55 protein-coding genes, 3 tRNA genes and 1 other RNA gene (2 of these 59 cut by a window edge) are annotated in these 55,681 nt (G+C 54.0%); 32 read left to right on the top strand and 27 right to left on the bottom strand.

The window, feature by feature from the left end; genetic code table 11:
- The 9 genes from pheS to ACXKZG_RS12920 all read left to right on the top strand — a co-directional run.
- Positions 1 to 542 carry the 3' portion of a phenylalanine--tRNA ligase subunit alpha gene (gene pheS / locus ACXKZG_RS12960; protein WP_053143492.1) on the top strand. Its footprint begins 442 nt before the window's first position, so only the last 542 of its 984 coding nucleotides appear in the window; the start codon falls outside the window, past its left edge; the stop codon is at positions 540 to 542.
- 15 nt (positions 543 to 557) lie between these two features.
- Positions 558 to 2,945 (top strand): phenylalanine--tRNA ligase subunit beta, encoded by a 2,388-nt coding sequence (gene pheT, locus ACXKZG_RS12955; RefSeq protein ID WP_488874968.1) that lies wholly within the window; start codon positions 558 to 560, stop codon positions 2,943 to 2,945.
- Positions 2,946 to 2,949: 4 nt separating this feature from the next.
- Entirely contained in the window at positions 2,950 to 3,249 is a 300-nt protein-coding gene (ihfA, locus tag ACXKZG_RS12950) for an integration host factor subunit alpha (RefSeq protein WP_004157378.1), read from the top strand.
- 53 nt (positions 3,250 to 3,302) lie between these two features.
- Positions 3,303 to 4,286 carry a vitamin B12 ABC transporter permease BtuC gene (gene btuC / locus ACXKZG_RS12945; RefSeq protein WP_488874967.1) on the top strand — a complete coding sequence of 328 codons (984 nt, stop codon included), beginning with the start codon at positions 3,303 to 3,305 and terminating at the stop codon, positions 4,284 to 4,286.
- 40 nt (positions 4,287 to 4,326) lie between these two features.
- Positions 4,327 to 4,872, top strand: a complete 546-nt coding sequence (locus ACXKZG_RS12940) for a glutathione peroxidase (protein ID WP_488874966.1) — start codon at positions 4,327 to 4,329, stop codon at positions 4,870 to 4,872.
- Complete coding sequence (gene btuD / locus ACXKZG_RS12935) at positions 4,873 to 5,604, top strand: vitamin B12 ABC transporter ATP-binding protein BtuD (protein WP_488874965.1); 732 nt, start codon at positions 4,873 to 4,875, stop codon at positions 5,602 to 5,604. It begins immediately after the preceding gene.
- 72 nt (positions 5,605 to 5,676) lie between these two features.
- Entirely contained in the window at positions 5,677 to 6,135 is a 459-nt protein-coding gene (locus ACXKZG_RS12930) for an NlpC/P60 family protein (RefSeq protein ID WP_134824000.1), read from the top strand.
- Between the two features lie 384 nt (positions 6,136 to 6,519).
- Positions 6,520 to 7,260 (top strand): EAL domain-containing protein, encoded by a 741-nt coding sequence (locus tag ACXKZG_RS12925; protein WP_105759143.1) that lies wholly within the window; start codon positions 6,520 to 6,522, stop codon positions 7,258 to 7,260.
- Between the two features lie 107 nt (positions 7,261 to 7,367).
- On the top strand, positions 7,368 to 8,807 hold the full coding sequence (locus tag ACXKZG_RS12920) for a protein adenylyltransferase SelO (protein ID WP_488874964.1): 1,440 nt from the start codon (positions 7,368 to 7,370) through the stop codon (positions 8,805 to 8,807).
- A gap of 123 nt (positions 8,808 to 8,930) precedes the next feature.
- On the opposite strand, the gene ACXKZG_RS12915 is transcribed toward ACXKZG_RS12920, so the two are convergent.
- Together ACXKZG_RS12915 and ppsR are read right to left on the bottom strand one after the other, a co-directional pair.
- The gene (locus ACXKZG_RS12915; protein WP_488874963.1) at positions 8,931 to 9,977 is read right to left on the bottom strand and encodes a 3-deoxy-7-phosphoheptulonate synthase; all 1,047 of its coding nucleotides are present in this window, start codon (positions 9,975 to 9,977) and stop codon (positions 8,931 to 8,933) included.
- Between the two features lie 131 nt (positions 9,978 to 10,108).
- Positions 10,109 to 10,942: a posphoenolpyruvate synthetase regulatory kinase/phosphorylase PpsR gene (ppsR, locus tag ACXKZG_RS12910; RefSeq protein ID WP_013201916.1), complete on the bottom strand. Its 834-nt coding sequence runs from the start codon at positions 10,940 to 10,942 to the stop codon at positions 10,109 to 10,111.
- A gap of 472 nt (positions 10,943 to 11,414) precedes the next feature.
- On the opposite strand from ppsR, the gene ppsA reads away from it, so the two are divergent.
- Positions 11,415 to 13,796, top strand: coding sequence for a phosphoenolpyruvate synthase (gene ppsA / locus ACXKZG_RS12905; RefSeq protein ID WP_488874962.1), 2,382 nt, complete (start codon positions 11,415 to 11,417; stop codon positions 13,794 to 13,796).
- 59 nt (positions 13,797 to 13,855) lie between these two features.
- Here ppsA and rprA read toward each other — a convergent pair.
- Together rprA and ydiK are read right to left on the bottom strand one after the other, a co-directional pair.
- Positions 13,856 to 13,965, bottom strand: an RNA gene (gene rprA / locus ACXKZG_RS12900) — antisense sRNA RprA.
- Between the two features lie 257 nt (positions 13,966 to 14,222).
- Positions 14,223 to 15,344 carry an AI-2E family transporter YdiK gene (gene ydiK, locus ACXKZG_RS12895; RefSeq protein WP_041692286.1) on the bottom strand — a complete coding sequence of 374 codons (1,122 nt, stop codon included), beginning with the start codon at positions 15,342 to 15,344 and terminating at the stop codon, positions 14,223 to 14,225.
- A 223-nt stretch (positions 15,345 to 15,567) separates the two neighbouring features.
- On the opposite strand from ydiK, the gene ydiJ reads away from it, so the two are divergent.
- Both ydiJ and ACXKZG_RS12885 read left to right on the top strand, forming a co-directional pair.
- A complete protein-coding gene (gene ydiJ / locus ACXKZG_RS12890; RefSeq protein WP_488874961.1) occupies positions 15,568 to 18,621 on the top strand; it encodes a D-2-hydroxyglutarate dehydrogenase YdiJ in 3,054 nt (1,017 codons plus the stop codon).
- Positions 18,621 to 19,052, top strand: coding sequence for a hotdog fold thioesterase (locus tag ACXKZG_RS12885; RefSeq protein ID WP_488874960.1), 432 nt, complete (start codon positions 18,621 to 18,623; stop codon positions 19,050 to 19,052). Before ydiJ ends, ACXKZG_RS12885 begins: the two co-directional genes overlap by 1 nt.
- Positions 19,053 to 19,088: 36 nt before the next feature.
- Here the strand turns inward: ACXKZG_RS12885 and ACXKZG_RS12880 are convergent, their stop codons facing one another.
- Positions 19,089 to 19,493, bottom strand: a complete 405-nt coding sequence (locus ACXKZG_RS12880; RefSeq protein ID WP_013201921.1) for a hypothetical protein — start codon at positions 19,491 to 19,493, stop codon at positions 19,089 to 19,091.
- A gap of 390 nt (positions 19,494 to 19,883) precedes the next feature.
- Between ACXKZG_RS12880 and sufA the strand changes: the two genes are divergently transcribed.
- The 7 genes from sufA to ACXKZG_RS12845 all read left to right on the top strand — a co-directional run bounded on the left by sufA (position 19,884) and on the right by ACXKZG_RS12845 (position 26,588).
- A complete protein-coding gene (gene sufA, locus ACXKZG_RS12875; RefSeq protein WP_013201922.1) occupies positions 19,884 to 20,258 on the top strand; it encodes a Fe-S cluster assembly scaffold SufA in 375 nt (124 codons plus the stop codon).
- A gap of 5 nt (positions 20,259 to 20,263) precedes the next feature.
- A complete protein-coding gene (gene sufB, locus ACXKZG_RS12870; RefSeq protein ID WP_013201923.1) occupies positions 20,264 to 21,757 on the top strand; it encodes a Fe-S cluster assembly protein SufB in 1,494 nt (497 codons plus the stop codon).
- Between the two features lie 57 nt (positions 21,758 to 21,814).
- Entirely contained in the window at positions 21,815 to 22,561 is a 747-nt protein-coding gene (sufC, locus tag ACXKZG_RS12865) for a Fe-S cluster assembly ATPase SufC (protein WP_013201924.1), read from the top strand.
- Positions 22,536 to 23,816 (top strand): Fe-S cluster assembly protein SufD, encoded by a 1,281-nt coding sequence (gene sufD / locus ACXKZG_RS12860; protein WP_053143483.1) that lies wholly within the window; start codon positions 22,536 to 22,538, stop codon positions 23,814 to 23,816. Before sufC ends, sufD begins: the two co-directional genes overlap by 26 nt.
- Positions 23,813 to 25,033 carry a cysteine desulfurase SufS gene (gene sufS, locus ACXKZG_RS12855; RefSeq protein WP_013201926.1) on the top strand — a complete coding sequence of 407 codons (1,221 nt, stop codon included), beginning with the start codon at positions 23,813 to 23,815 and terminating at the stop codon, positions 25,031 to 25,033. The genes sufD and sufS overlap by 4 nt, the downstream gene beginning before the upstream one ends.
- 26 nt (positions 25,034 to 25,059) lie before the next feature.
- Positions 25,060 to 25,482: a cysteine desulfuration protein SufE gene (gene sufE / locus ACXKZG_RS12850; RefSeq protein ID WP_013201927.1), complete on the top strand. Its 423-nt coding sequence runs from the start codon at positions 25,060 to 25,062 to the stop codon at positions 25,480 to 25,482.
- A gap of 71 nt (positions 25,483 to 25,553) precedes the next feature.
- Positions 25,554 to 26,588, top strand: a complete 1,035-nt coding sequence (locus tag ACXKZG_RS12845; protein WP_488874959.1) for a L,D-transpeptidase family protein — start codon at positions 25,554 to 25,556, stop codon at positions 26,586 to 26,588.
- Positions 26,589 to 26,723: 135 nt separating this feature from the next.
- Here ACXKZG_RS12845 and ACXKZG_RS12840 read toward each other — a convergent pair whose 3' ends face one another.
- The 6 genes from ACXKZG_RS12840 to ACXKZG_RS12815 all read right to left on the bottom strand — a co-directional run bounded on the left by ACXKZG_RS12840 (position 26,724) and on the right by ACXKZG_RS12815 (position 30,824).
- A complete protein-coding gene (locus ACXKZG_RS12840; protein WP_013201929.1) occupies positions 26,724 to 26,960 on the bottom strand; it encodes a major outer membrane lipoprotein in 237 nt (78 codons plus the stop codon).
- Between the two features lie 304 nt (positions 26,961 to 27,264).
- Entirely contained in the window at positions 27,265 to 28,677 is a 1,413-nt protein-coding gene (gene pykF / locus ACXKZG_RS12835) for a pyruvate kinase PykF (protein ID WP_013201930.1), read from the bottom strand.
- A 380-nt stretch (positions 28,678 to 29,057) separates the two neighbouring features.
- Positions 29,058 to 29,134 (bottom strand) — tRNA-Val (locus ACXKZG_RS12830).
- Between the two features lie 8 nt (positions 29,135 to 29,142).
- Positions 29,143 to 29,219 (bottom strand) — tRNA-Val (locus ACXKZG_RS12825).
- Between the two features lie 4 nt (positions 29,220 to 29,223).
- Positions 29,224 to 29,300 (bottom strand) — tRNA-Val (locus ACXKZG_RS12820).
- Positions 29,301 to 29,450: 150 nt separating this feature from the next.
- Positions 29,451 to 30,824 carry an MATE family efflux transporter gene (locus ACXKZG_RS12815; RefSeq protein WP_151037610.1) on the bottom strand — a complete coding sequence of 458 codons (1,374 nt, stop codon included), beginning with the start codon at positions 30,822 to 30,824 and terminating at the stop codon, positions 29,451 to 29,453.
- A gap of 230 nt (positions 30,825 to 31,054) precedes the next feature.
- On the opposite strand from ACXKZG_RS12815, the gene ACXKZG_RS12810 reads away from it, so the two are divergent.
- A complete protein-coding gene (locus ACXKZG_RS12810) occupies positions 31,055 to 31,705 on the top strand; it encodes a riboflavin synthase subunit alpha (RefSeq protein ID WP_151038723.1) in 651 nt (216 codons plus the stop codon).
- A 60-nt stretch (positions 31,706 to 31,765) separates the two neighbouring features.
- Here the strand turns inward: ACXKZG_RS12810 and cfa are convergent, their stop codons facing one another.
- Positions 31,766 to 32,914 carry a cyclopropane fatty acyl phospholipid synthase gene (gene cfa / locus ACXKZG_RS12805; protein WP_013201933.1) on the bottom strand — a complete coding sequence of 383 codons (1,149 nt, stop codon included), beginning with the start codon at positions 32,912 to 32,914 and terminating at the stop codon, positions 31,766 to 31,768.
- A gap of 301 nt (positions 32,915 to 33,215) precedes the next feature.
- Positions 33,216 to 34,406, bottom strand: a complete 1,191-nt coding sequence (gene punC / locus ACXKZG_RS12800; protein ID WP_013201934.1) for a purine nucleoside transporter PunC — start codon at positions 34,404 to 34,406, stop codon at positions 33,216 to 33,218.
- A 113-nt stretch (positions 34,407 to 34,519) separates the two neighbouring features.
- Here punC and punR point away from each other — a divergent pair, with 113 nt between their 5' ends.
- Positions 34,520 to 35,431 (top strand): DNA-binding transcriptional activator PunR, encoded by a 912-nt coding sequence (gene punR, locus ACXKZG_RS12795; protein ID WP_013201935.1) that lies wholly within the window; start codon positions 34,520 to 34,522, stop codon positions 35,429 to 35,431.
- A gap of 48 nt (positions 35,432 to 35,479) precedes the next feature.
- On the opposite strand, the gene purR is transcribed toward punR, so the two are convergent.
- Complete coding sequence (gene purR, locus ACXKZG_RS12790) at positions 35,480 to 36,505, bottom strand: HTH-type transcriptional repressor PurR (RefSeq protein WP_013201936.1); 1,026 nt, start codon at positions 36,503 to 36,505, stop codon at positions 35,480 to 35,482.
- Between the two features lie 284 nt (positions 36,506 to 36,789).
- Between purR and cydH the strand changes: the two genes are divergently transcribed.
- On the top strand, positions 36,790 to 36,879 hold the full coding sequence (cydH, locus tag ACXKZG_RS12785) for a cytochrome bd-I oxidase subunit CydH (protein ID WP_041691995.1): 90 nt from the start codon (positions 36,790 to 36,792) through the stop codon (positions 36,877 to 36,879).
- Positions 36,880 to 36,922: 43 nt separating this feature from the next.
- On the opposite strand, the gene ACXKZG_RS12780 is transcribed toward cydH, so the two are convergent.
- A complete protein-coding gene (locus ACXKZG_RS12780) occupies positions 36,923 to 37,762 on the bottom strand; it encodes a C40 family peptidase (protein ID WP_053143553.1) in 840 nt (279 codons plus the stop codon).
- Positions 37,763 to 38,134: 372 nt separating this feature from the next.
- Between ACXKZG_RS12780 and ACXKZG_RS12775 the strand changes: the two genes are divergently transcribed.
- Entirely contained in the window at positions 38,135 to 38,473 is a 339-nt protein-coding gene (locus ACXKZG_RS12775; protein WP_013201938.1) for a Grx4 family monothiol glutaredoxin, read from the top strand.
- Between the two features lie 53 nt (positions 38,474 to 38,526).
- On the opposite strand, the gene ACXKZG_RS12770 is transcribed toward ACXKZG_RS12775, so the two are convergent.
- From ACXKZG_RS12770 to ACXKZG_RS12750, 5 genes are all read right to left on the bottom strand, one after another.
- On the bottom strand, positions 38,527 to 39,372 hold the full coding sequence (locus ACXKZG_RS12770) for an NAD(P)-dependent oxidoreductase (protein ID WP_488874958.1): 846 nt from the start codon (positions 39,370 to 39,372) through the stop codon (positions 38,527 to 38,529).
- 48 nt (positions 39,373 to 39,420) lie between these two features.
- On the bottom strand, positions 39,421 to 40,068 hold the full coding sequence (gene rnt, locus ACXKZG_RS12765) for a ribonuclease T (RefSeq protein ID WP_013201940.1): 648 nt from the start codon (positions 40,066 to 40,068) through the stop codon (positions 39,421 to 39,423).
- A 105-nt stretch (positions 40,069 to 40,173) separates the two neighbouring features.
- Positions 40,174 to 40,581, bottom strand: coding sequence for a lactoylglutathione lyase (gene gloA, locus ACXKZG_RS12760; protein WP_013201941.1), 408 nt, complete (start codon positions 40,579 to 40,581; stop codon positions 40,174 to 40,176).
- Positions 40,582 to 40,752: 171 nt separating this feature from the next.
- Positions 40,753 to 41,856 (bottom strand): alkene reductase, encoded by a 1,104-nt coding sequence (locus ACXKZG_RS12755; protein WP_134824010.1) that lies wholly within the window; start codon positions 41,854 to 41,856, stop codon positions 40,753 to 40,755.
- A 44-nt stretch (positions 41,857 to 41,900) separates the two neighbouring features.
- Complete coding sequence (locus ACXKZG_RS12750) at positions 41,901 to 42,494, bottom strand: TetR/AcrR family transcriptional regulator (RefSeq protein ID WP_134824011.1); 594 nt, start codon at positions 42,492 to 42,494, stop codon at positions 41,901 to 41,903.
- A gap of 175 nt (positions 42,495 to 42,669) precedes the next feature.
- On the opposite strand from ACXKZG_RS12750, the gene ACXKZG_RS12745 reads away from it, so the two are divergent.
- Positions 42,670 to 42,909, top strand: a complete 240-nt coding sequence (locus ACXKZG_RS12745) for a DUF1289 domain-containing protein (RefSeq protein WP_041691996.1) — start codon at positions 42,670 to 42,672, stop codon at positions 42,907 to 42,909.
- Between the two features lie 24 nt (positions 42,910 to 42,933).
- On the opposite strand, the gene ACXKZG_RS12740 is transcribed toward ACXKZG_RS12745, so the two are convergent.
- The 3 genes from ACXKZG_RS12740 to ACXKZG_RS12730 are packed head-to-tail and all read right to left on the bottom strand — an operon-like array spanning position 42,934 to position 46,047.
- Entirely contained in the window at positions 42,934 to 44,952 is a 2,019-nt protein-coding gene (locus tag ACXKZG_RS12740; protein ID WP_488874957.1) for an FUSC family protein, read from the bottom strand.
- A complete protein-coding gene (locus tag ACXKZG_RS12735; protein WP_053143471.1) occupies positions 44,949 to 45,806 on the bottom strand; it encodes an efflux RND transporter periplasmic adaptor subunit in 858 nt (285 codons plus the stop codon). Before ACXKZG_RS12735 ends, ACXKZG_RS12740 begins: the two co-directional genes overlap by 4 nt.
- Before the next feature lie 4 nt (positions 45,807 to 45,810).
- The gene (locus ACXKZG_RS12730; RefSeq protein WP_013201948.1) at positions 45,811 to 46,047 is read right to left on the bottom strand and encodes a DUF1656 domain-containing protein; all 237 of its coding nucleotides are present in this window, start codon (positions 46,045 to 46,047) and stop codon (positions 45,811 to 45,813) included.
- Positions 46,048 to 46,193: 146 nt separating this feature from the next.
- On the opposite strand from ACXKZG_RS12730, the gene slyA reads away from it, so the two are divergent.
- Positions 46,194 to 46,631, top strand: a complete 438-nt coding sequence (gene slyA / locus ACXKZG_RS12725) for a transcriptional regulator SlyA (RefSeq protein ID WP_041692287.1) — start codon at positions 46,194 to 46,196, stop codon at positions 46,629 to 46,631.
- A 32-nt stretch (positions 46,632 to 46,663) separates the two neighbouring features.
- Here the strand turns inward: slyA and slyB are convergent, their stop codons facing one another.
- Positions 46,664 to 47,131, bottom strand: a complete 468-nt coding sequence (slyB, locus tag ACXKZG_RS12720; protein ID WP_013201950.1) for an outer membrane lipoprotein SlyB — start codon at positions 47,129 to 47,131, stop codon at positions 46,664 to 46,666.
- A gap of 278 nt (positions 47,132 to 47,409) precedes the next feature.
- On the opposite strand from slyB, the gene anmK reads away from it, so the two are divergent.
- The 5 genes from anmK to pdxY all read left to right on the top strand — a co-directional run bounded on the left by anmK (position 47,410) and on the right by pdxY (position 51,922).
- Positions 47,410 to 48,531, top strand: coding sequence for an anhydro-N-acetylmuramic acid kinase (gene anmK, locus ACXKZG_RS12715; RefSeq protein ID WP_013201951.1), 1,122 nt, complete (start codon positions 47,410 to 47,412; stop codon positions 48,529 to 48,531).
- Between the two features lie 21 nt (positions 48,532 to 48,552).
- On the top strand, positions 48,553 to 48,864 hold the full coding sequence (locus ACXKZG_RS12710) for an MliC family protein (protein WP_013201952.1): 312 nt from the start codon (positions 48,553 to 48,555) through the stop codon (positions 48,862 to 48,864).
- 65 nt (positions 48,865 to 48,929) lie between these two features.
- Complete coding sequence (gene pdxH / locus ACXKZG_RS12705; RefSeq protein WP_488874956.1) at positions 48,930 to 49,586, top strand: pyridoxamine 5'-phosphate oxidase; 657 nt, start codon at positions 48,930 to 48,932, stop codon at positions 49,584 to 49,586.
- Between the two features lie 136 nt (positions 49,587 to 49,722).
- Positions 49,723 to 50,997 (top strand): tyrosine--tRNA ligase, encoded by a 1,275-nt coding sequence (gene tyrS / locus ACXKZG_RS12700; protein WP_488874955.1) that lies wholly within the window; start codon positions 49,723 to 49,725, stop codon positions 50,995 to 50,997.
- A gap of 64 nt (positions 50,998 to 51,061) precedes the next feature.
- Entirely contained in the window at positions 51,062 to 51,922 is an 861-nt protein-coding gene (gene pdxY / locus ACXKZG_RS12695) for a pyridoxal kinase PdxY (RefSeq protein WP_105759127.1), read from the top strand.
- A 53-nt stretch (positions 51,923 to 51,975) separates the two neighbouring features.
- Here the strand turns inward: pdxY and gstA are convergent, their stop codons facing one another.
- Both gstA and ACXKZG_RS12685 read right to left on the bottom strand, forming a co-directional pair.
- Positions 51,976 to 52,578, bottom strand: coding sequence for a glutathione transferase GstA (gstA, locus tag ACXKZG_RS12690; protein ID WP_013201956.1), 603 nt, complete (start codon positions 52,576 to 52,578; stop codon positions 51,976 to 51,978).
- A 114-nt stretch (positions 52,579 to 52,692) separates the two neighbouring features.
- The gene (locus tag ACXKZG_RS12685; protein WP_346598647.1) at positions 52,693 to 53,595 is read right to left on the bottom strand and encodes a LysR family transcriptional regulator; all 903 of its coding nucleotides are present in this window, start codon (positions 53,593 to 53,595) and stop codon (positions 52,693 to 52,695) included.
- A 96-nt stretch (positions 53,596 to 53,691) separates the two neighbouring features.
- Between ACXKZG_RS12685 and ACXKZG_RS12680 the strand changes: the two genes are divergently transcribed.
- Positions 53,692 to 54,309, top strand: coding sequence for a glutathione S-transferase (locus ACXKZG_RS12680; protein ID WP_488874954.1), 618 nt, complete (start codon positions 53,692 to 53,694; stop codon positions 54,307 to 54,309).
- A 2-nt stretch (positions 54,310 to 54,311) separates the two neighbouring features.
- Positions 54,312 to 55,202 (top strand): pyridoxamine 5'-phosphate oxidase family protein, encoded by an 891-nt coding sequence (locus tag ACXKZG_RS12675; protein ID WP_488874953.1) that lies wholly within the window; start codon positions 54,312 to 54,314, stop codon positions 55,200 to 55,202.
- A 54-nt stretch (positions 55,203 to 55,256) separates the two neighbouring features.
- Here the strand turns inward: ACXKZG_RS12675 and dtpA are convergent, their stop codons facing one another.
- Positions 55,257 to 55,681, bottom strand: partial view of a dipeptide/tripeptide permease DtpA gene (gene dtpA / locus ACXKZG_RS12670; RefSeq protein WP_488874952.1) — the final stretch only. The gene runs 1,072 nt beyond the window's last position; 425 of the gene's 1,497 nt are visible here — the last part of the coding sequence; the start codon falls outside the window, past its right edge; the stop codon is at positions 55,257 to 55,259.

Below are 55,681 nucleotides of genomic sequence, written 5' to 3'. Positions count from 1 at the left end.
ATCACCCGGCACGTGCCGATCACGATACCTTCTGGTTTGATGCGACTCGCCTGCTGCGTACCCAGACATCTGGCGTGCAGATCCGCACCATGAAGAACCAGCAGCCGCCAATCCGTATCATCGCCCCGGGCCGCGTCTACCGTAACGATTACGACCAGACCCACACGCCAATGTTCCATCAGATGGAAGGGCTGATCGTTGATAAAAACATCAGCTTTACCAACCTGAAAGGCACGCTGCACGATTTCCTGAACAACTTCTTCGAAGAAGATTTGCAGGTTCGCTTCCGTCCTTCTTACTTCCCGTTTACCGAACCGTCTGCCGAAGTGGATGTGATGGGTAAAAACGGCAAGTGGCTGGAAGTGCTGGGCTGCGGCATGGTTCACCCTAACGTTCTGCGTAACGTCGGCATCGATCCAGAAGTTTACTCTGGCTTTGCGTTCGGGATGGGTATGGAGCGTCTGACCATGTTGCGCTATGGCGTGACCGATTTACGCGCCTTCTTCGAAAATGATTTACGTTTCCTCAAACAGTTTAAATAAGGGCGGGTCAAACCAATGAAATTCAGCGAACTCTGGTTACGTGAGTGGGTTAACCCGGCTATTGATAGTGCAGCACTGTCAGAACAGATCACCATGGCAGGCCTGGAAGTGGATGGCGTTGATGCTGTCGCCGGCGCGTTTCATGGCGTGGTGGTGGGTGAGGTGGTGGAATGTGGCCAACACCCAAACGCAGATAAACTGCGCGTCACTAAAATTAATGTCGGCGGCGATCGCCTGCTGGATATCGTCTGTGGCGCGCCTAACTGCCGTCAGGGACTGAAAGTCGCCGTAGCGACGGTTGGTGCCGTGCTGCCAGGTGATTTTAAAATTAAAGCAGCCAAGCTGCGCGGCGAACCTTCAGAAGGGATGCTGTGCTCCTTCTCTGAGCTGGGTATTTCCGACGATCATGACGGGATTATTGAGCTGCCGCTGGATGCGGCGGTCGGAACGGACATCCGTGAATTCCTGAAGCTTGATGACAACACCATTGAAATCAGCGTCACGCCGAACCGTGCGGACTGCCTGGGCATTATTGGTGTGGCACGTGATGTGGCCGTACTGAACAAAATGACCCTGACTGAGCCAGACATCTCACCGGTGGTAGCAACGGTGCAGGATACCTTCCCAATCCGTGTTGACGCGAAAGAAGCCTGCCCGCGTTACCTGGGCCGGGTGGTGAAAGGCATTAACGTTAAGGCGGCAACGCCGCTGTGGATGAAAGAGAAGCTGCGTCGTTGTGGCATCCGCTCTATCGATCCGGTTGTCGACATCACTAACTTTGTGCTGCTTGAACTGGGCCAGCCGATGCATGCTTTCGACCTCGACCGTCTCGAAGGCGGTATCGTGGTGCGGTTGGCAGAAGAGGGTGAACTGCTGACTCTGCTGGACGGTACCGAGACCAAACTTAAAGCGGACACGCTGGTGATTGCCGATCATCAGAAAGCGTTGGCCATGGGTGGCATCTTCGGTGGTGAACACTCAGGTGTGAACGAAGAGACCCGCAATGTGCTGTTCGAGTGCGCGTTCTTCAACCCGCTCTCCATCACCGGACGTGCGCGTAGCTACGGTTTGCATACTGACGCGTCACACCGTTATGAGCGTGGCGTCGATCCGCAGTTGCAGTTTAAGGCGATGGAGCGCGCAACGCGTCTGTTGCTGGACATCTGCGGCGGCGAAGCTGGCCCGGTTATCGATGTCACCAATGAAGAGACGTTGCCAAAGCGTGCCACCATCACGCTGCGCCGTGAAAAGCTGGACCGTCTGATTGGCCACGTTGTATCTGATGAGCAAGTCAGCGACATTCTGCGTCGTCTGGGCTGTGAAGTGACCGAAGGTGAGGGTTTCTGGCAGGCGGTCGCGCCGGGCTGGCGTTTCGATATGGAAATCGAAGAAGACCTGGTCGAAGAAGTGGCTCGCGTGTATGGCTATAACAACATTCCAGACGTGCCGGTGCAGGCCGGCCTGATTATGACTAAGCACCGCGAAGCGAATCTTTCGCTCAAGCGCGTGAAATCGATGCTGGTCGATAAAGGGTATCAGGAAGCGATCACTTACAGCTTCGTCGATCCTAAGATCCAGGCGTTGCTGCACCCGGGCGAAGAGAATCTGGTGCTGCCAAGCCCAATCTCGGTTGAAATGTCGGCGATGCGTCTTTCGCTGTGGACGGGCCTGCTATCTGCGGTGGTGTATAACCAGAATCGTCAGCAAAGCCGTGTGCGTCTGTTTGAAAGCGGCCTGCGCTTTGTGCCTGATACTCAGGCAAACCTTGGCATTCGTCAGGATGTTATGCTGGCCGGTGTGATCAGCGGTACGCGTAATGAAGAGCATTGGGATCTGGCGCGTCAGGCAGTTGACTTCTATGATTTGAAAGGTGATTTGGAGTCCGTCCTCGAACTTACCGGTAAATTGTCTGAGATTCAGTTCCGCGCTGAAGCAAATCCTGCTTTGCACCCGGGACAGAGCGCAGCAATTTATTTACGCGGCGATCGCATCGGATTTATCGGTGTGGTGCATCCAGAACTTGAACGGAAACTGGATCTTAACGGCCGTACTGTGGTGTTTGAACTGGAGTGGGACAAGGTGTCAGACCGCGTCCTGCCTGATGCGAGCGGCATTTCCCGTTTCCCGGCAAACCGTCGCGACATCGCCGTTGTAGTGGCTGAAAACGTCCCCGCAGCAGATATCATCACAGAGTGTAAGAAAGTTGGCGTAAATCAGGTAGTTGGCGTAAACTTGTTTGACGTGTACCGCGGTAAGGGCGTAAATGAAGGTTTTAAGAGCCTCGCTATCAGCCTGATTTTGCAAGATACCGCCCGGACACTCGAAGAAGATGAGATTGCCGCTACCGTTGCAAAATGCGTAGAGGCATTGAAAGAGCGATTCCAAGCATCCTTGAGGGATTGAACCTATGGCGCTTACAAAAGCTGAGATGTCTGAATACCTGTTTGAGAAGCTGGGGCTTAGCAAACGGGATGCCAAAGAGCTGGTTGAACTGTTTTTTGAAGAAGTACGTCGTGCTTTGGAAAACGGTGAACAGGTGAAACTGTCAGGATTTGGCAACTTCGACCTTCGCGACAAAAACCAACGTCCGGGACGAAACCCCAAGACTGGTGAAGATATTCCAATCACGGCGCGTCGTGTGGTTACCTTCCGTCCTGGTCAGAAGCTGAAAAGCCGGGTCGAGAACGCAACACCGAAAGAAGACTGATTTCTGCTAGTCAAAAAGGCCGCTTATGCGGCCTTTTTCATATGAAGTGAACTATGACGCTGCTTTCTGAACACATGAAAAGCGCCCGGCAACACCAGCGGCGCTGGCTGGCAGGTTTGTTGGTCTTTAGCCTGCTGATGATAATGCTGAGTTTGTCAGCCGGCGATCGCTGGTTGATGCCTGCTGACTGGTTTACGCCGGATAATTCGCTGTATGTCTGGCAACTGCGTCTGCCAAGAACGGTGGCGGTATTGCTGGTGGGTGCCTCGCTGGCCGTTGCGGGCGCGGTGATGCAGGCGCTGTTTGAAAATCCGCTGGCCGAACCCGGTCTGTTAGGCGTTTCTAACGGGGCAGGGGTTGGGCTGGTGCTGTGTATTTTTGCCGGTGCTGCCGGGCTCTGGCAAATCAGCCTGTGTGCCATCTTCGGCGCACTGGTGGTCACGCTTATCTTACTCAGGTTTTCTCGTCAGCATCTTTCTAATAGCCGCCTGCTACTGGCGGGCGTGGCGGTGGGGATCATCTGCAGTGCGGTGATGACCTGGGCAGTCTATTTCAGTACCGATCTCGATTTACGGCAGTTGATGTACTGGATGATGGGCGGTTTCAGTGGCGTAGACTGGCGTTATCGCTGGTTAATGCTGGCGTTGCTGCCGGTGCTGATCTGGCTCTGCTCATTGTGGCGGGTGATGAACCTGATTGCGCTGGGCGAAATTTCTGCCAGGCAGTTAGGCCTGCCTTTACTGATGTGGCGCAATCTGTTGGTGTTCAGCATCGGCTGGCTCACCGGTGTCAGCGTGGCGCTGGCGGGCGCGATTGGCTTCGTCGGGCTGGTTATCCCGCACATCCTGCGCCTCAATGGCATCAACGATCATCGTATGCTGTTGCCTGCCTGTGCGCTGGCTGGTGGGGCGATATTACTGGCCGCTGATGTACTGGCCAGAGTCGCCATGTCTTCGGCAGAATTACCGATTGGGGTGGTGACGGCAACGCTCGGCGCTCCGGTCTTTATCTGGTTACTGTTACGCAACCGGCCTTAGCGGCCTCCCTTTTTCACTCTCTACTGAACAGGAACACTCGATGACTATTTTCGACACAAAACTGGAAACGCTGGATGGCGAACAGACTTCTCTGGCGAACTGGCAGGGCGACGTACTGTTAGTGGTGAACGTGGCATCCAAATGCGGGCTTACCCCTCAGTACGAGCAGTTAGAAGCCTTACAGAAAAACTGGCAGGAGAAAGGCTTTTCGGTGCTGGGCTTCCCGTGCAATGCTTTCCTCGGTCAGGAACCTGGCAGCGCAGAAGAGATCAAAACCTTCTGTAGCACCACCTATGGCGTGACCTTCCCGATGTTTAGCAAAATCGAGGTCAATGGCCCGGATCGTCATCCACTGTATCAACAGCTGGTGACGGCGCAGCCTACGGCCAGCGCACCCGATAACAGTGGTTTCCTCGAGCGCATGTCCAGCAAAGGCCGAGCGCCGAAAGAGTCTGGCGACATCCTGTGGAATTTCGAGAAGTTCCTGATCGGTCGAGACGGCACGGTGATTCAGCGCTTCTCGCCGGATATGGAACCCGCCGATCCGCTGATTGAGAGTGCGATTAAACAGGCGTTGGCAAAATAAATGCTGTTGCAGTGTGAGGGCGTTGCCATTAAGCAGCGCCTTGCGCCATTTAACGCTGAGGTGAACGCCGGAGAGCTTATCCATCTGCTGGGGCCGAATGGCGCCGGTAAAAGCTCTCTGTTGGCCTGTCTGGCCGGTATGCTGCCCGGAGAAGGGACCATTTTGCTATCGGGGCAGCCTTTGCAAGCCTGGCGTCACAGTGCGCTGGCACGAACGCGGGCGTATCTGGCACAACAGCAGGTGCCCGCTGGCAGAATGCCGGTCTGGCACTACCTCACGCTGCACAATGCGGTAACCGATGAGGCGGCACTGATGGCGCTTTGCCAGACCTTCCAGCTGGTGGATAAACTGGCCAGACCGCTGAGCCAACTGTCGGGAGGGGAATGGCAGCGCGTTCGCCTGGCCGCGGTGTTATTTCAGATCGCCCAGCCCGACGGCAAACTCCTGCTGCTTGATGAGCCGCTGACCGGGCTGGACCTGGCTCAGCAGGCCGCGTTTGATGGTTATCTGGCCAGCTGCGTGGCGCAGGGGCTGACGGTTATCATGAGCGGGCACGATATCAACCACAGTTTGCACCACGCTCACCGCGTCTGGTTGATGAAACAGGGGGCGCTGGTTCAGCAGGGCACCGTTGATGAGGTTCTGCAACCCGAAGGGCTGAGCAAGGTCTTTGACGTGCCGTTCCGGCGACTGAGTGTGGAAAATCACCAAATCCTCACCACATTCCTCTGATTAGCCGGACATTGTTGTCTGAAAACCCCGTTTGCAGGTAGAGTAAGTCGTCATCTCAGAAGGATCTCCGTTATGCGCTACTGGCTGTTGCTGATCGTCGTTATTCTTGCGGGCTGTAGTCGCCATGCACCGCCACCCAATGGGCGTTTGTCCGATTCAATTACGGTGATTGCCCAACTGAATGAGCAGCTTAGCCAGTGGCACGGCACGCCCTATCGCTATGGCGGCATGGGAAGGGGTGGCGTTGACTGCTCGGGCTTTGTCTATCTGACCTTCCGCGATCGTTTTGATCTGCAACTTCCCCGCACGACGGTGGCACAAACCGATATCGGCACCCGCATTAGCAAAGATGAATTGCTGCCAGGCGATCTGGTCTTTTTTAAAACGGGCAGTGGCGAAAATGGTCTGCATGTTGGGATCTACGATACCGACGATCAATTTATTCATGCTTCAACCAGCCAGGGTGTGATTCGTTCTTCTTTAAATAACGTTTACTGGAAAAAAGTGTTCTGGCAGGCAAGACGAATTTGATCCGCCTTATATTTAGCGTGCTAAGCAATTACAGATAAAGCTCATTTATTCGTCATTTGATTTATGGGATGATATTAAATAACGCATTGCCCACCCGGGATAAAATAATTCAATTTCCCTTAAGTCTCTTTTTATGTCAGCATTACGTCAAATTTTAGTAAAGAGATGTTGAAGTTAATGACAAGTTGGTGCTTAAACACCAGTGAACCGATAAACTGCTCAGCATCTTTCTTATCAATTGTGTGATAGTTTACTGTTTCGCAACGGGCCTCACCCTGTCTATTTTGCTTTTTATGCGACAATCTCACTTAATATTGGCACTGTTAATTGCCATTAGCGGTGAAGCAGGGTGCACGAATTGGCACTTCATCATGGCTGAATAAAATGAAAATCCATCTGGAAGCGGATTATAAAAGTTACACAGCATTCTACCCAGTTTACAGCTTTGACGGCCTTTTAATCGCTGTCGAATTGCTGACGCATTTTTCCCATACCACAGCCAATGTCGCCATGCCGCAAGAAATGTTGCTGCCGCAAATGGACAGCGAACAACGTATTCTTCTGTTGCAAAGCCAGATAGCCAGCATTGAAAAACATCACGACTTCTTTCGCCAGCAGGGTGTGAAGGTGACGCTGAAAATTGATGACATCACCTCACAGGCGATCCTTGATAGTGATTTTCTGGCGAAAAAGCTGGATGCGCTGGAATGGCTTGAGCTTGAAATTAATGAAAGCTTCCCGAATTTAAAACTGGGTAAAGACCATCCGGAATTAATGGCTTTAAGTGAGCGATTTGACTTAAGTCTGGAAAATTACGGATCCGGTAAAGCGCCGTCGAAAGCGGTGTATGACGATCTGTTCTACCGCATCAAACTCGACAAAGGCTTTATTAAACACAATATCAACAAGCTCTCTTTTAAACCATTTATAAGTACAGTGTTGGATCATATCAAACCGCACTGCCATCAGATAATCGTTCAGGGAATTGATGATTTATCCGGTCTGGAAAAGATCAGCCATTTCCAGTTTGACGGAATACAAAGCGCACTATTTTCGCCCGTTGGCGAAGACGCCCTCTCGTCATTGATTCATCCTCCTAAAGAGTTGCAGGGCCTGCCGCATTAATAACCCCTTTCTGTATCCGTGTTAAGCTGCTGCGAGGCGGTTTACACTAACCGATAGTTTGCCTGCGGTCCGGTCGCGACCGCACGGGCATATCGCAAGGGGATCTCATGCAGTTTACTAACACCTGGCATCAGGAGCTTGAGGGGTTTTACACCGCGCTCACGCCCACGCCGTTAAAAAATCCACGTCTGCTTTATCACAGTGCCGGGCTTGCCGCTGAGCTGGGGCTTGATGACAGCTGGTTTGCTGCGGATAAAATTGGTATCTGGAGCGGCGAGTCTCTGCTGTCGGGCATGCAGCCTTTGGCGCAGGTATACAGTGGCCATCAGTTTGGCGTCTGGGCCGGTCAGTTAGGCGACGGAAGAGGGATTTTGCTGGGTGAGCAACGGCTGGAGGATGGCCGTAAAATGGACTGGCACCTGAAAGGGGCGGGATTAACGCCTTATTCCCGCATGGGAGATGGCCGGGCTGTTTTGCGTTCCTCTCTGCGCGAGTTCCTGGCCTCTGAAGCGATGTATCATCTTGGCGTGCCCACTTCCCGCGCGCTAACCGTGGTGACCAGCGATGAGCCCGTTTACCGTGAAACCACGGAGCGCGGGGCGATGTTGCTGCGCGTGGCGGAAAGCCATTTGCGTTTTGGTCACTTCGAACACTTCTTTTATAACCAGCAGCCGGAAAAAGTCCGCGAACTCGCCGATTATGCCATCCGCCATCACTGGCCACAGTGGCAGGACGCACAGGATCGCTATCGGTTGTGGTTTACTGACGTGGTCCGCAGAACCGCGCGCCTGATTGCTCACTGGCAAAGCGTGGGCTTCGCTCACGGCGTGATGAATACCGACAATATGTCGATTCTGGGCCTGACGCTGGATTACGGTCCTTACGGATTCCTTGATGATTACAAGCCTGACTTTATCTGTAATCATTCAGATTACCAGGGGCGTTATAGCTTTGAAAATCAGCCGGTGGTGGGCTTGTGGAACCTGAATCGCCTGGCTCATGCGCTGTCGGGCCTGATGACCACCGAGCAGCTGAAGCAGGCGCTGGCAGAATACGAGCCCGAGCTGATGCGTTGTTGGGGCCAGCAGATGCGCGCCAAACTTGGATTCACCACGCAGGGCAAGCATGACAACGATATCCTGACCGGGTTACTGGCGTTGATGACCAAAGAGGGTAGCGACTACACCTGGACCTTCCGTCAGCTGTCTGATTCGGTACAGCAGGGATCCACTTCACCGCTGCGTGACGAGTTTATCGATCGTGAGGCGTTTGACAGCTGGTACAACATCTGGCGACAGCGTGTGCTGGAAGAAGAGCGTAGCGATGAAGATCGCCAGCAGCAGATGAAGCAGGCCAATCCCGCCATCGTGTTACGTAATTATCTGGCACAGCAGGCGATCGAGCAGGCCGAAAAGGATGACATCAGCGTGCTGAGCAGATTGCATCAGGCGCTGAGCCAGCCTTATGCCGATGCGCCAGAATTTGCCGATTTGATGCAGCGCCCGCCAGACTGGGGCAAAAAGCTTGAAGTAAGCTGTTCGAGCTGATTTTAGTGGCGATTGCGTGGCCGACCGTGATCTTCGATGTCGACTGGCAGGTGGGGATCGCAGGTGAGCAAAGGGGATGCAGCGGGGTTGCTGCATCCCATCACTGAAGTTAACGCTTTACCCTCAGAAGCGAGCATCCACCGCCGCAGCCAGCTGCGCCAGCACGGCTTCGCTGTCTTCCCAGTTCAGGCACGGGTCGGTAATCGACTGGCCGTACACCAGCGGTTTGCCGGACTCAACCTTCTGCGTACCCTCCTGCAGGAAGCTTTCAATCATCACGCCGGCAATGGCCCGCGAGCCCTCACGGATCTGCTGTGCGACCGACGTTGACACCTCTTTTTGCAGGCGATGCTGCTTCAGGCAGTTGCCATGGCTAAAGTCGATCACCAGCTGCTCCGGCAGTTTGAACTCACGCAGGCTGGCTGCGGCCGCTGCAATATCTTCCGCATGATAGTTCGGCTGTTTACCGCCACGCATAATGACATGGCCGGAAGGATTGCCGCTGGTCTGGTAGATGGTCATCTGACCATGCTTGTCCGGCGACAGGAACATATGGCTGGCTCTTGCGGCGCGGATCGCATCTACGGCAATCTGAATATTGCCATCGGTACCATTTTTAAACCCGACCGGGCAGGAGAGGGCTGACGCCATTTCGCGGTGGATCTGGCTCTCAGTGGTGCGGGCCCCAATGGCACCCCAGCTGATCAGGTCAGCGATAAACTGCCCAACCACCATATCGAGGAACTCGGTGGCGGTCGGCATGCCTAACGCATTGATGTCCAGCAGCAGTTTGCGGGCAATCTCCAGACCGTGATTCACGCGGAAACTGCCATCCAGATCCGGGTCAGAAATCAATCCTTTCCAGCCGACAACGGTACGCGGTTTCTCAAAATAGGTGCGCATAACGATTACAAGGCGCGACTGGTGCTTCTCACGCAGTACACACAGCCTGCGGGCGTAATCGACCGCCGCTTCGGGATCGTGCAGGGAACACGGACCAATCACCACCAGCAGACGAGGATCTTCGCCGGAGAGAATACGGGCAATACGCTTACGGGAGTCGGTGACGTTGGCTGCGATGGCCGGGGTGATCGGGTGCCGTTTTGCCAGTTCATCAGGCGTAATCAGGCTCTCGATGCGCGCGGTCCGCAGTTCATCTGTTTTGTTCATAACCATCTCTAAATTTTTTTCTTCGCAGCGGCAGGAGTACCGGGAAGTGATGGCGATCACAATAAACCAACCAGCGATGATTTCAACCGCAAACGCCCGCTAATCGGGCGTAACGCGATAAATATCACTAATTAATACATCCGGCGGGTCAGTCCCATGATGTCGAGGATCTTGGTGGCGATCTCTTCGACCGAGTAATTGGTGCTGTTGAGGTAACGAATTTGGGTGGTGCGGAACAGCGCTTCAACTTCGCCGACTTCAAGGCGACACTGACGCATCGAGGCGTAATGGGTGTTTTCCGCCCGTTCCTGACGGATGGCGGCCAGACGCTCCGGATCGATGGTCAGCCCAAAACACTTATTCTGAAAAGGCTTCAACGCAGGGGGCAACTTCAGGTTATCCATATCATCGGCGATAAAAGGATAGTTGGCGGCGCGGATACCAAACTGCATCGCCAGGTAAAGGCTGGTTGGGGTCTTACCGCAGCGCGAAACGCCCAGTAAAATTACCTGAGCATCTTCCAGCCCACGGAGGGAAATCCCGTCATCATGCGCCAGGGTATAATCTATCGCGGCAATACGGGCATCGTATTTGCCCAGGTTATTGGCCGTCAGGCCGTGGGTACGGTTGGCGACCGGCGCGGGCGCAATGCCCAACTCCTGCTGCAAAGGCGCCACCAGTGACTGGACGATGTCCTGACAGAAACCGTCGCTCTGCAGAATGATTTCCCGGACCTCCGGCGTCACGATAGAAATAAACACCAGAGGACGTACGCCGCTTTTCAAGTATAAGGCATTGATCTGTGCCTTGACCGCCTGCGCGCGCTGCACATTCTCCACAAACGGCAGGGTTACGCTGTTGATCCCGACCGGAAACTGGGACAGCACCGCATGTCCAAGCACTTCAGCCGTAATCGCTGTGCCATCTGAAATATAAAAAACACTTCTCTCGCTGTTCACGTCCATTTTATCTCCGTTCGCTGTGCATCATTTCAGACTAAATTAATCCAGCCTGTGAAAGCAAATAGTGATGTTGCCTGCAAAATAAAATAAACGCTCCATAAGTTAATGATATGAACTTTTTATTTTTATAAACTGAGATTAAAGCGAAAAAAAGCCGATTTATGAAATGACGTTCCCTTTTATTATTCATAAAAATAGCCCTTAGTTAAAAAAGCATTCTAATTCTTCATCAAGTTTTGTTGCGCAACCCGTTTACTCTGATAAAGATAAAACTGTGAGCAGGCGACTGAAAGATAAAGACTTATCTTATTCCCTTCGTTGCGCAACGCCGCAAAACAGCGCGGAGTTTTCTTAAAATGACATTTTTAATCCGCTTGATCGATTCAACAGTTTCTTTCCAACACCGGAATGTGCCAGGCTCAAAACGCACTACTCTGTCCTCATATTATTCATTAATCTTAAAAGGATTGTTTCAATGTCCAATAAAGGCGAACTGCCGCTTGTGCTCTGGTATAACCAGCTTGGCATGAACGATGTTGATCGGGTGGGTGGCAAAAATGCTTCCCTGGGTGAAATGATTACTAATTTGTCCTCGCTCGGCGTTTCTGTACCGAACGGCTTTGCGACGACCTCAGATGCATTCAATCAGTTCCTCGATCAAAGCGGCGTCAATCAGCGTATCTACGATCTGCTGGATAAGACCGATATTGATGATATTGATGAACTGGGAAAAGCGGGTAAGCAAATCCGCCAGTGGATTGTCGAAACACCTTTCCAGCCCGCGCTGGAACAGGCCGTGCGTGAAGCCTACGAGCAGCTCTCCTCCGATGACGCGGAAGCTTCGTTCGCGGTGCGTTCTTCCGCCACGGCAGAAGATATGCCGGACGCCTCCTTCGCCGGCCAACAGGAAACCTTCCTTAACGTGCAGGGCTTCGATGCCGTGCTGATTGCCATTAAGCATGTTTATGCTTCCCTGTTTAACGACCGCGCCATCTCTTACCGCGTGCATCAGGGCTACGACCATCGTGGCGTGGCGCTGTCTGCCGGTGTTCAGCGTATGGTGCGTTCAGATCTGGGTTCTGCAGGCGTGATGTTCACCATTGATACCGAATCTGGTTTCGACCAGGTGGTATTTATCACTGCGGCTTATGGCCTCGGTGAAATGGTGGTGCAGGGCGCGGTTAACCCCGACGAATTCTATGTGCACAAACCGACGCTGGCTGCCGGCCGGCCGGCGATTGTCCGTCGTAACATGGGATCCAAAAAAATCCGCATGGTTTATGCCGACTCTCAAGAGCACGGTGAGCAGGTGCGAATTGAGGATGTGCCTGAAGAAGAGCGCGATCGCTTCAGCCTGACCAGTGAAGAGATTGAAGCCTTAGCCACCCAGGCGATGCTGATCGAGAAGCACTATCAGCGTCCGATGGACATTGAGTGGGCGAAGGATGGCCATACCGGCAAACTGTTTATCGTACAGGCACGCCCGGAAACCGTCCGTTCCAACGGGCAGGTGATGGAGCGCTATACGCTGCAGGGCAAAGGTACGGTGGTGGTGGAAGGACGTGCAATCGGCCATCGCATCGGTGCCGGTGAAGTCAAAGTCATTCAAGACATCAGCGAAATGAACCGCATTGAGAAAGGTGACGTGCTGGTTACCGACATGACCGACCCGGATTGGGAACCGATCATGAAAAAAGCCTCGGCGATTGTCACTAACCGTGGCGGACGTACCTGCCACGCGGCGATCATCGCCCGTGAGCTGGGTATTCCTGCGGTGGTCGGTTGCGGCAACGCGACGGATATTCTTAAGGATGGCCACAAGGTCACGGTTTCCTGTTCTGAAGGGGATACCGGCTACGTCTATAACGATCTGCTGGACTTTGAAGTGAAGAGTTCACAGGTTGATGAGCTTCCGAAGCTGCCGCTGAAAATCATGATGAACGTCGGCAATCCCGATCGTGCCTTCGACTTTGCCTGCCTGCCAAATGAAGGCGTGGGCCTCGCTCGTCTGGAATTCATCATTAACCGCATGATAGGTGTGCACCCTAAAGCGCTGCTGGAGTTTGATCAGCAAACCCCGGAACTGCAGAAGCAAATCCGCTCGATGATGAAAGGCTTCGACGATCCGGTTGAGTTCTATATTGCGCGTCTGACCGAAGGGATCTCCACCCTGGGCGCCGCCTTTTCACCGAAGCGCGTCATCGTACGGTTGTCCGATTTCAAAACCAACGAATACGCAAACCTGGTGGGCGGCGAGCGCTACGAGCCTGAAGAGGAAAACCCGATGCTCGGCTTCCGTGGTGCAGGTCGCTACGTGGCAGACAGTTTCCGTGACTGCTTCGCGCTGGAGTGCGCAGCCGTAAAACGTGTGCGTAACGATATGGGACTGACCAACGTTGAAATCATGGTGCCGTTCGTCCGTACCGTCGCGCAGGCTAAAGCTGTTGTCGAGGAGTTAGAGCGTCAGGGCCTGAAGCGCGGCGAGAATGGACTCAAGCTGATCATGATGTGCGAGATCCCGTCCAATGCGCTGCTGGCTGAACAGTTCCTGCAATACTTCGACGGCTTCTCTATTGGCTCGAATGATATGACTCAGCTGACGCTGGGACTGGACAGAGACTCCGGCGTGGTGTCCGCACTGTTTGACGAGCGTGATGAAGCGGTTAAAGCCTTGCTTTCAATGGCCATCCGCGCGGCGAAAAAAGAAGGGAAATACGTGGGTATCTGCGGACAAGGTCCATCCGATCATGAAGACTTTGCAGCGTGGCTAATGGATGAGGGAATCGACAGTTTATCTCTTAACCCAGATACGGTGGTTCAGACCTGGTTAAGCCTGGCGGAAATACCGAAAAAGTAGCAGATTTCGCTGTAATAACCCCGAAGGCCAGTTTATCTGGCCTTTTTGCTTTTCTACAGGCAAAAAAAAGCCCATCACATGGGATGGGCAAAGACTACACACAGCAATTCTTTAGTTTACTCAGGGGAAAAAGGTTGTTTAGAAATCAGCGGTTTGATCATAAACATGTCATTCATACTATTCAGCCGGGCAGGGGGAGTCATTAAGAATCCTCTTATTAGTTTAAAACCCATAACCTTTTGTGACAGATCCCGGGTGACATCGTCTGGGAAACTGTATATCTGGTAATCAATTACCAGGTGTTATCAGCTAAAAGGGTGAAAAATGCGCTTTTCTGGTAAAAAACCCTAATCAAAGTGAATTAAGACGTGACGCACATTTTTTTAATTACGAAAGCGGCCAGGCAAGCCGGCCGCAGAGGAAGGATTATTTTGCGCTGTGTTCGTGTTCGATCTCTGCCAGTTCTTCAACCACTTCAAGCGGGTCATCTTCCGGCGCCGGCGCTTCATGCACCCAGACCGACACCAGACGATAAGAGACGGCCAGCACCACCGGACCGATAAACAGGCCAATCATGCCAAAGGCAATCAGCCCACCAATCACGCCTGAAAGGATCAGGATCATCGGCAAATCCGCGCCCATGCGGATGAGCATCGGTCGCAGCACGTTATCCAGCGTGCCAACCACACAACTCCAGATCAGCAGCACCGTTCCCCAGGTGGTATCACCTGTCCAGTACAGCCAGACAATCGCCGGAATTAACACCACCAGCGGACCCAGCTGAACCAGGCAGGAGAGGATCATCACTACCGTCAGCACGGTAGCATAAGGAATGCCTGATATCGCCAGACCAATACCGCCCAGCAAGCCCTGGACCAGCGCGGTGACCACTACGCCCAGCGCCACGGCGCGGATCGCCTGACCGGCCAGCAACACCGCCGCATCGCCACGGCGCGAGGCCAGGCGGAAGGCGAAATGACGGATGCCATGACCCACCTGTTCACCCCGGGCATAGAGCAACACGCTGAACAGCAGCATCAGACCGAGGTGCATCATAAAACGGCCGAAATGCCCGGCCTGCGCAAACAGGAAGCCACTGGTGCGGCCGATATAAGGCTGCACTTTGGTCATCATCGCGCTGCCGCCGCCCTGCACCAGGTTGTGATACGCGGAAAACAGCTTTCTGCCGACCAGCGGAATGCTGTTCATCCAGTGCATATCGGGGAGTTGAATGTGCCCGGCAGAGGCCCAGGCAATCACCGGCCCGCTGCTGTCAATCAGGCTGTTGACCAGCACCGATACCGGCAGCACAAACAGCAGGATCAGCAGCAGCGTCATGGCAATCACCGCCAGCGAGCGTCGGCCCCACAGCAGGCCCTGCAGTTTGATCATCAATGGCCAGGTGGCAATCACCACCATACTGGCCCAGGCAAAGCCCAGCACGAAGGGCTGAACCACCCAAAAACAGGCCACAATCATCAAAATGATAAACATCAGCGAGAAGACGATTTGCGGCAAATCCCAGCCTTTTTTTTGCACGTTCTTTATGGTTGACACGGTAACCTCAGCGAGAAAAACAGACGGGATACTCCCGGAAGACCCCTTGTCTCCCCGAACATCCCTTAGCATGATGCATTAAACGCATTTTCGACAGAAACGGCACGCGATTCTTTTCAGCTATATTGTTGAGATCGCGACAGGTCATAAAAAAATGTGATAAAAACAGAGTCAGCAATAGCAATCGTTTACCCAACATTCTGGTCACCCGATAATGATCCCACAGATTTCCCAGGCGCCAGGCCTCGTTCAACTGGTGCTGAATTTTTTGCAGGCGTTAGAGCAGCAGGGTTTTAACGGCGATACCGCCACCAGCTATGCCGACCGTCTTACCATGTCCACCGACAACAGCATCTATCAGCTCCTTCCTGATGCGGTTCTGTTCCCCCGTTCCACGGCTGATGTGGCGCTAATCGCCCGCCTGGCGGGTGAAGAACGCTTCCACAGCCTGGTGTTTACCCCCAGGGGCGGCGGAACCGGCACTAACGGGCAATCCCTGAATCAGGGGATCGTGGTCGATATGTCCCGCCATATGAACCGCATCCTTGAGATCAATGTGGAAAAGGGTTGGGTCAAGGTTGAAGCTGGCGTCATTAAAGATCAGCTCAATGCTTACCTGAAACCTTTTGGTTATTTTTTCTCTCCTGAACTCTCAACCAGCAACCGCGCCACCTTAGGTGGGATGATCAACACCGATGCGTCGGGGCAGGGATCGCTGGTGTACGGCAAAACCTCGGATCACGTAACAGGCCTGAGAGCGGTGTTACTGGGCGGCGATATTCTCGACACCCGCAGTATTCCCGTAGCGCTTGCTGAAACGTTGGCGAAAGAACAGAGCAACGAAGGCCGCATTTACCGCACCATTCTCGAACGCTGCCGCGATCGTCACCAGAACATCATTGATAACTTCCCGAAACTGAACCGTTTCCTGACCGGCTACGATTTACGTCATGTGGTCAGCGACGATCTTCAGCATGTCGACCTGACGCGGATCCTGTGCGGCGCCGAAGGCACGCTGGCCTTTATTACCGAAGCGCGGCTGGATATCACGCCGATCCCGAAAGTTCGCCGTCTGGTGAATATCAAGTACGACTCGTTTGACTCTGCACTGCGCAGTGCACCTTTTATGGTTGAAGCCAAAGCGTTGTCGGTCGAAACCGTCGATTCAAAAGTGTTGAATCTGGCGCGTGAAGATATCGTCTGGCATTCGGTTAGCGAGTTGATTACCGATGTGCCCGACCAGGAGATGCTCGGCCTGAATATTGTCGAGTTTGCCGGTGACGATAAGGTATTGATCGACAGCCAGCTTGAGTCACTTTGTCAGCGACTGGATGGCTTAATCAGCAATCGCCAGGCGGGCGTGATTGGCTATCAGCTGTGCGACGATCTTGACGGCATTGAGCGCATCTACGCGATGCGTAAAAAAGCGGTCGGCCTGCTGGGCAATGCCAAAGGCCGCGCCAAGCCGATCCCGTTTGTGGAAGATACCTGTGTTCCGCCGCAGCATCTGGCTGACTACATCGTGGAGTTCCGTGCGCTGCTGGACGGCCATAACCTGAGTTACGGCATGTTTGGCCACGTGGATGCGGGTGTGCTGCATGTGCGTCCAGCGCTGGACATGTGTGACCCTCAACAAGAGATGCTGATGAAGCAAATCTCTGATGAAGTGGTCGAGCTGACGGCTCGCTATGGCGGGCTGCTGTGGGGAGAACACGGCAAGGGCTTTCGCGCACAGTACAGCCCGGAATTCTTTGGCGAAGAGCTGTTTAACGATCTTCGCCACATCAAGGCGGTGTTCGATCCGGCTAACCGGCTCAATCCGGGTAAAATCTGTGCGCCAATAGGCGTCGACGAGCCAATGATGAGAGTGGATGCCACCAAGCGCGGCACTTACGATCGTCAAATCCCGATCGCTGTCCGTAGCGACTGGCGCGGTGCCATGGAGTGTAACGGCAACGGACTTTGCTTTAACTTTGATGTGCGCAGCCCTATGTGCCCATCGATGAAAATCACCGGCAACCGCATTCATTCTCCCAAAGGTCGCGCAACCTTAACCCGTGAATGGCTGCGGCTGCTGGCGGAGCAGGGCGTTGATCCGCTGGAGCTGGAAAAGCGTCTGCCGGAAGCCAAAGTTACCCTGCGGGGAATGATTGAGCGCACCCGCAACAGTTGGTACGCGCGCCGTGGCGAATATGACTTCTCCCATGAGGTTAAAGAAGCCATGTCCGGCTGCCTGGCCTGTAAGGCCTGTTCCACGCAGTGCCCCATCAAAATTGATGTGCCGGGCTTCCGCTCACGCTTCCTGCAGCTCTATCACACACGCTATCTGCGTCCGGCCAGTGATTATCTGGTTGGCACCGTGGAGAGCTACGCGCCGCTGATGGCCAAGGCGCCGAAATTCTTTAACTTCTTCCTGCGCCAGCCGCTGGTGCGGGAGATGAGTAAACGGCATGTGGGCATGGTCGATCTGCCTTTGCTCTCCTCGCCGAACCTGAAAAAGCAGCTCGCGGGTCAGCCCGCCATCAGCACCACGTTGGAATCGCTGGAAGCGATGAGTCCGGCGGATCGCGAGCGCCATGTGCTGGTGGTACAGGATCCGTTTACCAGCTATTACGAAGCGCAGCTGGTAACAGACTTCGTCAAGCTTATCAGCAAGCTGGGTTACAAACCGGTGGTGCTGCCTTTCTCACCGAACGGAAAAGCGCAGCATGTGAAAGGTTTCCTGCAGAGCTTTGCGCGAACCGCCAGGAAAACCGCCGATTTCCTCAATCGCGTGGCAAAACTGGAGCTGCCGCTGGTCGGTGTCGATCCGGCGCTGGTGTTGTGCTATCGCGATGAGTACAAAGAGATCCTGAAAGATCGGCGTGGTGACTTCCACGTGCAGCTGGTGCATGAGTGGCTGCAACAGGCGCTTCCGCCTCAGGACGTCAAGCCTGGCAATCAGGAGGCCTGGTATCTTTTTGGCCACTGTACCGAAGTGACGGCATTGCCTGCATCGACCAAACAATGGGAAGGGATTTTTGCCCGTTTCGGCGCGAAGCTGGAAAACATCAGCGTCGGCTGCTGTGGCATGGCGGGAACCTACGGTCACGAAAGCAAAAACCTGGAAAACTCGCTGGGCATTTACGAGCTCTCGTGGCATCAGGCGCTGCAAAAACTGCCTCGCCAACGCTGTCTGGCCACCGGCTACTCCTGCCGCAGTCAGGTGAAGCGTGTGGAAGGCAACGGCATGCGTCATCCCTTACAGGCGTTACTGGAGTTAATCTGATGACAATCTGGAAGCGTGAATTCACGCTGGAGCAGCTTAACCAGCGCAGCCAGGGCACGCTGGTGGCGCATCTGGGCATCGTCTTCACCGCGGTGGATGAGCAGACGTTGACGGCAACAATGCCGGTGGATGCCCGCACGCGTCAGCCTTTTGGCCTGTTACACGGCGGCGCGTCCGCCGTGTTGGCAGAGACTCTGGGTTCGATGGCGGGCTATCTCTGTACCGAAGGCGATGATCGTATCGTTGGACTGGAAATTAACGCCAATCATCTGCGCTCAGTGCGCGAAGGAGAGGTGAGGGGAGTCTGCCGCGCACTGCACCTGGGCAGTCGTCACCAGGTCTGGCAGATTGAGGTTTATGACCCGCAGCAGCGCCTGTGCTGCAGCTCCAGGCTCACTACCACGGTGATATCAGCCAGCGCAAAAGAGTGATATACTTCTGGGCCTTTAAAATCGCGCCCGGACGCCTCACAGTATCCAGGATGCGTGCTTAACGAATTCGCTTTGCAGTTTGGTGGCTTTATCCCATTCGCCGCTCATTGCCAGTTGATGGCACAAGCGGGTAAGCGAGTGTCGGGCTAGCTGCCAGGCTTGCATACGGAACAACCTGTCACGTTCGGCGTTTCCCAACTCCTGAACCAGGCGATGGTGAAGTTTTCCCATGGCATGCAGGTAGCTGTGGTCGTCGCCGTTAAGCTGGCAAAGTTCGGCCATATCCAGGCAGGTATCATTGAATTTGCGCAGTTGTTCGAGGGTGCATTCCGGACGGTCTACTTTGGCTTGTGCCATGTAGTAATCGACGGTGATATCACGAACGGAATATTTGTATTCGTCAATCTTGTGTTGCAGCCAGGCACTTATCGACAGATTCATTTTAGGGCTCACTCGTTAATGATAATCATTATCATAGAGTAACTGGTGTATAATTCAACGTCACCGTAAGAAATTTTTATCGATAAATGCGGCCTCTCAGATAAATTGGTCATAACGATAATTGGCGACGCTGAAAGAGTTAAAATGAGTATTATTCCCGTTTAGCGTAAACGCGCCTGGATTTACTGACTTGTTTTCAATGTGTTACCATTACGTTAAATCGACGCGTGACGCAGATCGCAATCCTCCTTACAGGGTCTAAACTGAATAAAGAGGGCTAAAAAACCCCATTTGGCCTTAATCCCTGCAAAACAAGAGGTTGAAGCGATATTCATTATCACTAACATAGGGGCATTAGCCTTAACGGCTATCGACTCACGAGGTAATGTTATGCCATCAGCAACTACGGCTTCTTTTTCTCCCGACGACTACGTCTGGAAGGGACTGACCATCACTGACAGCGCCGCAAAACAGATCATTGTGCTGGCAGCCGATGATGCGCAAGTGAAGGGCTTAAAGCTCGGCGTGAAAACGTCTGGCTGCGCCGGTTTTGGCTACACCATGGATATGGTGAAAGAGCCTGCCGACGACGATTTGGTCTTTACCCATCAGGGCGCGCATCTGTATGTGCCTCTGCAGGCTATGCCTTTCATCGACGGTACCGAAGTAGATTTCGTTCGTGAAGGTCTGAACCAGATTTTCAAATTTAATAATCCTAAAGCTCAACACGCCTGTGGCTGTGGTGAGAGCTTTGGCGTTGAGTAAAACTTATGTCCCGAAACACTGATACATCGGATGATGTGCAGGTCTGGGAAGGAAACCATCAGAAGTACAAAGAAGGTTTCTTCACTCAGCTGCAAACCGAAGAATTTGAAAACGGCATCAACGAAGACGTTGTGCGCGCGATTTCTGCCAAGCGTAACGAGCCAGAGTGGATGCTTGAATTCCGCCTGAAGGCGTTTGCTGCCTGGTTGGAAATGGAAGAGCCGCACTGGCTGAAGGCGAACTACAAATCGCTGGATTACCAGGATTACAGCTACTACTCCGCGCCATCGTGCGGCAACTGTGATGACAGCTGTGCTTCCGAGCCTGGTGCCCAGCAGACTTCCGGTGCGACGCCTGCTAACTACCTGACTGAAGAAGTGGAGAACGCCTTTAAGCAGCTTGGCGTCCCGGTTCGTGAAGGTCAGGAAGTGGCTGTTGATGCGATTTTTGACTCGGTATCGGTTTCCACAACCTATCGTGGCAAGCTGGCAGAGCAGGGGATTATCTTCTGTTCCTTCGGCGAAGCGATCCACGATCACCCGGAATTGGTTAAACAGTATCTGGGCACCGTGGTTCCTGCTAACGACAACTTCTTTGCTGCGCTGAACTCTGCGGTGGCTTCTGACGGTACTTTTGTGTACATCCCGAAAGGCGTCCGTTGCCCGATGGAGCTGTCGACCTATTTCCGCATCAACGCGGCGAAAACCGGTCAGTTCGAGCGCACCATCCTGATCGCCGATGAAGGCAGCTACGTCAGCTACATCGAAGGCTGTTCCGCGCCGGTTCGCGACACCTATCAGCTGCACGCGGCCGTTGTTGAAGTCATCATTCATAAAGATGCTGAAGTGAAGTACTCCACCGTGCAGAACTGGTTCTCCGGCGGCGAGTCTGAAGGCGGTATCCTGAACTTCGTTACCAAGCGCGCACTGTGTGAAGGTGAGAACAGCAAGATGTCCTGGACGCAGTCTGAAACCGGCTCGGCGATCACCTGGAAATACCCAAGTGTGATCCTGCGTGGTGACAACTCGGTCGGTGAATTCTTCTCTGTGGCGCTGACCAGCGGTCATCAGCAGGCGGATACCGGCACCAAGATGATCCACATCGGCAAGAACACCAAGTCGACCATCATCTCTAAAGGTATCTCAGCGGGCAAAAGCCAGAACACTTACCGTGGTCTGGTGAAAATCATGCCGACGGCAACCAATGCCCGTAACTTCACCCAGTGTGACTCGATGCTGATTGGTGCTGACTGTGGCGCGCATACCTTCCCGTATGTGGAAGTGCGTAACAACACGGCACAGCTGGAGCATGAGGCGACGACGTCAAGAATTGGTGAAGATCAGATGTTCTACTGCCTGCAGCGTGGCATCAGTGAAGATGACGCAATTTCGATGATTGTGAACGGCTTCTGTAAAGACGTCTTCTCCGAACTGCCGCTGGAATTCGCGGTGGAAGCGCAGAAACTGCTGGCGATCAGCCTTGAACACAGCGTGGGCTAAGCCCCCGCGCTAACGGTCATTCAGCGCAGTGCCGGACAGCACTGCCAGGGAAACACTATGTTAAGTATTAAAGATTTACAGGTTAGCATTGAAGATAAAGAGATCCTGCGCGGGCTGGACCTCGAGGTGAAAGCGGGTGAAGTTCACGCGATTATGGGCCCAAACGGTTCAGGTAAAAGTACGCTGTCTGCCACGCTGGCGGGCCGCGAAGAGTACGAAATCACCGGTGGTTCGGTCAGCTTTAAAGGCAAAGACCTGCTGGAACTCTCTCCTGAAGATCGCGCTGGCGAAGGCATCTTTATGGCTTTCCAGTACCCGGTTGAGATCCCTGGCGTCAGCAACCAGTTCTTCCTGCAGACGGCCGTCAACTCCGTGCGCAAATACCGCGATCAGGATGCGCTGGACCGTTTTGATTTCCAGGACTTCATCGAAGACAAAATTCAGCTGCTAAAAATGCCTGAAGATTTGCTGACCCGTTCAGTCAACGTCGGCTTCTCCGGCGGTGAGAAAAAGCGTAACGACATTCTGCAGATGGCGGCTCTGGAACCTGAGCTGTGCATTCTGGATGAAACCGACTCCGGTCTGGATATCGATGCCCTGAAAACCGTTGCCAACGGCGTGAACACGCTGCGTGATGGCAAGCGTGCCTTCATCATCGTCACTCACTACCAGCGTATCCTGGATTACATCAAGCCTGACTTCGTCCACGTGCTGTATCAGGGCAAGATTGTGAAGTCTGGTGACTTCTCGCTGGTGAAACAACTCGAGGAGCAAGGCTATGGCTGGCTTACCGACCAGGAATAGTGACAATGCCCTCCAGCAGTGGCATCACATGTTTGAAACGCAGAGCGCTAACCGTTCCCTGCAGGCGCAGCAGCACTGGCAGCAGGTGTTGCGTTTAGGCCTGCCTACGCGCAAGCAGGAAAACTGGAAATACACCCCGCTGGAAGGCTTGTTCGACCATCAGTTTGCGGCACCAACAGCGGCTGACGTGACGGCAGAGCAGGTTAAAGCCCTGGCGCTGGATATCGACGCGATCAAAATGGTTTTCGTTGATGGCCGCTTCAATGCCGCCTTAAGCGACAGCGAATTCGATCTGTTTAACGTTCAGGTGACGGATTCAGCGCAACGTCGCGAATTAAGCGCACCTGTGCAAGCGGAAGTGTTCCTGCATTTGACCGAAAGCCTGGCGGAAGAGGTGACGTCAATTCACCTTGCCCGTGGCAAATCGGCCGCACGTGCGCTGTATATGCTGCACATCAGCAGCAGCGCGCAGGCAGAAATGAGCACCTCGCATTACCGTCATCATCTGCAGTTAGATGAAGGCGCGGAAGCGACCATTATTGAGCACTACGTCAGCCTGAACGAAGCCAGTCATTTCACCGGCGCACGCTTCACCGCTAACGTTGCGAACAACGCCCAGCTGAAGCATTACAAACTGGCGTTTGAACATAACAGCAGCTATCACTTCTCGCACAACGATCTGGTGATTGAGCGTGACGCGAATGTGAAAAGCCACAGCTTCCTGCTGGGCGCGGGCCTGACTCGCCACAACACCAGCGTTCAGCTGAACGGTGAGGGTACCGATTTGGGTATCAACAGCCTGATGTTGCCAGTAGACAAAGAAGTTTGCGACAGCCGCACTTACCTTGAGCATAACAAAGGTCATTGCCAGAGCCGTCAGCTGCACAAAACCATCGTGCGTGATAAAGCCCGTGCGGTGTTTAACGGCATGATTAAAGTGGCGAAGCACGCGCTGAAAACCGACGGACAGATGACCAACAACAACCTGTTGCTGGGCCGCCTGGCCGAAGTGGATACCAAGCCTCAGCTGGAAATCTACGCGGATGACGTGAAGTGTAGCCATGGTGCAACCATTGGTCGTATTGACGATGAGCAGATGTTCTACCTTCGTGCCCGCGGGATTAACGAAGAGTCTGCCCAGCGCATGATTATCTACGCCTTTGCCGCCGAACTGACTGAAGCCATTACGGATGAGGTGCTGAAAGAAGCGGTGATGCAACGTATTGCTCAGCGTTTCCCTGGAGGCCTTCAATGAGTTTTGACCTGGCACGCGTCCGGGCTGAATTTCCGGTTCTGTCGCGAGAAGTGAATGGCCAGCCTCTGGCCTATCTCGACAGCGCCGCAAGCGCCCAGAAGCCGCAAGCAGTGATCGATGCTGAAAGCCATTTTTATCAACATGGCTATGCCGCTGTGCACCGGGGTATTCATACCCTGAGTGCAGAAGCGACCACCGAAATGGAAAACGTCCGCATTCAGGCGGCACGTTTCCTTAATGCTGCTTCGCCAGAAGAGATTGTCTTTGTTAAAGGCACCACTGAGGCAATCAATCTGGTTGCCAGCAGCTGGGGCGGAAGTCAGTTACAGGCGGGTGACAACATCATCATCACCGCGATGGAACACCATGCCAATATCGTTCCGTGGCAGATGGTGGCCCAGCGTACCGGTGCTGAAATCCGTTTTATCCCGCTGACCGACACCGGTGAGCTGGATCTCTCGGCGCTGCCAGGTCTGATCGACAGCCGCACGCGCATGCTGGCTCTGACTCAGGTGTCTAACGTGCTTGGCACGGTAAACCCGGTGAAAGAGATTATCGCGCAGGCGAAAGCCGCAGGCGTGGCGACGCTGGTCGATGGTGCTCAGGCGATAATGCATGAGACCATCGATGTGCAGGATCTCGGCTGTGATTTTTATGCCTTCTCCGGGCATAAAATTTATGGACCGTCCGGCATCGGCATCCTGTATGGGCGTAAAGCCATGCTGGATCAGATGCCACCCTGGGAAGGCGGCGGATCGATGATTGCCAACGTCAGCCTGACTGAAGGGACCACCTATAACGCGGCACCATGGCGTTTTGAAGCCGGTTCACCGAACACCGGTGGCATTATCGGCCTGGGCGCTGCGTTAAAATGGGTAACCGATCTGGGTCTGGACGTTATCCAGGAGCGTGAGCAGTCGCTGATGCGTTATGCCCTCGACAAGCTGGCTTCGGTTCCCGATTTGGTGATTTACGGTCCGCAGCAGCGTGCAGGCGTCATCGCCTTCAATCTGGGACAGCATCATGCCTACGATGTCGGTAGCTTCCTCGATCAGTACGGTATTGCTATCCGCACTGGCCACCACTGCGCCATGCCGCTGATGACCCATTACGGCGTGCCGGCGATGTGTCGTGCTTCTTTCGTGCTGTATAACAGCGAAGAAGAAGCCGACCGCCTGGCGGCAGGACTGACACGTATACACCGTCTGTTGGGCTGATTGCCCGGCGGCTTTCGGAGGAACGAATGGCAACCTTGCCAGAGAAAGAAAAACTGGTTCGCAACTTTTCCCGCTGTGCGAACTGGGAAGAGAAGTATCTGTACGTCATTGAATTAGGCGCGATGTTGCCAGAATTGTCTGAATCATTGCATCAGCCGGAAAACACCATTTCTGGCTGTCAGAGTCAGGTGTGGATCCTGATGAGCACCGATGACAGCGGCCGTGTTCAGTTACATGGTGACAGCGATGCAGCGATCGTTAAAGGATTGATTGCGGTGGTCTTTATTCTGTATCAGCAGATGACACCCGCAGAAATTCTGGCCTTTGATGTGCGTCCCTTTTTCGAACAGCTGGCGTTAGCTCAGCACCTTACGCCTTCCCGTTCTCAGGGACTGGAAGCGATGATCCGCGCTATTCGCCAAAAAGCTCAGGTTCTCAGCCAGGGCTAACTTGCTACACTTCTCGACAGACTTCCCGCTTCGCACGCGGGAAGTTTCTTCATCCTAACCGAGAAATTCGCATGAAACCTTTGTCTCCTCTTGCCGCATTGCTCCTGACACTCCTTGCCTCAACGCAGTATGCCCGCGCAACCGATTATCCTTTGCCCGCAGATAACAGCCGCTTAATCGGCGAAAATTCCACCTATACCGTACCCAATGACGGTCGCCCGTTGGAAGTCGTTGCCGCCAAATATAAAATTGGCCTGCTGGGCATGTTAGAAGCGAATCCCGGCACCGATCCCTGGTTACCCAAAGCGGGCAGTCAGTTGACCATTCCTACGCAAATGCTGCTTCCGGATACCAAGCGGGAAGGGATCGTGGTGAACGTGGCGGAACTGCGGCTTTATTACTACCCGAAAGGGGAAAACAAAGTGGTGGTTTATCCAATCGGCATCGGCCAGCTGGGCGCGAACACGCCACCGATGGTCACCAGTGTTAGCCAGAAAATTCCAAATCCCACCTGGACGCCCACCCCCAATATTCGCAAACGCTACGCCGCTGAAGGCAAAACCTTGCCAGTCACGGTGCCTGCAGGTCCTGATAACCCGATGGGGCTGTATGCGATGCGCCTGGCTTACGGACAGGGGCACTACCTGATCCATGGCACCAACGCGGATTTTGGTATCGGCATGCGCGTCAGTTCAGGCTGTATTCGCCTCAGACCGGATGATATCGAGGCGCTGTTCAACAGCGTGCCGAAAGGCACCAGAGTGCAGATTATCAACCAGCCGGTGAAGTATGCCGTTGAGCCGGATGGCAAACGCTATCTGGAGGTCCATCAGCCGCTCTCACACAGCGATAAGGACGATCCGCAGACCATGCCGCTGCCACTTAATGCCGCGGGCAAGAAGTTCGTTAAAAGCGAGCACAGCGACGCTGAGGTGATTAAAGAGGTGTTAGCGCGCCGTTCAGGCATGCCGGTGCTGGTGAGTCAGGGTGAAGCGGTGACCTCAGATACGCCGATGCCTGCCATTATGCAGCAGAGCGATTCTGAGCGCGCGAAAGCGGAACCGGCAACCGTGAGTCAGGCTGAGGGCGAAACCCCGCAGAATTGATTGTGGCGCGTTTAGCATACCCTTGTCGGTTATAGCAGTATATCAGGAAGGGAAGTGAAGAAGAGGTCAGCAGGGAAGCTGAAAAAAAGCCAAAAAAAATGGCGCACAATGTGCGCCATTTTCAAACCAGAACTCTTACTTACGGTAAGAGTGAGCCTGGTTGTCCAGACGCTGGTTAGCGCGAGCTGCGTCGTCTTTAGCAGCCTGAACGTCAGAACGCATTGCGTTCACGTCGTTGCTCAGCTGGTCAACTTTAGCGTTCAGAGTCTGCACGTCGGTAGACAGCTGATCGATTTTAGCGTTGCTTGAACAGCCAGCCAGCAAAGTTGAACCCAGGATTACCGCGCCCAGTACCAGTTTAGTACGATTCATTATTTATACCCTCTAGATTGAGTTAATCTCCATGTAGCGTTACAAGTATTACACAAAGTATTTTCTAATGAGAATAAATTTTTGATGAGAACGTGCTTAAATTTGATCGTTCGCTCAAAGATGCACCGTCTTTCCAGTTTTATGCAAAAAAATTAGCTAAAACAGGCTACTTTAATCGGACACATCTTAAGATTTTTCTATTCGAACGGTTAATTTCAAATGGAAGTTTTATGAAAGGCCTTAACACAAGTTGTAAAAAAAGCGCCTCTCGGGGCGCTTTTTATCTACAAGGCGTAATCTTCTATTACAGCACGTGCACAGAGGCAGTATTGGTAGTTCCGCTTGGTACTAACGCACCAGAAACCATGACTACCACATCACCCTTCACACCGTAGCCGCTAGCCAGCGCGGCTTCTTTACCTAAACGGTAGAAATCGTCAGTAGAGGCGATCTCTTTCACCACAGAAGTGATGATACCTTTGCTCAACAGCAGCTGACGAGACGTCTGCTCGTTAGTGGTCAACGCAAGGATAGTGGCGTTCGGGAAGTACTTACGCACTGACTTGGCTGATTTACCGCCTTCGGTCGCAACCACGATGATTGGCGCTTCCAGGTTCTGGGCAGTTTCAACGGCGCCACGGCATACCGCTTCGGTAATGCGCATTTTGCGGTTGTCATGCTGAGAGTCGATACGGCTCTTCATCACGCGGTCAGTACGCTCGCAGATAGTGGCCATGATGGTCACTGATTCCAGCGGGTACTTACCCTTAGCACTTTCACCAGACAGCATGACGGCGTCAGTCCCGTCCAGGATGGCGTTTGCCACGTCGCCAGCTTCCGCACGGGTAGGGCGTGGGTTTTTGATCATTGAATCCAGCATCTGCGTCGCGGTGATCACCACTTTGCGGGCGCGGTTACATTTCTTGATCATCATCTTCTGCGCAAAGATCACTTCTTCAACCGGGATTTCAACGCCCAAATCACCACGAGCAACCATGATGCCGTCAGACGCTTCGAGGATCTCGTCGAAGTTATTCAGGCCTTCCTGGTTTTCGATTTTAGAGATGATCTGAATGTGCTCGCCGCCGTGCGCCTTCAGGTGCTCACGAATTTCCAGCACGTCTGAACGCTTACGGATAAAGGACGCGGCCACGAAGTCCACGCCTTGCTCGCAACCAAAGATCAGGTCACGTTTGTCTTTTTCAGCCAGTGCAGGTAGCTGGATAGAAACGCCCGGCAGGTTAACGCCTTTGTTTTCGCCCAGGTCACCGTTGTTCAGCACTTTACAGACCACGGTGTTTTCGGTGACTTCAGTCACTTCCATACCGATCAGACCGTCATCAACCAGCACGGTGTTACCGATTTTCAGATCGGCGGTAAAGCCTGCATAAGTCACTGCGACGCGAGAATCATTACCAATCACTGACTGGTCAGTGGTGAAGGTAAAGGTCTGGCCGGCTTTCAACGAGGCATCGTTGCCGCCTTCCAGTTTCATGGTGCGGATTTCAGGGCCTTTGGTATCCAAAAGGATAGCCGCCTGATGTCCGGTCTTACTCATCACGGCACGCAGATTTGAGATACGTTTACCGTGTTCTTCGTAATCGCCGTGGGAGAAGTTAAGGCGCATTACGTTCATGCCTGCATCAAGCAGGTTGGTCAACATTTCTTCGGATTCGGTTTTTGGACCGATAGTACAAACGATCTTAGTCTTTTTCATGACGAGTTATCTATTAAGTTGTGATGGATGAGAAAAGCGAGATCCCGGGAGCTGGAAAGCGCCGGCTAAGAATTCGTGCCTGAAAGGCGAACTGCGATACAAAATAAGAATAGGTGACTGTGGTAAAGCGTGCAGGGGAAGTTGAGACGCGGTTTCAGCGCGCGCGCAAGAGTGCGTTGCGCAACATGCTATCGTTTTTGCTATAGGGTCAACCATACGCTGAAACCATTCAAGTGAAACAACGTTGCACATTATAGTAGTTAAGTTGGCGAAAACCAATAAAAAAGCAGCAGGGAGTGTGGCAAAGGTTGCGATAGATCAGCTTGTTGCGCAAAAAAGGAGACGGGTGTTTTTAGGATTTAACGCAGAGTAAGGCGAGATGGTGCGTTCTAGAGGACTCGAACCTCCGACCCCTACCATGTCAAGGTAGTGCTCTAACCAACTGAGCTAAGAACGCGAAACGAATGGTGCGTCCGAGTGGACTCGAACCACCGACCCCTACCATGTCAAGGTAGTGCTCTAACCAACTGAGCTACGGACGCACTGTGGTGCGTTCTAGAGGACTCGAACCTCCGACCCCCACCATGTCAAGGTGGTGCTCTAACCAACTGAGCTAAGAACGCACTGATTGCTGTCTTGGTAACAGCGGGGACGAATATTAACGACAGCCTCAACGACTGGCAAGCGGAAATCTGCTTTTTTCTTCGCGACTGCTGCGCAACTGTGCGAAGCGCAGCAATTTTGAACATCATCGGCAGAAAATCGCCGAAAAATTAATGTGCTGCGCGCGCCAGAATCACCGCTGCCGGTTGTTGTTGCAGACGTCTCATCCGCCACACCATCATCACTGCCGCAGAGGTCAGGCCGATAATAAAACCGATCCAGAAACCGGCTGGCCCCATGCCTGGCACTACCCAGTCGGTCATCGCCAGAACATATCCGCACGGTAGGCCGAGTATCCAGTAGGCAATGAAGGTGATGAAGAAGATCGACCGGGTGTCCTTATAGCCGCGCAAAATACCGCTACCGATCACCTGGATAGAATCAGAGAACTGATAAATCGCCGCCAGCAGCATCAGATGAGCGGCAAGGGTGATCACCTCTGGGTTATCGGTATAAAGAAGGGCGATATGTTCACGGAAGGTGATGGTGAAAAGCGCGGTGATCAAGGCCAGCGACACGCCAACCGCCTGCGCGGTCCAGGCGGAAACCCGGGCTGCTTCCGTCGAGCCCTGACCCAGGCGGAATCCAACCCGGATGGTGGTCGCCACACCCAGCGAAAGCGGCAGCACGAACATCAACGAACTGAAGTTCAGTGCGATCTGATGGCCCGCCACTTTGACGATGCCCATGGGTGAAACCAGCAGGGCAACCACGGCAAACAGCGTCACTTCGAAGAACAGCGCCAGTGCCACCGGCAGGCCGAGCTTGAACAGGCGCCAGAGAACCGCATGATCGGGACGGGTGAAGCGATCGGTCAGGCGGATATCACGCATCGATCGTGCGCGGCTGACCCAGTACTTCATGGCGATAAACATCACCCAGTAGACCGAAGCCGTTGCCACGCCACAGCCTACGCCGCCGAGCGCCGGCATGCCGAAATGACCATAAATGAAGATATAGTTAACCGGGATATTCACCAGCAGACCAATAAAGCCCATCACCATGCCCGGTTTGGTTTTAGACAACCCTTCGCACTGATTGCGCATGACCTGGAAGAACAGATAGCCCGGCGCACCCCATAGCAGCGCATGCAGATAGCCGACAGCAATCTCGGCCATTTTCGGGTCGATATTCTTCATCGAACGGATAACAAATCCGGCGTTATACAGCACCACCATGATCACGATGGAGACTACGCCAGCCAGCCAGTAAGCCTGGCGAACCTGATAAGCCACGCGATCGCGTCGGCCAGAGCCGTTAAATTGCGCAACGACAGGCGTAAGTGACAATAACAGACCATGGCCGAAGAGAATGGTAGGCAACCAAATAGACGTGCCCACGGCGACGGCGGCCATATCCGTGGCGCTCACTGCGCCGGCCATAATGGTATCAACAAAACCCATAGCGGTTTGCGCAACTTGCGCAAGGATCACCGGGATTGCCAGCGCTAATAATTGACGCGCCTCTGTCAGGTACTTCTGCACTTATACACCTATTGAATTAGCTGGAGGAAGGGGCTCTGCGAAGGCAAAAAACGTTATTTTGGCGAATTATCAGCAGGGCAGGCCGCACAGTGTAATGATCGCAGAGGAAATAGCCAATGATTCGCGTTAAGAATAGCTCTTCATGTCACGCTAAATCATCCGGTTGCATTTGGTTTTCTCACTTAGCCAGGGCAAACTAGCGTAAGAATTCAATTATTGAGGCCATGACTATGTTTACCGGTATTGTGCAGGGCACCGCAGAGGTGCTGGCAATTGAAGAGAAACCTAATTTCCGCACGCATATCGTCCGCTTACCGACTGAATTGTTGCCGGGTCTGGAATTGGGCGCATCTGTTTCTCACAATGGCTGCTGCCTGACGGTAACTGAAGTGCAGGGCGATCGCGTCAGTTTTGATTTGGTTAAAGAGACACTGCGTATTACTAATCTTGGCGACCTTAACGTCGGCGATACGATTAACGTTGAACGTGCGGCAAAATTCAGCGATGAAATTGGCGGTCATTTGATGTCCGGGCACATTATGACCACCGCAGAAATCAGCAAAATAATTACTTCTGAGAATAATCGCGAAATCTGGTTTAAGCCGCAGGACGCTCAGCAGATGAAATATATCCTTCATAAAGGCTTTATTGGCATTGATGGGATCAGTCTGACGGTGGGTGAAGTGACTAAAACTAAATTCTGTGTCCACCTTATTCCTGAAACGCTGGCGAGAACCACGCTGGGCGCGAAACGTCTGGGCGATCGGGTAAATATTGAAATCGATCCTCATACCCAGGCGATTGTCGAAACCGTTGAACGGGTACTGGCTCAACGTGAAGCGGCTCTGCTTGCTGCGGCAGCCTCAGAACTTGATGAGTAGCCCATAAAATAAAAAAGGCTGACAATTCATCCTGTCAGCCTTTTTTTTATCTGGGTGATCTTAATGCGGGACGCGTAAACCGCCCTCAACCCCATGGGTAAAGACCACCTGCCACAGTTGAATATCGCGGGCGCGGAAAGCGCCGGCACAGGCATTCAGGTAATAGACGAACATCCGTTTAAAACGCTCACCGTATTTTTCTGCCAGCTGGGGCCAGGCCGCGAGGAACCGCTCGTGCCATGCCATCAGAGTGGTGTCATAGTCCTGACCAAAGTTGTGCCAGTCTTCCATAACGAAATGCGGCTCGTGCGCTTCAGAGATGTGGCGTACTGAAGGCAGACAGCCATTAGGGAAAATGTACTTATTGATCCAGGGATCAACATGTTCATTGGTCTTATTGGCACCGATGGTGTGAAGCAGGAAAATACCGTCAGGTTTCAGATTGCGGTTTACCACGTCAAAATAGGTGGCGTAGTTTTTAGGTCCAACATGTTCAAACATGCCTACGGAAGATATGCGGTCAAACTGCTGGTTTAAATCGCGGTAATCTTGCAACAGAATAGTGACATCCAGCCCTTCACATCGCTCTTGAGCCATTTTCTGCTGTTCAGCAGAGATAGTGACGCCAAATACGCTGACACCGTAATTTCTGGCGGCATATTCAGCCAGTCCGCCCCAACCACAGCCAATATCCAGCAGTGACATGCCTGGTGCTAATTGCAGTTTATCGCAGATCATTTTTAATTTAGCATTCTGTGCTTCTTCCAGCGTTTGCGCTTCTTTCCAGTAGCCACAGGAATATTGCATATGATCATCAAGCATCAGTGAGAACAGATCGTTACCCAGATCGTAATGCTCTTTACCGACAATCCAGGCGCGTTTTCGTGATTGCAGATTGGTTAATCTGGCGGCAGCTATTCTGAGCGTATCTTTAAAGTGGTGGGGGAGTTGTTGATCGAGTTTGGCGACCAGAACGCGATGGAAAAACATATCCAGATTTTCGCATTCCCACCAGCCATCCATATAACTTTCGCCCAATCCCAGTGAGCCCTCTTGCATCACGCGCTTGAAGAACTCCGGATTTTTAATCTGGATATCCCAGGGGCGTGTGCCGTTGACCTCAATATCTGCATTGCGTAGCATTTCCTGGACGATTCGATACCAATGATCCTCGACCAGGCTCACTTCTTCTATACACGATGAACTCATAGCTTCTCCATCACCCTGTGTGATTGAAACCTGAGAAATAGAATAGACAATTTCTACAGGATTTGAGAACACGCACGGATAAACCGTACGCCTGATATCCGGCGTTACAGAGGATTGTTAAGAATAGTGCCTGCAGAGTTGCGCAACGAATGCCGCGCGGGATAACACCTTGACCACCCTGTCAGGACTCAAAAAATTGCGACGAACTTGTTATTTTGTGTTGCCTGAAATGAGTATATGCTCACGCCAGGCAATATTCAATTGTTTATTGTTAGGGTGCTAACCAATTGGAATCAAGCTGTTAGCGACCGCTGTGCGCGTCCGCCAGAGCGAGCTTTTCCGCCTTCGCCCGTTGTAAAATATAGCCGATTCCTGCCAGAACAACAGTCGAGATCATCACCAGCGAGGTGGTGAACAGCGAAGTGCTGATAAATGTGGAAACAATCAGACTGGCGATGCAACACAAACCCAGTTGCAGCGTGTTCTGCAGGGCAGCGGCTTTACCACTCGATTGCGGGAAGGGTAAGAGGGCATTCGACACGACAATCGGATAAATCGCACCGTTTGCTAACGCCATACCGCAGAACGGCAGCAATAACGCCACCATAGACGGATCTTCAATCTGCGCGGCGATAAAAAAAGCCACAATGCTGAGTGAATAGATTGCCAGTAACCAGGGCAGCAGGGAGCGGCCTTCAGTGTGTTTCAGCAACGTTCGGCAGCCAAAGCCGCCAATCAAAAAGGCCAGCGTCTGAGGCACGTAGCTCAGCCCAATGTCACCGGGAGACATGCCAAGATCGCCGAGAATGAAGGGCGAACCGGTCAGCCAGGCGAAGAAGCTGGCTGAACAGGCGGCATAAATCAGCACGTTACCACTGTAAACCGGCGATTTTAACAGGCTGAAAAAGCCCATTTTCTTCACGCCATCCACCACCGGCTTCTTCACCGTTGGGGCGAGGAACAAGGTGGAAATCAGCAGCACCACTGCGACCAGCAACAGCGCGACAAAAATGGCGCGCCAGCTGAAATGGTTGAGTAACCAGGCGCCCAGTAACGGCGCGAGCGCAGGCGAGAGTGCCACTAACGGCATGATGGAGGCGAATACGCGATTTGCCTGGCTGGCGGAATAGCGGTCGACAACCAGTGCCTGCCAGCTGACGGCAGCGGCACAAATCCCCACCGCTTGCACAAAGCGCAACGCCAGCAGGGCAGCAGCAGAATCTACCCACCACATCGCGCCACAACTGACGGCGAACAGACTCAGACCCATCAACAGCACAGGCTTACGGCCAATACGATCCGACAACGGACCCCAAAACAGCTGGGCGATGGCAAAACCCGCCAGGAACAGGCTGAGGCTGGCGCTGATGATCCCGGCATCGGTTTGCAGGTCTTGTTGCATGGCACCAAAGGCAGGCAGGTACATATCGGTAGCGAGGAAACCTGCCACGCTTAACAGCGCCAGGTAAACAATAAATCCTTTCGAAGGCATTCTTTTGCTCTTTATTTGTGATGAACGAAACGCCGCAGAGTGTAATCGCGTGCCATACAGCTTGTGAAACGGTAATATTTGCAGGTTGCGTTCAAAAATATTGCAGGCAGATTATGTGGTCAGAACATTCCCTTGAAGTGGTTGATGCAGTTGCCCGCAGCGGCAGTTTTACCGCTGCCGCCGCAGAGCTCCATCGCGTACCCTCAGCCATCAGTTATACCGTGCGGCAGCTGGAAGAATGGCTTGCCGTGCCGTTGTTTGAGCGTCGCCACCGTGATGTGGTGCTGACCGATGCGGGACGAGTATTTATCCAGGAGGGCCGCAGTGTCATCAAAAAAATGCTCGCCACCCGACGGCAGTGCCAGCAGGTCGCTAACGGCTGGCGAGGGCAAATTAATATCGCCGTCGATCGCATCGTTAAATCTCAGCGAACCCGACAGCTGGTAGTCGACTTTTATCGGCACTTTCCGGATATGGAACTGCATCTGTCAGCAGAAGTTTTTAACGGCGTCTGGGATGCGTTGGCCGACGGGCGGGTGGATGTGGCCATCGGCGCGACACAGGCTATCCCGGTAGGTGGCCGCTTCGCCTTCCGCAATATGGGCGCGCTCAACTGGCGCTGTGTGGTTGCCGCGGATCATCCGCTGGCACGTCAGCACGCAGAAACCAGTGAAGAGGCCATTGGCGAATGGCCTTCACTGGTGCTGGAAGATACCTCAAGAGCCTTGCCGAAACGCACCACATGGACGCTGGATAATCAGCGGCGGCTGGTGGTGCCAGACTGGGAAAGCGCATTTGACTGCCTGCTGGCGGGCTTATGCGTGGGGATGGTACCGGGCCATCTGGCGCAACCGCTGCTGCAAAAAGGCGCTTTGCATGAATTGACGCTGGAAGGCGGATTTCCGGACAGTCCGTGCTGCGTGAGCTGGTCTGAGCAGCAGGCTTCACCGGCGCTGAGCTGGTTGCTGGATTATCTGGGTGACAGTGACACGCTGAACAGTGAATGGCTGAAGGAAGAGCCCTGAGCCAATTGGGTGTGCTGAGGGAGAATTCGCCCTCAGCACTGAGCGGGACTAGCGGCGGTAATCCAGGAAGGGACCATCGGCAACCGAACGGCGTTCGATCAACGTAGGATGTACTTCAATCGTCTGCGGTTCTTCACGCTTGCTGGTGATACGATCTAACAGCATATCGAAGGCGGTTTCGCCCAGCTGTTCCTTTGGCTGGTGAACCGTGGTCAGCGCCGGAGTGAAGTAGCGGGCGTTGCGCACGTTATCGTACCCGATCACCGATATATCCTGCGGAACGCGCAGACCCATCTCATCAGCCGCACAAATTGCGCCCATCGCCATCACATCGCCACCGCAGAACACCGCCGTTGGACGCTGCTTCTGCGAGAGGATTTGCTGCATCGCCTGGTGACCTGATTCTGGTTCGAAATTGCCCTGAACCAGCCACTCGTCACGCAGGGTAATGCCCGCTTCAGACAATGCTTTCATAAATCCGGCGAGACGGCCACCGCCGGTGTTGCGCTCCATCTGACCCGGGATGACACCAATATCTCGATGCCCACGGTCGATAAGATAACGGCCAGCCAGATAACCGCCTTCAAAGGCGTTGTCTTCTACCGTATCGGTAAAGTCACCGCGCGATTTGCCCCAGTCCATCACCACCATCGGAATATTGCGGTTATCTTCCAGCATGGTGATCAGCTCGTCAGGGTATTCGGAACACATCACCAGCAGGCCATCCACGCGTTTCTGCGCCATCATCGACAGATAGGCCTGCTGCTTGGCAAGGTCATTGTGGGCGTTACCAAGGATCAGCGTGTAGCCTTTGGCAAAACAGCGGTTTTCAATGGCTTCAATAATTTCGGCGAAATAGGGCGCCTCGCTCGAGGTAGCCAGCAGTCCGATTGTTTTGGTGTGATTCACCTTCAGACTACGGGCAACCGCGCTGGGTGAATAGTGGAGCGCCTTAATGGCGGCCCACACGGCTTCCCGCGTTTCTTCTGCAACGAAACGGGTTTTATTGATGACGTGGGAGACGGTAGTGGTGGACACCCCGGCTTGCTTTGCCACATCTTTAATTGTTGCCATGAAATAACTACTCCTGCGCTTATCTTAACTATTTGATAAGCCTGTTGTTAATCGTTTGCTTGGTGAGATCGAAAACCTGACGTCTGAAGTCGTTTTTTAGTTGCTGTCCGGAGTCGTCAGGAAGGAAAAAGCGCTGATTAAAGACCGCTAAACACCTTAAGGTGCGGGCCGTTGCGCAACAAAAAAAGAATTCTAACAAGGCTTGGCAGAGAAAACGAGATTTTTACCGTCAAGTATGGGAAAATTGATGGCATCATAAACTGTAGGGCTATTTAGGATTAAAAATGGATACCGATCTGAAGTTCTCGTTACTGACCACGGTTTGCGCACTGTTGATGATTATGGCGTTTAGCTTCACCGCGATTATGCATTAAGTGCAAACAGGGCCGGTCTGACGATCGGCTCTGAGTATTTCCGCTATCGAATGGTTTTCGGCGTCATCATCCGGCGGGCACCAATATAGTGGCGCTGCCAGTAATCATCTGCCAGAGCGCTGACCTGAATATCCTTGCCAGTACGTGGCGACTGAATAAACTTCCCACCACCTAAATACACGCCAACATGATCCGCCGTCTCGCGCCCGTTAATGCGGAAGAAGACTAAATCGCCTTTCTCCAGCTCATCACGTTTTATCGAAGCCGCATCATGCAGGTGATACATCTCATTCGCCGTGCGCGGGATTTTAAACTTCACTAAATCTTTGTAGGCATACCACACCAGGCCGCTGCAATCGAAGCCGGTTTTAGGCGACGTTCCGCCCCATTGGTAAGGTTTACCTAGCTGGCCCATCAGTTTGGTCATCGCGGTTTCACGGGCCTTTTGATAGCGGGCGCGGTGAGCTTTGCTTAACTTTAATGGCGCAGAAACAGAATCTGACGTCAGCTCTTCAGCAGTATCGACAACCTTGCCACGATGGCGGCCATAGCGTTTTTTTCCGGCGTTTAAGGTGGTTTTCTTTTTGTATTTGCTGGAGTGCAACGGGGCAGTCTGAACAGAGGCGGTTTGCAGCGAAGGTTTCTTTTTAAGCTTCAACTTCTGTACTGAGGTTAAGCGAGATTTTTTGCTGGTGGATTCTTTAACTTTTTTGGTGCTGTTGGCTTTAACCGGTCGGCGTTTACGTCGCTCATCCTCTCGGGCAGGCGTGCCGCTATCTGCCTTATGATGATTTGCATTAATAGGGGCATGTGGCGATGCGTGCGCCATATTGAAAAACAGCTGGGCAAAGGCCAGCATGAAGAGCGTGATAAGTAAACGCATCGTTACCATTAACAGTTTGTGCTACGACCAGAGGCCACAGCTTGCCAGAAACAGGGAGTTCTGCCTTTCAGCAGCGTCATTTTGCAATTCTAATCTAACTCATTAACAAAAGGTAAGGTCTTTTTTGTTTCAATGATACAGAGCAAGTAAAAACTGTAAAAATTAGCCAAATCAGCTGTTTATCTGCGCAAAACCTGTGCTTTTCTCATGCATTAATCCAGCGAAAGCAATAGGAAAATGTTATTTTAACGCTATCGCCTGCACGCTGGCGGCTCTGAGGGCGTGCCCAACTGTTAAAAAATGTCGTTTTCATCGGGCCCGCAGAGTCGCTACAATAAATAGACACGAAGTATCCGATTAAGGAAGCCATTTATGAGTACTATTGAAAAAATTGAGCGCCAGATAGCAGAAAACCCGATTCTGCTGTACATGAAAGGCTCACCAAAACTGCCAAGCTGTGGCTTCTCTGCCCAGGCCGTTCAGGCACTTTCAGCCTGTGGCGAGCGTTTTGCCTACGTCGATATTCTGCTGAACCCAGAAATTCGTGCTGAGCTGCCTAAATACGCCAACTGGCCAACCTTCCCACAACTGTGGATTGACGGTGAACTGGTCGGCGGTTGCGACATCATTATTCAGATGTACCAGCAGGGTGAACTGCAGCAGCTGATTAAAGATACCGCGCAAAAATACCCTTCTGACGCCGCGGAATAAGCCCGTCAGAAGCAGAAAAGGCAGGCGTGATGAGCGCCTGCCTTTTTTTATGCTTATTTTTGCTGCTGCAGAAAAGCGTTAAGCAGATCGGTGAAATCTCCGCCTTGTTGCTGATCCTCAGCCATCTGACGGCAGAAGGTGGCAAGGGCGTGAAAAAGCGGCTCGCCGGGCAATTCGCGGCCATTTAACGTCGCAATCTCTTCCATTTCTGGCGCCCAGCGCCAGGCCTTGCTGTACATATCCGGAATAGCCTTGCGCAAACGCGCCAGCAGTGCCGGCTGGCTCGCCTCCATTTCCTCAAGCAGTGCTCCGGCAGCGTCCCCCCGACTGGCGTTAATCAGCATCAGCGCAGACAGCAAGGTGATGCCTTTATTGATCCCGGCGTAGGACATTTTTAACGCCGACGCCGCGCCAGTCTGCGCCTGCATGATTTTGACCCGCAATCCGAACCTCTCCAGTTCCGCCAGAGAGTCAGCCCGATCGCCCGCAAACCAAAATTGCGGACTTTCATCTTCAGGGGACGCCGGCGGCAGACCGATAATCGCGCCATCGACAAACCCCGCGCCGGTAGGCGCAATCGTTGCGGCAACCCGTTTCAGGGTATCTTCACCGATGGCATTGCAGTCGACATAAAGGGGTTTGGTCTGGGCAGCACTCAGCAGAGGAGCCAGAAACTCCGCCAGCGTCACCGCTGAGGCGGGAGGGACGATAGAGAGGATGACATCGGCGCGCATCAATTCTTCCGCACTGACCGGCGTCATCCCAGCCTGTTTAGCGCGTTCAGCTGTTGCCTGGGAACGACCTTCGATTAAGGTCAGCACTTCAAGATGATGGTGGGTGAGCAGCCCGGCAATGGCAGATCCCATGGCACCGGGCGCAACGACAGCAATTGTTTTCATTCAGCATCTCCACATTAGGTCAGCAGAGTATGGCTGAAAGTTAGCAGGCTAGCTTTCTTCTGCGATCGGCAGCGGCCAGCCACCGAGGCGTTTCCAGCGGTTTACCAGTTCACAGAACAGGTCGGCAGTCTGCACGGTATCGTACAGCGCGGAGTGTGCCTGGCTGCTGTCAAAGGCCATTCCCGCAGCGGCGCAGGCTTTGGCCAACACGGTTTGACCCAGCACCAGTCCGCTCAGTGCCGCCGTATCAAAGGTCACGAAGGGGTGGAACGGGTTGCGCTTTAACCCTGCACGGTCAGCAGCGGCATTGGTGAAATTAAGGTCGAAGGTGGCATTGTGGGCCACCATAATGGCGCGATTGCAGCCGTGATCCTTAATCCCTTTGCGCACCAGTTTAAAAATGGCATGCAGGGCATCATATTCACTCACCGCACCGCGCAGCGGATTCGACGGATCGATACCGTTAAAAGCCAATGCTTCGGGTTGCAGAATGGAACCTTCAAACGGCTCAACGTGGAAATGGAGCGTTTCGTCCTTCTCCAGCCAGCCATTCTCATCCATTTTCAGGGTGACGGCGGCTATTTCCAGTAATGCGTTGGTCTTCGCATCAAAACCGGCGGTTTCCACATCAATTACTACCGGATAAAAACCGCGAAAACGGCTGCTGAGGGCGTTCAGTTCGTTCGATTCAGACATCAGGATCTCATTGGCGAAAAAATGCAGCGCGCATTATGGCAAATTTCACCACGAGATGCAGCAGGGGAAGGGGGAAGAAGGGTGCCATTATGGCACCCCGGAACATTAATCACCCAGGCCGTGGCCAGCGTGCTTGTTCTCAATCAGTTCAATTTTGTAGCCGTCCGGATCTTCTACAAAGGCGATGATGGTGGTGCCGCCTTTAACCGGGCCAGCTTCACGGGTTACGTTACCGCCATCATTGCGAATGCGATCGCAGGTCGCTGCAACATCATCAACGCCCAGCGCGACGTGGCCGTAAGCGTCGCCCAGGTTGTAGCTGTCTACGCCCCAGTTGTAAGTCAGTTCGATAACAGCGCCTTCGCTCTCATCGGTGTAACCCACAAACGCCAGAGTGTATTTATATTCGGTGTTTTCACTGGTACGCAGCAGGCGCATACCCAGCACTTTGGTATAAAAATCAACGGAACGCTGCAGATCGCCAACGCGAAGCATGGTGTGAAGTAAGCGCATAACATCCTCTTGGTGTAAAACGTCATCATCCGATAACGGGGAAAAAATAAGTATAGCGACGATTTGCCCGCAGGGTAATCAGAAGGCTCTGTCTGCCGGGAAATTCATCAACTTGCGGTGATAAAAGAAAAGGCCGCGCTCAGCGCAGCCTGTTTATCACGTAATCGGGTATCAGCCCGCGAGGGTTGGGTAGTCGGTATAACCTTCCGCGCCGCCGCCGTAGAACAGCTCAGGGCGAGGATCGTTCAGCGGGGCATTTTCACGCAGACGCTCAACCAGATCCGGGTTAGCGATGTACACGCGGCCAAAGGCAGCGGCATCAATCAATCCTTTTTCGATCAGATCTTCGGCTTTATCTGCCGTGTAGGCACCTGCACCAACAATTACGCCGGGATACACCGCGCGAATCGCTTTCCGGAAGGCTTCGCTGTACGGCTTGCCACCGGCCCAGTCGGGCTCGGAGATATGCAGATAGGCCAGGTTACGTTTAGCCAGTTCAGCGATGTAATACAGCGCTGCAGCTTCCTGATCTTCACCGTTGTCCAGGCCGTTGAATGGGCCCAGCGGAGAAATACGGATACCAATACGATCCGCGCTCCAACCTGCGATCGCGGCATCAACCACTTCCAGCGCAAAGCGGGTGCGGTTTTCAACGCTGCCGCCATAGATATCGTTACGCTGGTTGGAGGCCGGGGACAGGAACTGGTGGATTAAGTAACCGTGCGCAGAGTGCAGTTCAACCAGATCGAAATCCGCTTCACGGGCATTCTCCACCGCCTTGCGGAAATCAGCGACGACGCCCGCAATTTCATCCAGCTCAAGAGCACGCGGTGTGGACGTCGCTTCACGGATAGCCTGACCTTGCTCATCACGCAACGAGGTGCGGGTTTCTGCATTGATAGCCGAAGAGGAGATCGGCGCTTTGCCTTCTGGCTGCACGCTGGTATGCGAAATACGGCCGGTGTGCCACAGCTGTACTGCGCTGTGACCGCCATCCTGGTGGATCCCGGCGTTAATCGCTTTCCAGGCAGCAATCTGTTCGGAAGAGTGCAGACCAGGCGCACCGGCATAGCCTTTGGCCTGGGCAGAAATTTGGGTTGCTTCAGAGATGATCAGTCCGGAACTGGCGCGTTGGCGATAGTATTCGCCCATTAACGGCGTTGGGACATCACCCGGTTCAATGCTACGCAGGCGAGTCAGTGGCGCCATAAATACGCGGTTCGGAACGGTGATCGCACCCAATTTTAACGGGGTAAACAGCTTCTTCAATTCCATTACTTACTCCTGGTAGACCGGTCGACTAGTCATGGTGTTTTTTTTTAATGTGGTTCTGGCAGCATCCGCGTCATCTCCTGCCACGCATTCACCAGCGGCGAACTGTCACGGGAGATTTTACTTTGCAGACTGGCACCCAGCCACAGCATATAAAGATTCTGTGCGCAGGCTTCAGAGGCGTTCACTGGCAGCAGTGTACCTTGTTGCACTGCACGTTCAACTGCCTGCGTTAGCGTGGCAATCAGCGCCTTTGAACCAGCATTCAGCGCGATGCGCATGGATTCTGACAGATCGCACACTTCGGCTGACAGCTTTACTGATAAGCAACCTGCGAAGGCACTTTCCTGACAGAAAGTATTCAACGATTGCTGATAATAGTCGAGGATGCGTTGGCGTTGATTGCCCTGATGATCATCCAGAAACGCCTGAAGACGTTGATGATAAACGGCAAAATAACGTTCAAGCATCGCTACTCCAAACGCCTCTTTTGAGGGGAAGTAGTGATAAAACGATCCTTTTGGCACTTCCGCCACTTTCAACAGCTCGATCAATCCCATGCCATTGAAGCCGCGCTGAACGCACAACTGTTCTCCGGTAAGCAGGATATGTTCTCGGGTGTCGGATCGAATCGTTTTCATGGCGTACAGAGTAACAGACCGATCGGTCTGTTACAAATCGGCCGGGTTCCGCCCGGCACAAACTGCTCATCTCAGCACCAGGGTGTGTGGGTAGTGGATAAAAAAACGGCGCTCAGACTTGCAGACAACCGATAACCGATCTTCAATAGAGGCATTGCATCCATCAGGAGGGGCAGTGGCAGAACAACTTGAGTTTTTCCCGGTGCCAAGTCCCTGTCGGGGGATTTGCCAGTCAGACCAGCGCGGATATTGTCGCGGTTGCCTGCGCAGTCGTGACGAGCGATTCAACTGGATGAAGTTTACCGATGCGCAAAAGCGGGAGGTTATTCGCCTCTGCCGCCAGCGTTTCCTGCGCCTGCAACGGGCCGGGAAAGTGGATCTGCCGGAAGAACCCGAGCAGCCGACGCTGTTTTAGGTCGGGACTCACCAAGCCGATGTCTTACGCAGGCGCGCGCGCGCCTTCTGGCAGCGCCTGCTGAAGTTGCGATAGCGAACAGAACAACCGCCAGATAATCCCCGCCAGCTCCGTTTCCCGCGCTCCGCCTTCCGCCGCTAACGACGTCACCATCGCCTGCAATTCATCCAGCGTTTCAGTCAATGAACCGTGATGAACGCCACGCTCGCTGATAATTTGATGGAGATCGCGCAGGGTGGCATCGCGCATGGTCAGCAATGTCGGGGAATCGGAATCCCATTCCCGCAGTTGCCAGACGATATGCGAACAGTTGAGCAACACCACACCCCAGCGTAACAGCCATAGCCTGGCCTGATCGTCCCGGCTGCTGTTCAGCTGATTGATGCGGTGATAAATCAACGATTCGAAACTGCTCTGGCTGAGGTGGGGACGGCGGCTAAGCTGGTCGAGAAATTCCCGACGCAGTGCGCGGATATGCCGGCGGCTGCGGCGCTTATCAGAACTGGGACGCAGGATCTGGAATGCCAGCCAGGCCAGCATCACGCCGCACACCTTGGCGATATTGTCATTCAGGAAAGACTGATAGTCATAAGTCGGCGGATTGGTCACGGCGAGGAATGAGCCGCCAAACACAATCAGCTGTGCCCACAGGCTGGCCCGTTTCTTTTGCTGCAACTTAAACAGCTGCAGCGTAATCAGCAACGGGAACAGGAAAATCAAAAACTGCCACAGCACGCTGACCTGCACCATCAGACCAAATTTGATGATAAAGCTGAACACGGACAGCAGCATCAACGTTTTTAACAGTAAGGAAACGCTGTTGGTAGGCGAAGGCACCGACGAGTAAAGCACACAGCTGATCGCCGCTAAGGTGATGGCGGCATCCCCGGAATCCCACTGCGTGGTGATGGTAAACGCGCACCCGAGCATGATGACCACGAAGGTTCTCAGTGCACTCCAGCTGGCTTCAGCGCTGTCGGTATGGCGGGCAAGGGCAGGGACAGCAGGCGGCGACAGGCTGGTGTCGGCATCTGCCCGTTCAAATAATCGCAGCCAGCGGCTGATATTCAGGTACATCCAGCAGAAGTAGCGCAAGCGGTGCCAGAAAGCCTGATGGCGGTAATCGCCTTTATCGCCTGGCGCCGCCGCGCTAAGGATCTGCGCCAGGCGGTATTTACTGCAGTCACTTTTTGCCAGCTCGTTAAGCAATTCATGCATTGCGGTAAACAGCACGTCTGGCGGATCGGGCCAGTTCAACAGCATGCGCCGCAGGCTGGAGATCACGCTGGTCATGCGCAGCTGCTGGTGCAGCACGTAATTAAGCACGTTGTTCTGTCGCCGGAAGCGGTAATGGCTCCAGAACGCCTGAATGCGCAGCAAATTCATGGTCAGGATTTGGCTGATCACACTTTCGTGGGCACCGCGCACATTGTCCGTGGTTTCCTTTTGCAACAGTAATCCGGCATGTTCCAGCAGCCTGGTGTGCATTTCGTTCAACGACTTAATCAGCGCATCGCCGTCTGAGGTGCTGGGCAGCACCATCATCATCAGCCCGCCGCACAAAATGCCGGAGATCACCTCACACACCCTGGCCTGGGTGATATCCCACAGATCGTTGATGTCGGTGATATTCACCGTAGTGAAGGCAATGATGGCGGCAGTGTAGCCCGCCAGCGAGAAGGCATAGGCGACGTTATTCTGATAATGGTTGGCAATCCAGGTACAAAGCGCCAGCCAGGCGGACATCGCCAGCGCGAACAGCCAGGGCTCATTCAAGGTGTGACCGGCAATCAGTAACGCGGCGCTGGCACCCAGCAGGCTGCCGGCAATACGCCCAAGGCTTTTACTGATCACGCCACCGACGGTAGGAAAGCTGACCACCGCGGCGGAGGTCATTGCCCAGTAGGGTTCATCGAGCTGCAGACCATAAGCTATGCTCAGCGCCAGACACATGGCGATGGCGTTACGTAAGGCGTAGCGCCACTGACCACCGGTGGCTTTTATCCACGGCAGATTCTGCCATTCCAGCCAGCTCAGGTTCATGGCTGAACAGAAACGGTGCAGGTGGTGCCAGCGACCAGCGGCAGATCTTTCGGAACGTCAGTCAGGCGGATACGCACCGGCACGCGCTGCGCCAGGCGCACCCAGGGAACGTTAGGTTTGATATCGGGCACCAGGCCGCTGTCTGTCTCCACGCTCTGGTCATAGATTGCGCGACCAATACTTTCGACTTCGCCCTGCAGTTCGCGATCGTCGCTATACAGCCGGATTGAGGCTTTGTAGCCCGGACGAATATGACGCAGTTTGGTTTCTTCGAAGTAGCCCATGACATAGAACGAGTGGCTGTCGACCAGCGCGAAGACCGGCGTACCGCTGGTGGCATAATTGCCCGGGCGGATCACCAGATTGCTGATCCAGCCATCTGTCGGCGCGGTAATTTGGGTCTGTGACAGGTTCCAGTTGGCCTGATCCAGCTCTGCCTGAGCGGCTTTGGCTGCGGCATCCATTCCTTTAGCCGTCAGGTTGGCGGCATCCAGGTCTTCGGCGGAAATGACATTGCGCGGCAGGCTCTGGCGACGCCGCGCCTCGTGCTGCGCTTTGACTAAGTCAGATTGCGCCTTTGCTAATTGAGATTGAGCATTTAACACGGCAATACGAAAGGGTTCATCATCCAGCACTAAGAGTTTGGTGCCTTTGGTAACGAACTGGTTATCTTTCACCAGCAGTTGCTCAATGCGGCCAGATACCTGCGGCGTAATGTTTACCAGTTCAGCGCGGACTTTGCCGTCTCGCGTCCAGGGCGACTGCATATAGTAGTTCCACAGCCACCAGCCGGCGAGCAGGGCAGCAGCAAAGAAAATAACCGTGGAAAAATATTTTAAGGTGCTGAATTTCATGCGATCACCAGGAGATAAGCAGCCACAGCGAAGCGCTGACGCAGAGAATAAAAAGGGAGAGGTCTAACAGCGTGGGATGCCAGATTTCGCCTGAATAGATCCAGCCTCGCAGCAGCGGATGGAGCAGCAACCAGATGAAAAAGCCCAGCAGCACGGCCTTAAACAGCGGTGGAAAATAGACCGAAGCACCGAACACTAAATCGGTTAGCGGTGATGGAGATGAAAAATGTGCGTTATCCACGGAAGAAATCCTTCTTGCCTGGCCGTTAACGGCGCCGGGTAATCAATACGTTTCATGACGGATGAATTTGTATTTTGTCCTGTAAACTCGCAGAATAGTCTAAAATGAGGCTTAATAGCTAGCAAGCTAATTATAAGGAGATGAAATTGGATACCCCTTTAGGATCAGACCTCTCGCGATTGGTGCGTATCTGGCGGTCATTGATTGACCAACGCCTTAAACCACTGGAACTGACACAGACACACTGGGTAACGCTGCACAACATACACCAGTTGCCACCGGATCAGTCTCAGATCCAACTGGCCAAAGCGATTGGCATCGAGCAACCTTCACTGGTCCGCACGCTGGATCAGCTGGAAGAGAAGGGGCTGATTACCCGCACAACCTGCGCAAGCGACCGTCGTGCGAAGCGTATCAAACTGACGGTAGAAGCAGCGCCGGTTATCACTCAGGTTGAGCATGTAATTGATGCGACCCGTGATGATATTTTGTCTGGCATCTCACAAAGCGAGATAGACAAGATGGTGACGTTGATTGCCCGTCTGGAAAAGAACATTCTCGAACTGCAAAATCGGGATGAATAAAAAAACCGGCAATTGCCGGTTTTTTTTATCACTTAGCGTGGTGAAACGGTGACCTGGCTACCATTTGACGCCATGGTCACACGCTGACCAACAGCATAACGGCTGGCCGCTTGTTTCTGAACCACCATGATGGTGTTGCCATCATCCTTACGGATTTCCAGCTCCACACCCTGCGATTTATTGACCGCGCCCTGCACGCCCTGACCCGCAACGCCACCGGCAACAGCACCTGCGGCAGTCGCCAGACTGCGACCCGTACCGCCACCCAGCGTATTACCGAGGAAGCCACCGAGCACGGCACCGCCGATTGCGCCGATCACATTACTGTCATCACCGCCCTGGATTTGTACCGGACGTACGGAAACCAGCGTACCGTATGTAACGTTCTGCACCTGCTTGGCTTCTGAGGCGCTGTAAACATCGCCAGAAAGCGTGTCAGTATTGGTGCATCCTGCCAAAGTCACGCCGGTCAGTGCCACGATTAATAAGCGCTTTATCATCGTTAAAACTCCTTAGTTATCCATTAGCTGCCGTCAGCTGTGCAGCGATCAATAGGGTAATTATATGTTACGAGCCGAAGATTCGGGGAAAAAAACTGCTGAGGTAAGTGTACCGCAGCACGAATAAACCCTGACTCAATCAGCTGCAAAATTGACTCAACCACGCCAGAAAACGCTACAGGCTCCAAAAATGGCTAGTTAATCATAGAATTGCCTGGTTAATTTTGCGAGGCTATATGCAGGATCCTTTTTACACCTAAAGCAGGTAAGGCGAAACCATGAGATCAGGACGTTATATCGGCGTTATGTCCGGAACCAGCCTGGATGGCATTGACGTGGTGCTGGCGGCGATAGATGAGCGGATGGTGGCGCAGCAGGCCAGCTATTGTCATCCGCTGCCTGCCGCCTTGCGCCAGGCAATTTTATCCATCTGCCAGGGGCAGTCGTTAACCCTGTCACAGCTTGGACAGATTGATACGCAGTTGGGCAGGGTATTTGCCGAAGCGGTTCAAACCCTCATCCAGCGTGAAGGGTTAGAGCGTGAGGACATCACCGCCATTGGTTGCCATGGACAGACCGTCTGGCACGAACCGCAGGGCGAGGCGCCAAACACGCTGCAAATTGGCGATAATAACCAGATTGTTGCCGCCACCGGGATCACCGTGGTGGGCGACTTCCGCCGTCGCGATATGGCCTTAGGCGGACAGGGCGCACCGCTGGTTCCCGCCTTCCACCAGGCGATCCTGATGCATCCCGAAGAGCGTCGGATGGTGCTGAACATTGGCGGTATTGCCAATCTGTCTCTGCTGATCCCCGGCAAGCCCATCGGCGGCTACGATACCGGCCCGGGCAATATGCTGCTTGATGCGTGGATCTGGCGCCATCAGCAAAAAAGCTACGACAAAGACGGCGAATGGGGCGGTCAGGGCAGCGTGGTCATGCCGCTGTTGCAACAGATGCTGGCCGATCCGTGGTTTGCGTTGCCGGCCCCGAAATCCACCGGCCGTGAGTATTTCAATATGAGCTGGGTAGAACAACAGCTCTCACTGTTCCCGGGTCTGCAACCGCAGGATGTTCAGGCCACGCTGGTGGAACTGACGGCCACCACCATTGCCGAACAGGTGATGCTGAGTGGCGGCTGTGAACGATTGTTGGTCTGCGGCGGCGGCAGCCGCAACCTGTTGCTGATGTCCCGACTGGGATCTTTGCTGCCGGGAACCGAAGTGGGCACCACCGATGAAGCCGGGATCAGCGGCGATGATATGGAAGCACTGGCGTTTGCCTGGCTGGCCTATCGCACGCTTTCAGGTCTGCCCGGCAATTTACCGTCCGTTACGGGTGCCAGAGAAGCCTCGGTGCTTGGGGCGATCTATCCGGCTAATCCAGGCCATTACCGCTAAACACTGTCCACCGGAGAGAAAATGAAACGCATTTTGTTAGTCACCACCGCGGCGTTGTTGTCAGGCTGCAGCTATTTCCACGCTGAGCCGGAACAACTGAAAACCCTGCATTACACCTGCGGCACCTTACCGTTAACGGTTAGCCTTGATAATGCCCGCCAGGAGGTTAACCTTATCCTTGACGGCAATCCGCTGACCTTAAAACAGCAGGAGGCCGCTTCCGGCACGCGCTACAGTGACGGGAAATATGTTTTCTGGTCGAAAGGTGACGGCGCATTTATCGAGCGTAACGATAAAATCATCATCAATGACTGTCGCCTGGACGCCAGTTAAGCCGTTGAAACCCATTGGGATCGGGCGCACAATGTGCCATCCCCCTGTCAGCAGAAGCCTGAGCGATGAACGAGAGTGATAACCTGCAGCAGATTGCCCATCTGCGCCGTGAATATACCCGTGGCGGCCTGCGCCGTAACGATCTGCCTGCCGATCCGCTGGCGCTGTTTGAACACTGGCTGGGCCAGGCGGTGGACGCCCAGCTGCCGGATCCGACGGCGATGAGCGTGGCTACCGTTGACGAGCACGGCCAGCCTTATCAGCGCATCGTGCTTTTAAAGCATTTCGACCCGCGCGGCATGGTGTTCTACACCAACCTCGGCAGCCGTAAAGCGCATCATCTGGAAGCCAACCCGCGCATCAGCCTGCTGTTTCCCTGGCACATGCTCGAGCGGCAGGTGATGGTGCTCGGCACGGTGGAAAAGCTGTCGATTATTGAGGTGCTGAAATACTTCCACAGCCGTCCGCGTGAAAGCCAGATTGGTGCCTGGGTGTCAAAACAGTCCAGCCGTATTTCTGCCCGTGGCGTGCTGGAAGGCAAATTCCTCGAGCTGAAGCAAAAGTTCCAGCAGGGCGAAGTGCCCTTGCCAAGTTTTTGGGGCGGATACCGCATCAAAATTGACTCGATGGAGTTCTGGCAGGGCGGTGAACATCGCCTTCATGACCGTTTTTTCTACCAGCGTGATGCTGACGGCTGGAAAATCGACCGACTCGCCCCGTAATTCCGCGAAATAATCCCGTTAAGCGCTGGCACAGAGTGCGTCAGCGCTTTATTCTATATGCCTTATTTTTTCTTCCGCGAGTCAGCGGAAAGCTGTGTACCAGCTAAGGTGCAGACTTTTCTACATGGAGTCACAGATGGCCAGCAGTAACCTGATCAAACAATTGCAAGAGCGCGGGCTGGTAGCCCAGGTAACGGATGAAGACGCGTTAGCAGAACGACTGGCGCAAGGGCCAATCGCGCTGTATTGCGGCTTCGATCCTACTGCCGACAGCTTGCATTTGGGCCATTTGGTGCCGTTACTCTGCCTGAAACGCTTCCAGGATGCCGGTCACCGTCCGGTGGCGCTGGTGGGCGGCGCAACCGGCCTGATCGGTGATCCGAGCTTCAAGGCGGATGAGCGTAAGCTCAACACCAGCGAAACGGTCGGCGAGTGGGTCGAGAAAATTCGTCACCAGGTTGCACCGTTCCTCGACTTTGACTGTGGCGATAACAGCGCGATTGCGGCCAATAACTACGACTGGTTCGGCAAAATGAACGTGCTGACCTTCCTGCGTGATATCGGCAAGCACTTCTCCGTTAACCAGATGATCAATAAAGAAGCGGTTAAGCAGCGTCTGAACCGTGACGATCAGGGCATCTCGTTCACCGAATTCTCTTACAACCTGTTGCAGGGTTATGACTTTGCCTGCCTGAACGAGCGTCACGGCGTCGCGCTGCAGATTGGCGGCTCCGATCAGTGGGGCAATATCACCTCCGGTATCGATTTGACCCGTCGCCTGCATCAGAATCAGGTCTTTGGCCTGACGGTTCCGCTGATCACCAAGTCGGACGGCACCAAATTCGGTAAAACCGAAGGCGGCGCGGTCTGGCTGGATGCCAGCAAAACCAGCCCGTACAAGTTCTACCAGTTCTGGATCAACACCGCTGACGCCGACGTCTATCGCTTCCTGAAGTTCTTCACCTTTATGAGCCTGGAAGAGATCAACGCGCTGGAAGAAGAAGACAAAAGCAGCGGCAAAGCCCCACGCGCGCAGTATGTGCTGGCGGAGCGGGTCACCCGTCTGGTTCACGGCGAAGAAGGTCTGGCCGCGGCAGAACGTATTACCAAAAGCCTGTTCTCTGGCTCGCTGAGCGAAATGACCGAAGCCGACTTTGAACAGCTGGCGCAGGACGGCATACCGTTTGTGGCGCTGGATCGCGGTCAGGATCTCCAGCAGGCGATGGTCGATGGCGATTTGGCCCCGTCACGCGGTCAGGCGCGTAAGCTGATCGAATCCAAAGCGGTCAGCATCAACGGCGAGCCGCAGTTGAGCGCTGAATATACCTTTGCCGAGACCGACCGCCTGTTTGACCGCTTTACGCTGCTGCGTCGCGGCAAGAAAAACTACTGTCTGATCGTCTGGAAGTAATCAAACAACGTATAATCAGGCCGGCTTGTCCGGCCTTTATTTTTGGCAGGGTTCAGGTTTCGCTATGAAAAACATACTTTCTATTCAATCCCATACCGTTTTTGGTCATGCCGGAAACAGTGCTTCCGAATTCCCTATGCGTCGTATGGGCGCAAACGTTTGGCCGCTGAACACCGTGCAGTTCTCTAACCACACGCAGTACGGCAAATGGGCTGGCATGGTCATGCCGGCCACGCATCTGACGGAGATTGTGAAAGGGATTGCCGATATCGATCGGCTGAAGACCTGCGATGCGGTGTTGAGCGGCTATCTGGGTTCCGAAGAGCAGGGCGAGCAGATTATGGAGATCGTCCGTCTGGTGAAAGCGGCAAATCCGGATGCGTTGTATTTCTGCGATCCGGTGATGGGACACCCGGAAAAAGGCTGCATCGTGGCACCCGGCGTGGCCGAGTTTCATACCAAAGTGGCGATGCCCGCCAGCGATATCATCGCACCGAACCTGATCGAGCTCGAAATCCTCAGTGGCCACGCGGTCAACAACGTTGAGGAAGCGGTCGCCACGGCGCGCGAACTGATTGCTCAGGGACCGAAACTGGTGCTGATCAAGCATCTGGCCAGGGCCGGACAGCGCAGCGATCGCTTTGAGATGCTGCTGGTCACTGCGGATGAAGCCTGGCATATCAGCCGTCCGCTGGTCGATTTTGGCGTCCGTCAGCCGGTTGGCGTGGGTGATTTGACCAGCGGCCTGCTGCTGGTGGATATCCTGCAGGGCAAATCGCTGCGCGAGGCGCTGGAGCATATCACCGCAGCGGTATATGAAGTGATGCTGAAAACCCACGAGATGGGCGAATATGAGCTGCAGCTGGTTGCGGCCCAGGATGCCATTGCCAATCCTCAACAGCATTTTGGTGCGATGAAGCTCTGATGGTTTTCCCCCTCAGCCGCCATCGCTGAGGGGAATGTCTGCTGAATGTCCGATCACATCCCTTCGGCCTTCAGCGCCGCTTCTACCGCCGGACGTTCTGCTACCCGCGTAAACCAGCTTTCCAGCTCCTCAAAACCCGCCAGATCCAGCTTGAGGGCTTTTGCCCAACGTACCATGGTAAACAAATAGGCATCCGCCACGCTGAACTTCAGCCCCATCAACCACTGTTTACCTTCCAGTTGCTGATTCACCCAGCTGAACTTGCCGTGCAGTTTCTCGCGCAGCTGGGTTTTGTATGCTTCGGGAGTCGCCGATCCAAACAGCGGGCTAATGGTTTTATGCAGCTCGGTGGCAATAAAGTTCAGCCATTCGACGGTCTGATAACGCGTCAGGTGACCGGTGGGGGCCAGAAGATGGCGGTCGGGTTTCAGGTCGGCGAGGTACTGAACGATGGCAACGCCTTCGGTCAGCACGGTGCCGTCATCCAGCAGCAGCGCCGGGACCTGGCCCTTCGGATTGGTCAGCAGATAGTCTTCCTGCTGCTCGGTTTTCTTGCTCTGCAAATCGACGGCGACCAGCGTAAAATCGAGGCCTGTTTCCTGCAGGACGATATGCGGAGAAAGCGAACAGGCGCCAGCCTTATAATACAGTTTCATCGGTGCTCCTTTAGCTCAGTGGCGAAAGATCTTCCAAGCTTAATGCTGACTGGTGAAAAAGTCAGCGCTCGGCGGCGCACTTCTGCAAACTATCTGGCTGATTTTAAGCCGACCTCAGACTGAGGGATGAAAACAGGGCAACGCGGGAAGCGTTTCACGCGCCATATCCCAGAAAGCCCGCACGCGGGCAGGCATATACTTCAAATTCTGCGTAACCAGCTGAACCGGCAGGCCAGGCGGCCGGTAATCGGCTAACACCTCACAAAGCAGCCCCTGTTGCAGTTCTTCGAACGCCTGATAGGAGAGCAGACGGGTGATCCCTTTGCCTGCACGCGCTGCAATCAGCTGCGTTTCCACTTCATTCACCATCATTGCCGGCTGGATGCGTACCCGCTCCTGATTTTCCGGTGGGCCAAACCGCCACTCTCGGCTGGAACTGATCGAGGTGCCCGCAATCAGCAGGTGATTAACCAAATCGCCGGGCGATGTCGGCGTGCCTGCTGTTGCCAGATAGGCCGGGCTGGCTAACACAATGCGCTGCACGCTACCCACCTCAACGGCCACCAGCGAGGAGTCGCGCAGTTGCCCAATGCGGACTGCCATATCCAGCCCCTGTTCAATCAGGTCCTGATAGCTGTCGTTCAGCAGAAGCTCAATCTGAATATCGGGATAGCTGTCGAGAAACTGCATCACCAGCGGCGCAATGTGCTTTCTGCCAAACTGTACGGGTGCCGTCACGCGTAACAGCCCGGTTAGCTGGGTGCGCGCGGCATCCTGGATCGCCAGCGTATAGTCGTTAAGCAGGGTTTTGGCACGCTCAAACAGCACCAGGCCCGCGGGCGTCGGCGAAAGGTGTCGGGTGGTTCGCTCAATCAGGCTGGCGTCAAAGCGGCTCTCCAGTGACGCCAGCGCGCGGGTAATGGCCGGCGGAGAACGACGCAGCTTTCGCGCCGCGCCCGCCAGGCTGCCCTGCTGAACCACGGCAACAAACACCTCAAGCTCATCCAGTTTGTCCATGATTATTCCGATAAATGAAATTATGAATTGCCATTTTGCAGGTTTTACCTCGTTTATCGCAAGAGTAAGCTTATCTAAACCCTAAAGGAGACGCTCATGACCGCTTTAACGTTGTACACCACACCGCTTTCCGGCCACGGCCACCGCGTTAAGTTACTGCTTACGCTACTGAACTTGCCGTTTGAAGAACGTGAGGCCGGCGCAGAGCAACGTAAAACGGCCGAGTTTCTTGCGGTAAACCCCCTCGGGCAGGTACCGGTGCTGATCGATGACGGCACGGCGATTGTCGACAGCAACGCCATTTTGATTTGGCTGGTGAAGCGCTATGCGCCAGACAGCCAGTGGCTGCCAAAGGATCTCAAACAGGAAGTGGAGGTCCACCAGTGGCTGGCGAAGGCCGCGGGCGAGATCCGCTATGGCGTGGCGTCGGCCAGGCTGATCAAACAGTTTTCCACGCCGGAAAACTACGACTCGGCAAAGAGCGTGGCGGCGAAATTCCTGCCACAGATGGCGCAACATCTCAGCGGCAGACGCTGGCTGGTGGGCGAGCAGGCGACGCTGGCCGATGTGGCCTGTTACGCCTATGTTGCCTGTGCGCCGGAAGGGGGCATCACTCTGACGCCGTTCCCGGCCATTCAACGCTGGATTCAGCAGGTGGAGGCAATCCCTGGATTTGTTGGCCTGCCTCCGCTGCCGATCCCTGAGGCAGGTTAATCATGTTCCACCCGGGTGAAAGACTGGCGCAGCAGAAGGCGGGGTATGGTGCGGTGCGGGCAGCCGTCTATCCGAGCATGCCCGATCAGCACCGGCAATTTTACGCCGGTCTGAATGCCTTTTATTTGTCGGCGCTGGATGAAACGGGCTTTCCCGTCGCGATGCGATTGCAGGGTTCGACCGGTTTTGTTGATAGCAATGATCCGTCGCGGCTGGAGATTGCCCGGGAAGCGATTAACGACGCGCCACTGCTACCGCTGCTGAAGCCGGGAATGCCCGTTGGCGGGCTGGGGATCGACTTCTCGAACAGAAGGCGCAACCGGGTGAATGGCGTGGTGGAGACGGTTAACGATCTGCATGTCACTATCCGGGTACTGGAAAGTTTCGGTAACTGTCCGAAGTACATCCAGCGGCGGGAGATCCCGGGCGGCAGCGAAGGGCGCATACCGCGCGTGGAGGTTGAACCTTTGCAGGCGTTGGATGCCGATGCCCGCTATCTGATTGCCGCCACCGACACCTTTTTTGTTGCCAGCTATGCCCAGCGCGAGAATGGGGTGGGCGGTGTGGACATTTCGCACCGGGGAGGCCTGCCAGGCTTTATCACCGTGCAGCAGGGTAAATTACGCATCCCGGACTACAGTGGTAACCGCTATATGAACACGCTGGGCAATTTGCTGGTTGAACCGCGATGCGCACTGTTGCTGCTGGACTTTCATCAGGGCGCTGCGCTGCATATTCAGGGACGGGCCGAGATTGAGTGGCAGTCGCCTGCGCAGGGGCTGACCGAACGTTACTGGCAGGTTGAGATTGAAAACGTCACCCGACTGCGTCAGCTGTTTCCTGCTGCCGGACTGCAGGTGGAGTTTGCTGACTCTTCGCTGGCCGCCGGATAACGGGCATAAAAAAGGGCGACATCACGTCGCCCTTATTCGCTTAACCACGTTGGATTAGATTTTGGCTTCTTTCAGCTCGGACTGTTGGTCGTCCTGGGTCATGCGGTTTAGCTTAGGCGCGGTCAGCATCATCAGAATGGCAATCACACCGGTTGCCACCCCAATCTGCAAGAACACATCGCCGTAAACGTGCAGCGACTGCAGCGGATCGGTGATGTTTTCCGGCACCGCCATCAGATTCGCCACCTTACCGGCAATCATCGCAGCACCGGCAGTGGTCAGGAACCATGAACCCATAATAAAGCCCATCAGACGCTGCGGCACCAGTTGCGCCACCATCGCCAGGCCCAGGCCGGAAATCATCAGCTCGCCGACGCTTTGCAGCGCGTAGCTGAGGATCAGCCAGTTCACGGAAACGATGCCCATCTGGTTAGCGAATTTCGCGCCCAATGGCAGCACCAGGAAGGCGGCGGAGCAGA

The sequence above is a fragment of the Erwinia sp. 2186 genome, assembly GCF_057812255.1.
The sequence above is the reverse complement of the archived record's forward strand: the minus strand, read 5'-3'. Positions and strand labels throughout refer to the sequence as shown.

What these genes read in the sequence shown, in the direction of transcription:
- gloA (WP_013201941.1), bottom strand. Translation starts at nt 40,581, where the DNA reads ATGCGCTTACTTCACACCATGCTTCGCGTTGGCGATCTGCAGCGTTCC.
- ihfA (WP_004157378.1), top strand. Translation starts at nt 2,950, where the DNA reads ATGGCGCTTACAAAAGCTGAGATGTCTGAATACCTGTTTGAGAAGCTG.
- btuC (WP_488874967.1), top strand. Translation starts at nt 3,303, where the DNA reads ATGACGCTGCTTTCTGAACACATGAAAAGCGCCCGGCAACACCAGCGG.
- cydH (WP_041691995.1), top strand. Translation starts at nt 36,790, where the DNA reads ATGGATACCGATCTGAAGTTCTCGTTACTGACCACGGTTTGCGCACTG.
- ACXKZG_RS12925 (WP_105759143.1), top strand. Translation starts at nt 6,520, where the DNA reads ATGAAAATCCATCTGGAAGCGGATTATAAAAGTTACACAGCATTCTAC.
- anmK (WP_013201951.1), top strand. Translation starts at nt 47,410, where the DNA reads ATGAGATCAGGACGTTATATCGGCGTTATGTCCGGAACCAGCCTGGAT.
- purR (WP_013201936.1), bottom strand. Translation starts at nt 36,505, where the DNA reads ATGGCAACAATTAAAGATGTGGCAAAGCAAGCCGGGGTGTCCACCACT.
- pdxH (WP_488874956.1), top strand. Translation starts at nt 48,930, where the DNA reads ATGAACGAGAGTGATAACCTGCAGCAGATTGCCCATCTGCGCCGTGAA.
- ACXKZG_RS12770 (WP_488874958.1), bottom strand. Translation starts at nt 39,372, where the DNA reads ATGAAAACAATTGCTGTCGTTGCGCCCGGTGCCATGGGATCTGCCATT.
- tyrS (WP_488874955.1), top strand. Translation starts at nt 49,723, where the DNA reads ATGGCCAGCAGTAACCTGATCAAACAATTGCAAGAGCGCGGGCTGGTA.
- ACXKZG_RS12710 (WP_013201952.1), top strand. Translation starts at nt 48,553, where the DNA reads ATGAAACGCATTTTGTTAGTCACCACCGCGGCGTTGTTGTCAGGCTGC.
- ACXKZG_RS12680 (WP_488874954.1), top strand. Translation starts at nt 53,692, where the DNA reads ATGACCGCTTTAACGTTGTACACCACACCGCTTTCCGGCCACGGCCAC.
- ppsA (WP_488874962.1), top strand. Translation starts at nt 11,415, where the DNA reads ATGTCCAATAAAGGCGAACTGCCGCTTGTGCTCTGGTATAACCAGCTT.
- ppsR (WP_013201916.1), bottom strand. Translation starts at nt 10,942, where the DNA reads ATGGACGTGAACAGCGAGAGAAGTGTTTTTTATATTTCAGATGGCACA.
- pykF (WP_013201930.1), bottom strand. Translation starts at nt 28,677, where the DNA reads ATGAAAAAGACTAAGATCGTTTGTACTATCGGTCCAAAAACCGAATCC.
- sufS (WP_013201926.1), top strand. Translation starts at nt 23,813, where the DNA reads ATGAGTTTTGACCTGGCACGCGTCCGGGCTGAATTTCCGGTTCTGTCG.
- ACXKZG_RS12775 (WP_013201938.1), top strand. Translation starts at nt 38,135, where the DNA reads ATGAGTACTATTGAAAAAATTGAGCGCCAGATAGCAGAAAACCCGATT.
- ACXKZG_RS12810 (WP_151038723.1), top strand. Translation starts at nt 31,055, where the DNA reads ATGTTTACCGGTATTGTGCAGGGCACCGCAGAGGTGCTGGCAATTGAA.
- ACXKZG_RS12915 (WP_488874963.1), bottom strand. Translation starts at nt 9,977, where the DNA reads ATGAACAAAACAGATGAACTGCGGACCGCGCGCATCGAGAGCCTGATT.
- ACXKZG_RS12740 (WP_488874957.1), bottom strand. Translation starts at nt 44,952, where the DNA reads ATGAACCTGAGCTGGCTGGAATGGCAGAATCTGCCGTGGATAAAAGCC.
- ACXKZG_RS12880 (WP_013201921.1), bottom strand. Translation starts at nt 19,493, where the DNA reads ATGAATCTGTCGATAAGTGCCTGGCTGCAACACAAGATTGACGAATAC.
- sufE (WP_013201927.1), top strand. Translation starts at nt 25,060, where the DNA reads ATGGCAACCTTGCCAGAGAAAGAAAAACTGGTTCGCAACTTTTCCCGC.
- sufA (WP_013201922.1), top strand. Translation starts at nt 19,884, where the DNA reads ATGCCATCAGCAACTACGGCTTCTTTTTCTCCCGACGACTACGTCTGG.
- slyB (WP_013201950.1), bottom strand. Translation starts at nt 47,131, where the DNA reads ATGATAAAGCGCTTATTAATCGTGGCACTGACCGGCGTGACTTTGGCA.
- gstA (WP_013201956.1), bottom strand. Translation starts at nt 52,578, where the DNA reads ATGAAACTGTATTATAAGGCTGGCGCCTGTTCGCTTTCTCCGCATATC.
- sufC (WP_013201924.1), top strand. Translation starts at nt 21,815, where the DNA reads ATGTTAAGTATTAAAGATTTACAGGTTAGCATTGAAGATAAAGAGATC.
- ACXKZG_RS12735 (WP_053143471.1), bottom strand. Translation starts at nt 45,806, where the DNA reads ATGAAATTCAGCACCTTAAAATATTTTTCCACGGTTATTTTCTTTGCT.
- ACXKZG_RS12755 (WP_134824010.1), bottom strand. Translation starts at nt 41,856, where the DNA reads ATGGAATTGAAGAAGCTGTTTACCCCGTTAAAATTGGGTGCGATCACC.
- ACXKZG_RS12885 (WP_488874960.1), top strand. Translation starts at nt 18,621, where the DNA reads ATGACAATCTGGAAGCGTGAATTCACGCTGGAGCAGCTTAACCAGCGC.
- ydiJ (WP_488874961.1), top strand. Translation starts at nt 15,568, where the DNA reads ATGATCCCACAGATTTCCCAGGCGCCAGGCCTCGTTCAACTGGTGCTG.
- punC (WP_013201934.1), bottom strand. Translation starts at nt 34,406, where the DNA reads ATGCCTTCGAAAGGATTTATTGTTTACCTGGCGCTGTTAAGCGTGGCA.
- ACXKZG_RS12930 (WP_134824000.1), top strand. Translation starts at nt 5,677, where the DNA reads ATGCGCTACTGGCTGTTGCTGATCGTCGTTATTCTTGCGGGCTGTAGT.
- ACXKZG_RS12685 (WP_346598647.1), bottom strand. Translation starts at nt 53,595, where the DNA reads ATGGACAAACTGGATGAGCTTGAGGTGTTTGTTGCCGTGGTTCAGCAG.
- sufD (WP_053143483.1), top strand. Translation starts at nt 22,536, where the DNA reads ATGGCTGGCTTACCGACCAGGAATAGTGACAATGCCCTCCAGCAGTGG.
- ACXKZG_RS12780 (WP_053143553.1), bottom strand. Translation starts at nt 37,762, where the DNA reads ATGCGTTTACTTATCACGCTCTTCATGCTGGCCTTTGCCCAGCTGTTT.
- ACXKZG_RS12920 (WP_488874964.1), top strand. Translation starts at nt 7,368, where the DNA reads ATGCAGTTTACTAACACCTGGCATCAGGAGCTTGAGGGGTTTTACACC.
- sufB (WP_013201923.1), top strand. Translation starts at nt 20,264, where the DNA reads ATGTCCCGAAACACTGATACATCGGATGATGTGCAGGTCTGGGAAGGA.
- ACXKZG_RS12840 (WP_013201929.1), bottom strand. Translation starts at nt 26,960, where the DNA reads ATGAATCGTACTAAACTGGTACTGGGCGCGGTAATCCTGGGTTCAACT.
- rnt (WP_013201940.1), bottom strand. Translation starts at nt 40,068, where the DNA reads ATGTCTGAATCGAACGAACTGAACGCCCTCAGCAGCCGTTTTCGCGGT.
- ACXKZG_RS12940 (WP_488874966.1), top strand. Translation starts at nt 4,327, where the DNA reads ATGACTATTTTCGACACAAAACTGGAAACGCTGGATGGCGAACAGACT.
- ACXKZG_RS12750 (WP_134824011.1), bottom strand. Translation starts at nt 42,494, where the DNA reads ATGAAAACGATTCGATCCGACACCCGAGAACATATCCTGCTTACCGGA.
- pdxY (WP_105759127.1), top strand. Translation starts at nt 51,062, where the DNA reads ATGAAAAACATACTTTCTATTCAATCCCATACCGTTTTTGGTCATGCC.
- ACXKZG_RS12845 (WP_488874959.1), top strand. Translation starts at nt 25,554, where the DNA reads ATGAAACCTTTGTCTCCTCTTGCCGCATTGCTCCTGACACTCCTTGCC.
- ACXKZG_RS12675 (WP_488874953.1), top strand. Translation starts at nt 54,312, where the DNA reads ATGTTCCACCCGGGTGAAAGACTGGCGCAGCAGAAGGCGGGGTATGGT.
- pheT (WP_488874968.1), top strand. Translation starts at nt 558, where the DNA reads ATGAAATTCAGCGAACTCTGGTTACGTGAGTGGGTTAACCCGGCTATT.
- btuD (WP_488874965.1), top strand. Translation starts at nt 4,873, where the DNA reads ATGCTGTTGCAGTGTGAGGGCGTTGCCATTAAGCAGCGCCTTGCGCCA.
- punR (WP_013201935.1), top strand. Translation starts at nt 34,520, where the DNA reads ATGTGGTCAGAACATTCCCTTGAAGTGGTTGATGCAGTTGCCCGCAGC.
- cfa (WP_013201933.1), bottom strand. Translation starts at nt 32,914, where the DNA reads ATGAGTTCATCGTGTATAGAAGAAGTGAGCCTGGTCGAGGATCATTGG.